66 protein-coding genes are annotated in these 54,377 nt (G+C 73.3%); 32 read left to right on the forward strand and 34 right to left on the reverse strand.

The window, feature by feature from the left end:
• Window positions 1–6: 6 nt before the first annotated feature.
• The gene (locus tag BN344_RS04190; RefSeq protein ID WP_051515538.1) at window positions 7–546 is read left to right on the forward strand and encodes a VanZ family protein; all 540 of its coding nucleotides are present in this window, start codon (window positions 7–9) and stop codon (window positions 544–546) included.
• A gap of 6 nt (window positions 547–552) precedes the next feature.
• On the opposite strand, the gene BN344_RS04195 is transcribed toward BN344_RS04190, so the two are convergent.
• Window positions 553–1,467: a DUF6910 family protein gene (locus BN344_RS04195; RefSeq protein ID WP_040337091.1), complete on the reverse strand. Its 915-nt coding sequence runs from the start codon at window positions 1,465–1,467 to the stop codon at window positions 553–555.
• A gap of 118 nt (window positions 1,468–1,585) precedes the next feature.
• Between BN344_RS04195 and BN344_RS04200 the strand changes: the two genes are divergently transcribed.
• Window positions 1,586–1,777, forward strand: coding sequence for a hypothetical protein (locus BN344_RS04200; protein ID WP_040337092.1), 192 nt, complete (start codon window positions 1,586–1,588; stop codon window positions 1,775–1,777).
• 3 nt (window positions 1,778–1,780) lie between these two features.
• Here the strand turns inward: BN344_RS04200 and rdgB are convergent, their stop codons facing one another.
• On the reverse strand, window positions 1,781–2,392 hold the full coding sequence (rdgB, locus tag BN344_RS04205; RefSeq protein ID WP_040337093.1) for an RdgB/HAM1 family non-canonical purine NTP pyrophosphatase: 612 nt from the start codon (window positions 2,390–2,392) through the stop codon (window positions 1,781–1,783).
• A complete protein-coding gene (gene rph, locus BN344_RS04210) occupies window positions 2,389–3,111 on the reverse strand; it encodes a ribonuclease PH (protein WP_040337094.1) in 723 nt (240 codons plus the stop codon). The genes rdgB and rph overlap by 4 nt, the downstream gene beginning before the upstream one ends.
• Before the next feature lie 76 nt (window positions 3,112–3,187).
• Here rph and BN344_RS04215 point away from each other — a divergent pair, with 76 nt between their 5' ends.
• From BN344_RS04215 to bcp, 3 genes are all read left to right on the forward strand, one after another.
• Window positions 3,188–3,874, forward strand: a complete 687-nt coding sequence (locus BN344_RS04215) for a potassium channel family protein (RefSeq protein ID WP_197022225.1) — start codon at window positions 3,188–3,190, stop codon at window positions 3,872–3,874.
• 131 nt (window positions 3,875–4,005) lie between these two features.
• Complete coding sequence (locus BN344_RS04220; protein ID WP_197022226.1) at window positions 4,006–4,410, forward strand: YjbQ family protein; 405 nt, start codon at window positions 4,006–4,008, stop codon at window positions 4,408–4,410.
• Between the two features lie 82 nt (window positions 4,411–4,492).
• Entirely contained in the window at window positions 4,493–4,987 is a 495-nt protein-coding gene (bcp, locus tag BN344_RS04225; RefSeq protein ID WP_040337095.1) for a thioredoxin-dependent thiol peroxidase, read from the forward strand.
• A 3-nt stretch (window positions 4,988–4,990) separates the two neighbouring features.
• On the opposite strand, the gene BN344_RS04230 is transcribed toward bcp, so the two are convergent.
• The 8 genes from BN344_RS04230 to BN344_RS04265 all read right to left on the reverse strand — a co-directional run bounded on the left by BN344_RS04230 (window position 4,991) and on the right by BN344_RS04265 (window position 10,534).
• Window positions 4,991–5,485 carry a DUF4262 domain-containing protein gene (locus BN344_RS04230; RefSeq protein WP_040337096.1) on the reverse strand — a complete coding sequence of 165 codons (495 nt, stop codon included), beginning with the start codon at window positions 5,483–5,485 and terminating at the stop codon, window positions 4,991–4,993.
• 91 nt (window positions 5,486–5,576) lie between these two features.
• Complete coding sequence (locus BN344_RS04235) at window positions 5,577–6,542, reverse strand: DNA polymerase domain-containing protein (RefSeq protein ID WP_231486487.1); 966 nt, start codon at window positions 6,540–6,542, stop codon at window positions 5,577–5,579.
• A gap of 50 nt (window positions 6,543–6,592) precedes the next feature.
• The gene (locus BN344_RS04240) at window positions 6,593–7,336 is read right to left on the reverse strand and encodes an MBL fold metallo-hydrolase (protein WP_040337097.1); all 744 of its coding nucleotides are present in this window, start codon (window positions 7,334–7,336) and stop codon (window positions 6,593–6,595) included.
• The gene (gene murI, locus BN344_RS04245; RefSeq protein WP_040337098.1) at window positions 7,333–8,157 is read right to left on the reverse strand and encodes a glutamate racemase; all 825 of its coding nucleotides are present in this window, start codon (window positions 8,155–8,157) and stop codon (window positions 7,333–7,335) included. The genes BN344_RS04240 and murI overlap by 4 nt, the downstream gene beginning before the upstream one ends.
• 108 nt (window positions 8,158–8,265) lie before the next feature.
• Window positions 8,266–8,499, reverse strand: a complete 234-nt coding sequence (locus BN344_RS04250; RefSeq protein ID WP_040337099.1) for a hypothetical protein — start codon at window positions 8,497–8,499, stop codon at window positions 8,266–8,268.
• A gap of 147 nt (window positions 8,500–8,646) precedes the next feature.
• Window positions 8,647–9,597, reverse strand: coding sequence for a PLP-dependent cysteine synthase family protein (locus BN344_RS04255; RefSeq protein ID WP_040337100.1), 951 nt, complete (start codon window positions 9,595–9,597; stop codon window positions 8,647–8,649).
• 42 nt (window positions 9,598–9,639) lie between these two features.
• Window positions 9,640–9,918, reverse strand: coding sequence for a MoaD/ThiS family protein (locus tag BN344_RS04260; protein ID WP_040337101.1), 279 nt, complete (start codon window positions 9,916–9,918; stop codon window positions 9,640–9,642).
• A 130-nt stretch (window positions 9,919–10,048) separates the two neighbouring features.
• Window positions 10,049–10,534 carry a M67 family metallopeptidase gene (locus BN344_RS04265; RefSeq protein WP_040337102.1) on the reverse strand — a complete coding sequence of 162 codons (486 nt, stop codon included), beginning with the start codon at window positions 10,532–10,534 and terminating at the stop codon, window positions 10,049–10,051.
• A gap of 102 nt (window positions 10,535–10,636) precedes the next feature.
• On the opposite strand from BN344_RS04265, the gene BN344_RS04270 reads away from it, so the two are divergent.
• Complete coding sequence (locus BN344_RS04270) at window positions 10,637–10,990, forward strand: hypothetical protein (RefSeq protein ID WP_040337103.1); 354 nt, start codon at window positions 10,637–10,639, stop codon at window positions 10,988–10,990.
• Here the strand turns inward: BN344_RS04270 and BN344_RS04275 are convergent.
• Both BN344_RS04275 and clpS read right to left on the reverse strand, forming a co-directional pair.
• Window positions 10,929–11,432, reverse strand: a complete 504-nt coding sequence (locus tag BN344_RS04275; protein ID WP_040337104.1) for a DUF2017 family protein — start codon at window positions 11,430–11,432, stop codon at window positions 10,929–10,931. The two genes, BN344_RS04270 and BN344_RS04275, sit on opposite strands and share 62 nt — an antisense overlap.
• Entirely contained in the window at window positions 11,429–11,725 is a 297-nt protein-coding gene (gene clpS / locus BN344_RS04280; protein WP_040337105.1) for an ATP-dependent Clp protease adapter ClpS, read from the reverse strand. The genes BN344_RS04275 and clpS overlap by 4 nt, the downstream gene beginning before the upstream one ends.
• 59 nt (window positions 11,726–11,784) lie before the next feature.
• On the opposite strand from clpS, the gene BN344_RS04285 reads away from it, so the two are divergent.
• A complete protein-coding gene (locus BN344_RS04285; RefSeq protein WP_040337106.1) occupies window positions 11,785–13,086 on the forward strand; it encodes a nicotinate phosphoribosyltransferase in 1,302 nt (433 codons plus the stop codon).
• Between the two features lie 72 nt (window positions 13,087–13,158).
• On the forward strand, window positions 13,159–13,728 hold the full coding sequence (locus tag BN344_RS04290) for an isochorismatase family protein (RefSeq protein ID WP_040337107.1): 570 nt from the start codon (window positions 13,159–13,161) through the stop codon (window positions 13,726–13,728).
• A 22-nt stretch (window positions 13,729–13,750) separates the two neighbouring features.
• Here the strand turns inward: BN344_RS04290 and serB are convergent, their stop codons facing one another.
• The 6 genes from serB to BN344_RS19390 form a co-directional block, all read right to left on the reverse strand.
• Window positions 13,751–14,998 (reverse strand): phosphoserine phosphatase SerB, encoded by a 1,248-nt coding sequence (gene serB / locus BN344_RS04295; protein WP_051515539.1) that lies wholly within the window; start codon window positions 14,996–14,998, stop codon window positions 13,751–13,753.
• A gap of 111 nt (window positions 14,999–15,109) precedes the next feature.
• A complete protein-coding gene (gene ctaD, locus BN344_RS04300) occupies window positions 15,110–16,867 on the reverse strand; it encodes an aa3-type cytochrome oxidase subunit I (RefSeq protein WP_051515540.1) in 1,758 nt (585 codons plus the stop codon).
• Window positions 16,868–16,965: 98 nt separating this feature from the next.
• On the reverse strand, window positions 16,966–17,832 hold the full coding sequence (locus BN344_RS04305; protein ID WP_040337110.1) for a putative RNA methyltransferase: 867 nt from the start codon (window positions 17,830–17,832) through the stop codon (window positions 16,966–16,968).
• On the reverse strand, window positions 17,829–18,338 hold the full coding sequence (locus BN344_RS04310; protein WP_040337111.1) for a metallophosphoesterase family protein: 510 nt from the start codon (window positions 18,336–18,338) through the stop codon (window positions 17,829–17,831). Before BN344_RS04310 ends, BN344_RS04305 begins: the two co-directional genes overlap by 4 nt.
• Window positions 18,339–18,389: 51 nt before the next feature.
• A complete protein-coding gene (locus tag BN344_RS04315) occupies window positions 18,390–19,394 on the reverse strand; it encodes a cytochrome c oxidase assembly protein (protein WP_231486488.1) in 1,005 nt (334 codons plus the stop codon).
• Between the two features lie 115 nt (window positions 19,395–19,509).
• Window positions 19,510–20,310, reverse strand: coding sequence for a M23 family metallopeptidase (locus BN344_RS19390; RefSeq protein ID WP_231486489.1), 801 nt, complete (start codon window positions 20,308–20,310; stop codon window positions 19,510–19,512).
• Between the two features lie 304 nt (window positions 20,311–20,614).
• On the opposite strand from BN344_RS19390, the gene BN344_RS04325 reads away from it, so the two are divergent.
• A complete protein-coding gene (locus tag BN344_RS04325) occupies window positions 20,615–20,941 on the forward strand; it encodes a hypothetical protein (RefSeq protein ID WP_155858742.1) in 327 nt (108 codons plus the stop codon).
• Between the two features lie 383 nt (window positions 20,942–21,324).
• Complete coding sequence (locus BN344_RS04330; RefSeq protein WP_040337113.1) at window positions 21,325–22,506, forward strand: zinc-dependent alcohol dehydrogenase; 1,182 nt, start codon at window positions 21,325–21,327, stop codon at window positions 22,504–22,506.
• Between the two features lie 60 nt (window positions 22,507–22,566).
• Here BN344_RS04330 and BN344_RS04335 read toward each other — a convergent pair whose 3' ends face one another.
• Window positions 22,567–23,169 (reverse strand): TetR/AcrR family transcriptional regulator, encoded by a 603-nt coding sequence (locus BN344_RS04335; RefSeq protein ID WP_051515541.1) that lies wholly within the window; start codon window positions 23,167–23,169, stop codon window positions 22,567–22,569.
• A 2-nt stretch (window positions 23,170–23,171) separates the two neighbouring features.
• Window positions 23,172–24,488, reverse strand: coding sequence for a D-arabinono-1,4-lactone oxidase (locus tag BN344_RS04340; RefSeq protein WP_040337114.1), 1,317 nt, complete (start codon window positions 24,486–24,488; stop codon window positions 23,172–23,174).
• Between the two features lie 120 nt (window positions 24,489–24,608).
• Here BN344_RS04340 and BN344_RS04345 point away from each other — a divergent pair, with 120 nt between their 5' ends.
• Together BN344_RS04345 and BN344_RS18885 are read left to right on the forward strand one after the other, a co-directional pair.
• On the forward strand, window positions 24,609–25,841 hold the full coding sequence (locus tag BN344_RS04345) for an amino acid deaminase/aldolase (protein ID WP_040337115.1): 1,233 nt from the start codon (window positions 24,609–24,611) through the stop codon (window positions 25,839–25,841).
• 174 nt (window positions 25,842–26,015) lie between these two features.
• A complete protein-coding gene (locus BN344_RS18885; protein WP_051515542.1) occupies window positions 26,016–26,849 on the forward strand; it encodes a DUF4190 domain-containing protein in 834 nt (277 codons plus the stop codon).
• A 90-nt stretch (window positions 26,850–26,939) separates the two neighbouring features.
• On the opposite strand, the gene BN344_RS04355 is transcribed toward BN344_RS18885, so the two are convergent.
• The gene (locus BN344_RS04355) at window positions 26,940–28,571 is read right to left on the reverse strand and encodes an ABC-F family ATP-binding cassette domain-containing protein (protein ID WP_040337116.1); all 1,632 of its coding nucleotides are present in this window, start codon (window positions 28,569–28,571) and stop codon (window positions 26,940–26,942) included.
• A 46-nt stretch (window positions 28,572–28,617) separates the two neighbouring features.
• Window positions 28,618–28,854, reverse strand: a complete 237-nt coding sequence (locus tag BN344_RS04360; RefSeq protein ID WP_040337117.1) for a three-helix bundle dimerization domain-containing protein — start codon at window positions 28,852–28,854, stop codon at window positions 28,618–28,620.
• A gap of 335 nt (window positions 28,855–29,189) precedes the next feature.
• Between BN344_RS04360 and BN344_RS04365 the strand changes: the two genes are divergently transcribed.
• Window positions 29,190–30,251, forward strand: a complete 1,062-nt coding sequence (locus tag BN344_RS04365) for a winged helix DNA-binding domain-containing protein (protein WP_040337118.1) — start codon at window positions 29,190–29,192, stop codon at window positions 30,249–30,251.
• 10 nt (window positions 30,252–30,261) lie between these two features.
• Here BN344_RS04365 and BN344_RS04370 read toward each other — a convergent pair whose 3' ends face one another.
• From BN344_RS04370 to BN344_RS04380, 3 genes are all read right to left on the reverse strand, one after another.
• Window positions 30,262–30,699, reverse strand: a complete 438-nt coding sequence (locus BN344_RS04370) for a nitroreductase family deazaflavin-dependent oxidoreductase (protein WP_040337119.1) — start codon at window positions 30,697–30,699, stop codon at window positions 30,262–30,264.
• A gap of 84 nt (window positions 30,700–30,783) precedes the next feature.
• Entirely contained in the window at window positions 30,784–32,016 is a 1,233-nt protein-coding gene (locus BN344_RS04375) for a glutathionylspermidine synthase family protein (RefSeq protein WP_040337120.1), read from the reverse strand.
• Between the two features lie 10 nt (window positions 32,017–32,026).
• On the reverse strand, window positions 32,027–32,431 hold the full coding sequence (locus tag BN344_RS04380; RefSeq protein ID WP_040337121.1) for a hypothetical protein: 405 nt from the start codon (window positions 32,429–32,431) through the stop codon (window positions 32,027–32,029).
• A gap of 188 nt (window positions 32,432–32,619) precedes the next feature.
• On the opposite strand from BN344_RS04380, the gene ypfJ reads away from it, so the two are divergent.
• From ypfJ to BN344_RS18890, 11 genes are all read left to right on the forward strand, one after another.
• On the forward strand, window positions 32,620–33,531 hold the full coding sequence (gene ypfJ / locus BN344_RS04385) for a KPN_02809 family neutral zinc metallopeptidase (protein WP_040337942.1): 912 nt from the start codon (window positions 32,620–32,622) through the stop codon (window positions 33,529–33,531).
• A complete protein-coding gene (locus BN344_RS04390; protein ID WP_040337122.1) occupies window positions 33,528–34,310 on the forward strand; it encodes an enoyl-CoA hydratase/isomerase family protein in 783 nt (260 codons plus the stop codon). Before ypfJ ends, BN344_RS04390 begins: the two co-directional genes overlap by 4 nt.
• Before the next feature lie 253 nt (window positions 34,311–34,563).
• On the forward strand, window positions 34,564–35,361 hold the full coding sequence (locus BN344_RS04395) for a hypothetical protein (RefSeq protein ID WP_040337123.1): 798 nt from the start codon (window positions 34,564–34,566) through the stop codon (window positions 35,359–35,361).
• 2 nt (window positions 35,362–35,363) lie between these two features.
• Window positions 35,364–35,891, forward strand: a complete 528-nt coding sequence (locus BN344_RS04400) for a phage holin family protein (RefSeq protein ID WP_081788348.1) — start codon at window positions 35,364–35,366, stop codon at window positions 35,889–35,891.
• 38 nt (window positions 35,892–35,929) lie between these two features.
• Entirely contained in the window at window positions 35,930–36,595 is a 666-nt protein-coding gene (locus tag BN344_RS04405; protein ID WP_040337124.1) for a DUF3618 domain-containing protein, read from the forward strand.
• Window positions 36,596–36,787: 192 nt separating this feature from the next.
• Window positions 36,788–37,222 (forward strand): response regulator transcription factor, encoded by a 435-nt coding sequence (locus BN344_RS04410; RefSeq protein WP_231486490.1) that lies wholly within the window; start codon window positions 36,788–36,790, stop codon window positions 37,220–37,222.
• Entirely contained in the window at window positions 37,219–38,814 is a 1,596-nt protein-coding gene (locus BN344_RS04415) for a sensor histidine kinase (RefSeq protein ID WP_051515543.1), read from the forward strand. The genes BN344_RS04410 and BN344_RS04415 overlap by 4 nt, the downstream gene beginning before the upstream one ends.
• A 258-nt stretch (window positions 38,815–39,072) precedes the next feature.
• On the forward strand, window positions 39,073–39,681 hold the full coding sequence (locus tag BN344_RS04420; protein ID WP_040337125.1) for a TasA family protein: 609 nt from the start codon (window positions 39,073–39,075) through the stop codon (window positions 39,679–39,681).
• 28 nt (window positions 39,682–39,709) lie between these two features.
• Window positions 39,710–40,339 (forward strand): signal peptidase I, encoded by a 630-nt coding sequence (locus BN344_RS04425; RefSeq protein WP_197022227.1) that lies wholly within the window; start codon window positions 39,710–39,712, stop codon window positions 40,337–40,339.
• Window positions 40,336–40,764 carry a hypothetical protein gene (locus tag BN344_RS20125; RefSeq protein WP_040337126.1) on the forward strand — a complete coding sequence of 143 codons (429 nt, stop codon included), beginning with the start codon at window positions 40,336–40,338 and terminating at the stop codon, window positions 40,762–40,764. Before BN344_RS04425 ends, BN344_RS20125 begins: the two co-directional genes overlap by 4 nt.
• Window positions 40,758–41,432: a response regulator gene (locus BN344_RS18890; protein WP_051515544.1), complete on the forward strand. Its 675-nt coding sequence runs from the start codon at window positions 40,758–40,760 to the stop codon at window positions 41,430–41,432. The genes BN344_RS20125 and BN344_RS18890 overlap by 7 nt, the downstream gene beginning before the upstream one ends.
• Window positions 41,433–41,534: 102 nt before the next feature.
• On the opposite strand, the gene BN344_RS04440 is transcribed toward BN344_RS18890, so the two are convergent.
• Window positions 41,535–42,239 carry a response regulator transcription factor gene (locus BN344_RS04440; RefSeq protein ID WP_040337127.1) on the reverse strand — a complete coding sequence of 235 codons (705 nt, stop codon included), beginning with the start codon at window positions 42,237–42,239 and terminating at the stop codon, window positions 41,535–41,537.
• Between the two features lie 159 nt (window positions 42,240–42,398).
• Window positions 42,399–43,181 (reverse strand): isocitrate lyase/PEP mutase family protein, encoded by a 783-nt coding sequence (locus tag BN344_RS04445; protein ID WP_040337128.1) that lies wholly within the window; start codon window positions 43,179–43,181, stop codon window positions 42,399–42,401.
• Window positions 43,182–43,319: 138 nt separating this feature from the next.
• On the opposite strand from BN344_RS04445, the gene BN344_RS04450 reads away from it, so the two are divergent.
• The 4 genes from BN344_RS04450 (at window position 43,320) to BN344_RS04465 (ending at window position 45,343) form a co-directional block, all read left to right on the forward strand.
• Complete coding sequence (locus BN344_RS04450; protein ID WP_040337129.1) at window positions 43,320–43,526, forward strand: (2Fe-2S)-binding protein; 207 nt, start codon at window positions 43,320–43,322, stop codon at window positions 43,524–43,526.
• 7 nt (window positions 43,527–43,533) lie between these two features.
• A complete protein-coding gene (gene bfr, locus BN344_RS04455) occupies window positions 43,534–43,995 on the forward strand; it encodes a bacterioferritin (protein ID WP_231486491.1) in 462 nt (153 codons plus the stop codon).
• A gap of 148 nt (window positions 43,996–44,143) precedes the next feature.
• Window positions 44,144–45,079, forward strand: a complete 936-nt coding sequence (locus BN344_RS04460) for a siderophore-interacting protein (protein WP_040337131.1) — start codon at window positions 44,144–44,146, stop codon at window positions 45,077–45,079.
• Between the two features lie 45 nt (window positions 45,080–45,124).
• Window positions 45,125–45,343, forward strand: a complete 219-nt coding sequence (locus BN344_RS04465) for a hypothetical protein (protein WP_040337132.1) — start codon at window positions 45,125–45,127, stop codon at window positions 45,341–45,343.
• Here BN344_RS04465 and BN344_RS04470 read toward each other — a convergent pair.
• Window positions 45,321–46,088, reverse strand: coding sequence for a MerR family transcriptional regulator (locus BN344_RS04470; protein WP_051515545.1), 768 nt, complete (start codon window positions 46,086–46,088; stop codon window positions 45,321–45,323). The two genes, BN344_RS04465 and BN344_RS04470, sit on opposite strands and share 23 nt — an antisense overlap.
• A gap of 108 nt (window positions 46,089–46,196) precedes the next feature.
• Between BN344_RS04470 and BN344_RS04475 the strand changes: the two genes are divergently transcribed.
• The 4 genes from BN344_RS04475 to BN344_RS04490 all read left to right on the forward strand — a co-directional run bounded on the left by BN344_RS04475 (window position 46,197) and on the right by BN344_RS04490 (window position 50,291).
• Window positions 46,197–48,068, forward strand: a complete 1,872-nt coding sequence (locus BN344_RS04475) for a hypothetical protein (protein ID WP_051515546.1) — start codon at window positions 46,197–46,199, stop codon at window positions 48,066–48,068.
• A complete protein-coding gene (locus BN344_RS04480) occupies window positions 48,065–48,490 on the forward strand; it encodes a cupredoxin domain-containing protein (RefSeq protein ID WP_040337133.1) in 426 nt (141 codons plus the stop codon). Before BN344_RS04475 ends, BN344_RS04480 begins: the two co-directional genes overlap by 4 nt.
• On the forward strand, window positions 48,487–49,791 hold the full coding sequence (locus BN344_RS04485) for a hypothetical protein (RefSeq protein ID WP_040337134.1): 1,305 nt from the start codon (window positions 48,487–48,489) through the stop codon (window positions 49,789–49,791). The genes BN344_RS04480 and BN344_RS04485 overlap by 4 nt, the downstream gene beginning before the upstream one ends.
• 140 nt (window positions 49,792–49,931) lie before the next feature.
• A complete protein-coding gene (locus BN344_RS04490) occupies window positions 49,932–50,291 on the forward strand; it encodes a flagellar FlbD family protein (protein ID WP_040337135.1) in 360 nt (119 codons plus the stop codon).
• 22 nt (window positions 50,292–50,313) lie between these two features.
• Here the strand turns inward: BN344_RS04490 and BN344_RS04495 are convergent, their stop codons facing one another.
• The 5 genes from BN344_RS04495 to BN344_RS04515 form a co-directional block, all read right to left on the reverse strand.
• A complete protein-coding gene (locus BN344_RS04495) occupies window positions 50,314–50,874 on the reverse strand; it encodes a gluconokinase (RefSeq protein ID WP_040337136.1) in 561 nt (186 codons plus the stop codon).
• Between the two features lie 40 nt (window positions 50,875–50,914).
• Entirely contained in the window at window positions 50,915–51,667 is a 753-nt protein-coding gene (locus tag BN344_RS04500; protein WP_040337137.1) for an alpha/beta hydrolase, read from the reverse strand.
• A gap of 41 nt (window positions 51,668–51,708) precedes the next feature.
• Window positions 51,709–52,182, reverse strand: coding sequence for a methylglyoxal synthase (locus tag BN344_RS04505; RefSeq protein WP_081788351.1), 474 nt, complete (start codon window positions 52,180–52,182; stop codon window positions 51,709–51,711).
• A gap of 77 nt (window positions 52,183–52,259) precedes the next feature.
• Complete coding sequence (locus BN344_RS04510) at window positions 52,260–52,925, reverse strand: enoyl-CoA hydratase-related protein (RefSeq protein WP_040337138.1); 666 nt, start codon at window positions 52,923–52,925, stop codon at window positions 52,260–52,262.
• A gap of 106 nt (window positions 52,926–53,031) precedes the next feature.
• Window positions 53,032–53,640, reverse strand: a complete 609-nt coding sequence (locus BN344_RS04515; RefSeq protein ID WP_155858745.1) for a hypothetical protein — start codon at window positions 53,638–53,640, stop codon at window positions 53,032–53,034.
• Window positions 53,641–54,377 lie beyond the last annotated feature (737 nt).

Genomic DNA, 54,377 nt, shown 5'->3' on the forward strand with positions numbered 1-54,377 from the left:
CCCCCGATGATCACGAACGTCCTGCTGGAGCACTCGGAGCTCGTGCCCCTGGCCCTCGCCCTGGTCGCGCTCGCCTGCGCCGGCGTCGGGACCGCAGCGCTCCGGCTCGGCCGGCCGAACTCCCGGCTGCTCCCCGCGCTCGCCGGGCTGTCGGTGCTGGCGGTCCTCGTGCTGACGCTGGCCCCGACGGGACGCACCGGCGACCGCGGCTGCACGGTCCAGTTCGCCCTGCCCGCCCTCGGCCGGGTGGAGCTCCTGGCCAACGTCGCGCTGCTGCTGCCGGCGGTCGTGTTCGCCACGCTGGCGACCCGCCGCCCGTGGGCGGTGCTCGTGGCGGGCTCGGCGCTGTCGGTGGGGATCGAAGCCGTCCAGGCACTCGTGCCCGCGATCGGCCGGACCTGCGACACCAACGACTGGTCGATGAACACCCTCGGTGTCGTCATCGGGGCGGGGATCGCCCGCGCCACTCTCGCCCTCGCCGACCGGGCGGCGGCCCTCAGGATCGACGCGGACGACGACCGGATGCCGTCGGGCACCGCCCACTGACCGGCTTCAGAGCTCGACGCGGACGTCCATTTCGGCCGACGGGAGGCCCGGGTCGTCGTCGTCCACGACCGCGAGCAGGTGCACGACGTCGCCGTCGACGGCGCGCAGGGCCAGCCCCTCGATCTTGTGCACGACGCTCCCCTGCCCCACCCGTGCGACAGCGAGGACCGTCTCGTCGTCCACCAGTGCCAGCGCGGTGGCGACGACCGGGCCGTCGTCGATGGCAGTGGGGGTGTCCTCCGCCGCGGCACTGAGCAGCACCCGTCCGTCCGGCAGCGCGACCGCATCCGTCACCGCCAGGCCGACGCCGTCGACCTCGCCGAGGTCGTAGACACGGGGTCGCTCCACCGGCACCGAGCCGGCGTCCCCGCGCCCCAGCACCGCGGCGACCAGCGCGTCGAGCGGGAGGTCGACGCTCGCCGACGGCACCCCGGCGGCGAGATTGCCGCGGTTGAACCAGCGCACCTGGTCGCCGTGCCGACTGGCCCCCTCCAGGTTCAGCTCGTCCATGGAACGGTCCAGGCGCCGGGCGACACGCTCGTAGAGGGCGGTCAGATCGGTGGCGGCGGCCACCGGCGCGCCGTCGACCAGCCGCACCAGGACGCCGCGCATGCGCCGGGGCGAGGACCCCGAGCCCAGCAGCAGGACCGCCGGCTCGCCGTCCACCCCGGCCGGGCACGCCACCTCGAGATCGGGCTTGAGCGGCTTGGTGCCCGCGGCCGCCGAGAACCGGTCGTGACCCTCGACCGGAGGCAGCACCCGCACCGTCGTGACCGAGCCGGGCCGGCGCCAGGCCGCGAACGTGGCGTCGTCCTGCGCGATCAGCCACCCGTCCCCCAGGGGTGCGATCGCCGAGGCCGCGGTCACCGGTGTGCCGTCGTCGAAGCGCAGCCGCCGCACCTCGTCCACGACCACCCGCATGCGCCCACTGTGCCGGTCCGCCGGGGCCGCGGCCCGCCGGCGGCGTCCTCACCCTTCGGGGTGAGCGAGCCGCCCCGAGCGCTCGGGCTCAGCACGCGGGACGCCGACCGAGCGGGGTATGAGCAAACTCTCTACAGCCGTCGGCCGCCACCGCGCCCCGGAGAGCCCGGGCGCCCTGGAGACCATCGCCTCTCTGGCCGACGTCGACCGCCCCGGCCGGCACACCGCCCCCGAGGGCGACTCGCCGATCTACGACGCCCTGCGCGACGAACTCGCCGCCGTCGACTGGTTCAGCCTCGGCCGGGACTGACCCTCACTCGCCGGTGATCAGCTCGGCGATCACCGGCACCAGCGCCGCGAACGCCTGACCGCGGTGGCTGCGGGCGTCCTTCTCGCCCGGAGACAGCTCCGCCGACGTGACCTCCAGCCCGTCGGGCACGAAGACCGGGTCGTAGCCGAAGCCGTTGCCGCCCCGCTCCTCGCGGATGACGGTCCCCCGCCACTCCCGCTCCAGCACCCGCTCCGCGCCACCCGGCAGCACCAGTGCGGCCGCGCAGACGAATGCCGCGCCCCGCCGTCCGTCGGGTACGTCGGCCAACTGCGCGAGCAGCAGGGCGGTGTTGGCCGCGTCGTCCCCGTGGCGGCCGGCCCAGCGGGCCGACAGGATGCCCGGCATCCCGTTGAGCGCGTCCACGGTCAGCCCCGAGTCGTCGGCCACGGCCGGCAGCCCGGTGTACCGCACAGCCTCGCGCGCCTTGAGCAGCGCGTTCTCCCGGAAGGTCGCCCCCGTCTCGGGCGCCTCCGGGTACTCGTCGACGTCGGCGAGCCCCACGACCTCGACCCCGGGGACGGCCGAACCGAGCAGCCGGCGCAGCTCGGCGAGCTTGCCGGCGTTGCGGGTGGCGAGCAGGAGCCGGGTGCTCATCGGGCGAGCGCGGCGGCCTGCAGCCGGGTGAGCTCGGCGCAGCCGGCCACGGCGAGGTCGAGCAGCGCGTCGAGGGTCGGCCGGTCGAACACCGCGCCCTCGGCGGTGCCCTGCACCTCGACGAACCCGCCGTCGCCGGTGCAGACCACGTTCATGTCGGTGCCGGCGCGCACGTCCTCCTCGTAGGCGAGGTCGAGGCGCGGCTCCCCGTCGATGACGCCGACGCTGACGGCGGCCACCGACTGGACCAGCGGCTGCTTCGTGGCCAGCTTGCCGCGCTCCCCCAGCCACGAGACGGCGTCGGCCAGGGCCACGTACGCGCCGGTGATCGCCGCGGTGCGCGTGCCGCCGTCCGCCTGCAGGACGTCGCAGTCGATCGCGACGCTGTTCTCCCCCAGCGCGCCCAGATCGATGGAGGCGCGCAGCGAGCGGCCGATGAGCCGGCTGATCTCGTGGGTGCGGCCGCCGATCTTGCCCTTGACCGACTCGCGGTCGCTGCGGGTGTGGGTGGCGCGCGGCAGCATGGAGTACTCGGCGGTGACCCAGCCCAGGCCCGAGCCCTTGCGCCAGCGCGGTACGCCCTCGGTCACGCTCGCGGCGCACAGCACGCGAGTGCGGCCGAACTCCACCAGGACCGAGCCTTCGGCGTGGTCGAGCCAGTTGCGGGTGATGGTCACCGGGCGGAGTTGGTCAGCCGTACGGCCGTCGGGGCGGGTCACGTCTGCCGACAGTAGTGCGCCCCGGAACCGCTCCTCCTCGAGCCGGGATCACCGCCCGGCGATAGCGTCGGCGGACGTGGCCGTGACCCCATCGGACGATCCGCGACGGGAACGGTGGGAGGACGCCACCGACTGGATCCTCACCCTCGCAGCGCTCCTGTTCCTCGTCGCCTACGCGTGGCCGATCATCGATCCCGGGCTCGCCGAACCCTGGCGCTCCGTCCTCCGCTGGGTCACCTGGCTGGCGTGGATCTGGTTCGCGGTGGACTACGCCGCGCGTGTCTGGTTGTCGGCGGACCGCACCCGGTTCGTCCGGACCCATCTGCCGGATCTCGCGGTCATCGTCCTGCCGCTGCTGCGGCCCTTGCGGCTGCTCCGGCTCGTGACGCTGCTCAACGTGCTCAACCGGCACGCCGGGCGTTCGCTGCGCGGCCGGGTGGCGGTGTACGTCGTCGGCGCGACGACGCTGCTCATGTTCATCGCCGCGCTGGCCGTGCTCGACGCCGAGCGCGGCCGCCCCGGCGCGAACATCGAGGCGTTCGGCGACGCGCTCTGGTGGTCGTTCGCCACCGTCACGACCGTCGGGTACGGCGACCGCTTCCCGGTCACCGGTCAGGGTCGCGCCATCGCCGCCGGGCTCATGCTCACCGGGATCGCTCTCCTCGGCGTGATCACCGCGACGTTCCATCGTGGCTGGTGGAGCGGGTGCAGCAGGCCAGCGAGGAGTCCGAGGCGGTCACCCGCCAGGACCTGGTGGCGCTGACGGCGGAGGTCGCCCGGCTGCGCGCGGTGGTCGCCGGGGAGCGGGCCCCCGACGGGTCCGGTTGATCCCGGCAGCGCGGCATGCCGGCGTCCGGTACGCGGGGGGACGACGGGACGGGCAGGATCGACCGCATGCGATCCGAGCTGCGTGCCGTCCGGACCGGGGGCGTGCCGGTCGTCGTGGACCTGACCGACGAGTGCGCCGAGTTCGTGCGCCAGGAGACCGACGGACTGCTGCACGTGTTCGTCCCGCACGCCACGGCCGGGATCGCAGTCATCGAGACCGGTTCGGGCAGCGACGACGACCTGCTCGCCCAGCTCGACGAGCTGCTGCCCCGCGACGACCGGTGGCGGCACCGGCACGGCAGCCCCGGTCACGGCCGCGACCACGTGCTGCCGGCCTTCGTGCCGCCGCACGCCAGCGTCCCGGTGCTGGAGGGCCGCATGCAGCTGGGCACCTGGCAGCGCATCTGCCTGGTCGACACCAACACCGACAACCACCAGCGGCAGGTGCGGTTCTCGTTCCTCGCCGGTTGACCGGGAGACGTGGACCGGAGAGGTGGACCGGAGGGATGGACCCGGTGCCCACGCGCCGACAGCACACGGCAGGATGCCGGGCATGACCGACAGCAGCACCGACACCGCCCCCGCCCGGCTCTCCCCCGGCGACGCGGCACCGGAGTTCACGCTGCCCGACGCCGACGGCAACCCGGTGTCGCTCTCGTCGTACCGCGGGCGACGGGTAATCGTGTACTGCTACCCGGCCGCGCTGACCCCGGGCTGCACCACCCAGGCGATCGACTTCACCGCCTCGGCCGGCGAGCTCGCCGAGGCGGGGCTGGACATCATCGGCATCTCCCCCGACCCGGTCGAGAAGCTGCAGCGCTTCCGCGAGAAGGAGGAGCTGCAGATCACGCTGGTCTCCGACCCGGACAAGGCGGTGCTGACCGCGTACGGCGCGTACGGGCCGAAGAAGCTGTACGGCAAGGAGGTCGTGGGAGTCATCCGCTCGACCTTCGTCGTCGACGCCGAGGGTCGGATCGAGAAGGCCGCCTACAACGTCAAGGCAACCGGGCACGTCGCCAAGCTGCGCCGCGAGCTCGGCCTCGGCTGAGGCTCACGCCCGCCACTCCCCCGGCCGCGGCTGGCAGTCCGGCCCGCACGGATAGTGGTCGTCCCACGGGTAGGCGCCGTCGACGTGCGCCCAGGTGAGCTGGAAGGCCGGCACGGAGTACTCGTCGGGCCGCCGGTAGAAGCGGTTGGCCACGAACAGCACCTCCCCCGGGTTGGGCACGTTCTCGACGACGACCGCGTGCGCGCCGGAACCGGCCGGTGGCGGTACCGCTTCCCCGGGGAGCAGGTTGCGCCCGTCGGCCACGAGCCTCGCGACGTGCTGCAGGATGCCGTGCGCCCCCGTGGAGCTCAGACCGACCACGACCAGCTCCGGGTGGCCGAGCCCGAACAGCCCGACCGTGTATCCGAAGGCGGGCATGCCGGATTCCTCGTCGTGCGGGAAGACGTACTGCACCGCCCAGCCGTGCTGGCGGATGACCTGAGCGAGATGGGCGTCCTCCTGGTCGAGCCAGGCGAGGGTCTGCGGGTCCTGTGTCATGCTCCGAGCCTGGGCGCGGCGCTACGGCAGGACCGGATCGCAGGACATCTGTGGACGCCACGCCCGCGTGTGGACGCGCCTCCTGGCGATGTCAGTCCTCCGTGCCGGCGGCCTCCCGGGCGCGCTTGCGGCGCTTGCCCTCGTGCATCGCCGCGACCCGGGCGACCGGGATCGTGTGGCCCTCGGCCACGACCTCCGCGGGCAGCCGCTGCGGGTCCGGCAACGCCTCGGCCCAGGGATCGCGGTCCCCGAGCAGGTCCGGCGCCGTCGTCACCGTGACGTCGGCCGGACGGACGTCGTCCAGCTCGTCCCAGCCGACCGGGAAGGAGACCGGCAGCCCCGGCCTGGTGCGCGGGCTGTAGGCCGCGACGATCGTCGCCTGCCCCGAGCGGGTGGAGTCGACGAAGACCCGTCCGCCCCGGTCCTGCACCAGGTAGGCGGTGGTCGCCAGGTCCGGATCGAGCGCCGCGGTGCGCGCGGCCAGGGCCCGGGTCGCCGCGGCGACGTCCTCGAACGGAGCGCCCCGCACCGGGACGACGACGTGCAGCCCCTTGGAGCCGCTGGTCTTCACCGCGCCACCCAGCCCGGCCTCGTCCAGCGCCCGCCGCACCAGCCGAGCGGCGGCCACGACCGTCGCGAAGTCCGCACCCTCGGGCGGGTCGAGGTCGAGCACCAGCCCGGTCGGCTCGGGGTGCTCGACCCGGAAGAAGGGGACGTGCAGCTCGACGGCTCGCTGATTGCCCAGCCACAACAGCGTCCGGCGGTCGTCGCACAGCACCTGCTGGATCTCGCGGTGCGAGCCTTCCGACCACACGGCCACGGTGCGCACCCAGTCCGGCGCGCCCTTGCTGACGTTGCGCTGCATGAACGGCGGCTGACCGGGCCGCACCCGCTTGACCGACAGCGGGCGGCCGGCCAGCTGCGGCACCAGCCGGTCGGCCACGGCGTCGAGGTAGTCGACGAGGTCGCGCTTGACCACGCCGAGGTCGTCGCCCAGCGGGGAGTCCAGGCTCGACAGCGCGACGCCGGCCCGTTCGTCGTCCACCACGGCGGTCACGCTGCCCGCCGGACGGCGGCCCGGCAAGCGCACGTCGCCCCGAAGTGGGCTTACAGGTCGAAGACCTGTCCCGGGCTCACCAGCTCGGTCTCCGCGAACGCCTCGCTGGCGGCGGCCAGCTGGCCGATCCGGTCCACCCACGCGGGGATGTGCGTGAGCAGGAGCCGCCCCACGCCGGCGGCGGCGGCGTGCTCGCCGGCCTGCCGCCCGGTGAGGTGCAGCCCCGGCGGCTGGTCGGGGTCGCCGTCGGGGTGCGCGGCCTCGGCCAGGAGCACGTCGGCGCCGCGGGCCAGCTCGACCACGCGCTCGCAGGGTCCGGTGTCACCGGTGTAGACCAGCGAGCGCCCGCCGGCGGTGAAGCGGGCGGCGTAGGTCTCGATCGGGTGCGCGGTGCGGGCCAGCTCGACCTGGAACGGACCGAGCTCGAAGGCACCGGCGCCGACCGGCACGAAGTCGAAGACGTCGGTGAGCCCGTCGCCGTCGATGTCGTAGGCGACCGCCAGCCGGCGCTCGGCGCCCACGGGGGCGTACAGCGGGACCAGCTTCCCGGGCGACCGGCCGGAGTACCGGTGCCACACGACGAACGGGGCGACGTCGAGGCAGTGGTCGGCGTGCAGGTGCGACAGGAAGACGGCGTCGACCGCGGCCGGGTCGATCGTCCGCTGCAGCGCCCCGAAGGCGCCGTTGCCCAGATCGACGACCAGCTGGAACCCGTCGTGCTCGAGCAGGTAGCACGAGGCCGGCGACTCCGGCCCGGGGCCGCTTCCGCAGCAGCCGACGACGGTCAGTCTCACGCGGCACCCACTGCCCCGGCGCGCAGCACCGACCCCACCTCGGGCCCGAGGAACCGGCGGCCCAGCCGGGCGAACGGCTCGGGGTCGCCCGTGGCGAGGAAGGCGTGCTGCGGAGGCGGCGCCTCCTCGTCGCGGAGCAGGTCGGCCCGGGTCAGCACGTGGTGGACGTCCTTGGCGGTCTCCTCCGCGCTGGACACGAGCGTGACCTCGTCACCGAGCACCAGGGAGAGGACGCCGGTCAGCAGGGGGTAGTGCGTGCAGCCCAGGACGACGGTGTCCACGCCGGCGGCCAGCAGCGGGTCGAGGTAGGACTGCGCCAGGCCCAGCAACTGCCGACCGCTGGTGACGCCGCGCTCGACGAAGTCGACGAAGCTCGGGCACGCCGCGCTGGTGACGCTGATGCCCGGCACCGCGGCGAAGGCGTCCTCGTACGCGCCGCTGGTGATCGTCGCCTGGGTGCCGATCACGCCGATGCGCCCGTTGCGGGTGGCGGCGGTCGCCCGGCGGACCGCGGGCAGCACCACCTCGACGACGGGCACGTCGTAGCGCTCGCGGGCGTCGCGCAGCGACGCGGCACTGGCGGAGTTGCAGGCCACGACCAGCATCTTCACGCCGTCGGCGACCAGGTCGTCCATCACCGCCAGGGAGTGCCGGCGCACCTCGGCGATCGGCAGCGGCCCGTACGGCCCGTTCGCGGTGTCCCCGATGTAGCGGATCGCCTCACCGGGCAACTGGTCGAGCACCGCACGGGCCACGGTGAGCCCACCGACCCCCGAGTCGAAGATGCCGATCGGCGCGTCGGCTCCTGGCTGCGTCCCCATGTCGCCGGACAGGCTAGCGGCAGGACCCGACGGATGGCGCCGTTGGACGTGGAAAGCCCCCTCCCGGTGGGGAGGGGGCTCTCGTGTGCGATGGACCGGCTGCGATCCTCAGCCGGACAACCTGCTGCGCAGCAGCGCCTTCCCCTGCTCTGCGCCCTTGCGACTGTCCGCCTGGGCCTTGCGGAAGAGATCCGCCGCCTCGGTGTCCCCGTCGCGCTCGGCGTCCTTGATGTAGGACTCCAGACGCAGCGCGTTGCTGAGGCAGGCCTCGGTGTACCAGAGAAGGTTGTAGTCCTTGTCCTTCGTGCCGGTGACGTCGCCGGTCTCGGTGGTGGCTGTCATCCGTTGCTCCCTCGTCTCGTGCGCACGGTCAGAGCCGGTGCACGGCACGACGTCGTCCCGCGCACCGTGACCAGTGCAGCGCACGGAGGTCCGGCACGCCAGGGCCTCCGGCGCGCGTCACGGCGGCCGGGGGGACGGCTCGAGGCCTCAGGCCCAGAGCTGGCCCTCCAGCGCGGAGGTCGCCTCCTCCAGCGAGCCGGCGTAGGCGCCGGTGGAGAGGTACTTCCAGCCGCCGTCGCAGACGATGAAGACGATGTCGGCCTTGCGACCGGCCGCCACCTCCTTGTCCGCGATGCCGAGGGCGGCGTGCAGGATCGCGCCGGTCGAGATGCCGGCGAAGATGCCTTCCCGCTCCACCAGCTGGCGGGTGCGGTGGATGGCGTCGTCCGGGCCCACGGAGAACCGCGAGTCCAGCAGCGAGGCGTCGTAGAGCTCGGGGATGAAGCCCTCGTCGATGTTCCGCAGGCCGTAGACGAGCTCGCCGTAGCGGGGCTCGGCGGCGATCACCTGCACGCCGGGCTTGTGCTCGCGGAAGTAGCGGGAGCAGCCCATGAGCGTCCCCGTCGTCCCCAGACCGGCGACGAAGTGGGTGATCGACGGAAGGTCGGCGAGGATCTCCGGGGCCGTGCCCTCGTAGTGCGCCTGGGCGTTGGCCGGGTTGCCGTACTGGTAGAGCATCACCCAGTCGTCGTGCTCGGCGGCGAGCTCCTTGGCCATGGCGACGGCCTGGTTGGAGCCGCCGGCCGCGGGCGACGAGATGATCTGCGCCCCGTACATCTCCAGCAGCTGCCGGCGCTCCACCGAGGTGTTCTCCGGCATCACGCAGATCAGCTTGTAGCCGCGCTGGCGGGCGACCATGGCCAGCGAGATGCCGGTGTTGCCGCTCGTCGGCTCGAGGATGGTCGAGCCGGGCTGCAGCAGCCCCTCCTTCTCGGCCGCCTCGATCATCTTGATCGCGGCGCGGTCCTTGATGGAGCCGGTCGGGTTGTGGTCCTCGAGCTTGGCCCACAGCCGGACGTCAGGAGTCGGCGACAGGTTCGGCAGCCCCACGAGGGGGGTGCCGCCGAGCGAGTCGACGAGGGAGGCGAAGCGGGCCATGGGAGCTCTTCCGGGAGGGGCGGGCGGGACGGGACGGCTGCGTCAGCAGCCGCCGGCGACCGCCGGGAGGATCGTCACCGAGTCGCCGTCCTTGACCTCGGTGTCCAGGGCGCCGGTGAAGCGCACGTCCTCGTCGTTGACGTAGACGTTGACGAAGCGGTGCAGCTTGCCCTCCTCGGTGACGAGGCGGTTCTTCAGGCCCGAGTGCTGCGCGTCGAGGTCGTCGATCAGCGCGGACAGGGTGGCGCCGCTGCCCTGCACGGTCTTGTTGCCGCCGGTGTGGGTGCGCAGGATGGTCGGGATCCGGACCTCGATGGCCATGGCGTGCGTTCTCCTCGGGAGTTCAAACGGGATCGGGGGACGCTGCGCAGCGCGCAGCGTCGTGGTGCGTCTAGCGGGCCCAACGCCCGGCCGTCGCGCGGGATTCCGCGGCGACGGGGAGGCCCGTCGTTCAGTCGTAGACGACGGTGGTCGGCGAGTGGCCGAAGAGGTAGGACTCGACGACCTCGACGTCCTCCTCGTGGATCTCGCCGTCGAGGATGCGGAAGCTGCGGAACTCGACCTCGTCGTCGACCAGGCCGGTCTGCTTCTCGTGGTGCCGGGTGGAGACCAGCACGTAGTGGGTGCGCGGGTCCGCGGCCGGGCCGGAGGCGTAGCCGACGTCGGTGCGCGACGGATAGGCCTCGGTGGCGGTGTGCGAGTGGTAGACGACGACCGGCCACTCGTCGCGGTCGTCCATCTCCCGGTACAGCCGCAGCAGGTCGGCGGAGTCGAACTCGTAGAACGTCGGCGAGCGCGCGGCGTTGAGCATCGGGATGAAGCGCTCGGGGCGCTCGGTGCCCTCGGGCCCGGCGACGACGCCACAGGCCTCGTCCGGGTGGTCCTCCCGGGCGTGGGCCACGATGGCGTCGTAGGTCGCGCGGTCGATGCGCAGCACGGGCCCAGTCTAGTAGAAGGACCCCGCGTCCCCCCGACCCTCACCAGCTCGGGCCGGGACCCTGACGCGGGGCCGGCCTCGCGACCGATACGGTCGGGCCTCGTGTGGGACGAAGCTCTGCTGATCGCCGGTGTCCTCCTGATCGCCCTGCCCGCACTGGTGCTCGGCGCCCGGGGGATGTTCCGGCACCGGGGCTACGTCACCGGCGACCCGAACGACCGCCTCTCCGTCGTCCTCCTGGTGACCATGCGCGCACTGGTCCTGCTGCTGGTGCTGGCGCTGTCCGCGATCACGCTGGTCTCGTGCGTCGGCGCCTGGATCAAGGACGTCGAGCTGCACGGGATGGTCTACGTCTTCTTCGTGCTCGACCTGCTGCTGGCGGCGCTCGTGCTGCTCACCTTCGGCCGGAGCGAGCGGCGACCAGCGCGTCGACGAGCGACCCCTGCAGGGCGGTGAGCCAGTAGTAGACGGCCAGCTGCTGGTCCTCCTCGTCGGCCACCTCCTCCGGCGGCTCGCTGTCCTCGGTGATGTCCAGACGGGTGCCGAGGGCCAGGCGGAGGTCGTTGCTCGTCCGCAGCCACGCGCCGGCCTGGTCGGGATCGAGGGTGACGTCGCCGCCACCGGCGGGCAGCGAGGCCCGCATCGTCGCGAGGTCGTCGGCCTTCGCGCTGCGCAGCGAGGACTCGGTCAGGTCGCGGTAGTCGGCCGCCATCGCCGGGTCCGAGCGGTGGCCGTCGGGGAAGAGGCGCCCCAGCACCGGGTCGGCGCCGACGTCGTCGGGGTCGGCCGTGAGCAGCTGCTCGAGCTGGTCCAGCAGCAGGCCGAGGATGCCGGCCTCGGCCGGCTCGAGGCCGGCGACCAGGCTCCCGCCCCCGCGGGCGGCGCGGAAGGGCCTCATGAGTCCCGCTGGTAGCTGGCCCAGAGCCCGTAGGCGTGCAGCCGGCTCGTGTCGTGCTCCATGCGCTCGCGCGGGCCCGAGCTCACGACGGCCTTCCCGTCATGGTGCACCTGCAGCATCAGCGTGGTCGCGGTCGGCTCGTCGTAGCCGAACAGCTCCTGCAGCACGAACGTCACGTACGTCATGAGGTTGACGGGGTCGTTCCAGACGATCGTGACCCACGGACGGTCGAGGTCGCCGTGTTCCTCTTCCGTCGTCTCGGGTGTCCGAGTCGGAGCGAGCGGTCCGGCCACGGGTCCACCTTAGGACGCCGAACTGCCCCCGTCCCGGCCCCCGCCTAGGCTTCCCGATCATGGCTGTGGACACCGGGCTCACTCCCCCACCGGCCCCCGCACTCTTCACCGACCGGTACGAGCTGACGATGGTCGCCGCGGCGCTCGCCGACGGCACCGCGGCCAGGGACTGCGTCTTCGAGGTCTTCGCGCGCCGCCTTCCGCACGGCCGCCGCTACGGCGTGCTCGCCGGCACCGGGCGCCTGCTGGAAGCACTGCCGTACTTCCGGTTCGGCGACGACGAGATCGCCGCCCTCCGGGAGCAGGGGCTCACCGACGCCCGGCTGCTCGACTGGCTGGCCGACTTCCGCTTCTCCGGCGACATCGACGGCTACGCCGAGGGCGACCTCTACTTCCCCGGCTCCCCCGTGCTCACGGTGCGGGCGCCGTTCGCCGAGGGCGTGCTCCTGGAGACCCTCGCGCTGTCGGTGCTCAACCACGACAGCGCGATCGCCTCCGCCGCGGCGCGGATGGTGTCCGCCGCCTGCGAGCGGCCCTGCATCGAGATGGGTTCGCGGCGCACCCACGAGGAGGCGGCGGTCGCCGCCGCCCGCGCCGCGCACCTGGTCGGTTTCGCCGCCACCTCCAACCTCGAGGCCGGACGGCGCTACGGAGTGCCGACGACGGGCACCAGCGCGCACGCCTTCACCCTGCTGCACGACGACGAGCGCTCCGCGTTCCGGGCGCAGGTGGACGCGCTCGGCGTCGACACGACGTTGCTGGTGGACACCTACGACGTCGACCAGGGCATCCGCAACGCCGTCGAGATCGCCGGGCCCGGACTCGGCGGCATCCGCCTGGACTCCGGTGACCTGCCCACCCTGGCCGCGCACGCCCGCGAGCTGCTCGACTCGCTCGGCGCCACGGGGACCCGCATCACCGTGACCAGCGACCTGGACGAGTACGCGATCGCGGGTCTCATGGCCGCCCCGGTCGACGGCTACGGCGTCGGCACCTCGCTGGTCACCGGCTCCGGGGCGCCCACGGTCGGCATGGTCTACAAGCTGGTCGAGCGCGACGGGGTCCCGGTGGCGAAGAAGAGCGAGGGCAAGCTCTCCGTGGGTGGCCGCAAGTCCGCCGTCCGCCGGCACGACGGCGACGGCATCGCCACCGCCGAGCTGGTCACCGCCGCACCCGTCTCCCCCCGGGACGGAGACCGCGACCTGCTCGTCCCCCTGGTCCGGGGCGGAGAGCTCTGCGAGCCGCTCGCCCCCGCCGAGGCGCTGGGCCGGGCCAAGGCCCACCACGAGAAGGCCCGCGCTGCTCTGCCGCCGGAGGCGTTCGCGCTGTCCCGCGGCGAGCCCGTGCTCGACACCGTGTAAGAGGACCCCGTCCTCCCCACCACTCGCAAGCTCGCGGCGGTGCCCTGGACGGGGCCGGAAAGGACTCAAGAGATGACCCGCGCCCTGATCGTCGTCGACGTGCAGAACGACTTCTGCGAGGGCGGCAGCCTGGCCGTCGCGGGTGGCGCCGCGGTGGCCGCGGCGATCACCGAGCACATGGCGGCCGGCGGCTACGACCACGTCGTCGCCACGCGGGACCACCACATCGACCCGGGGACGCACTTCTCCGAGACGCCGGACTTCGTCGACACCTGGCCGCGGCACTGCGTCGTCGGCACCGACGGGGTGGAGCTGCACCCCGCGCTGGACCGCGCACCCATCGAGGCCCTGTTCGACAAGGGTGAGTACGCCGCCGCCTACTCGGGCTTCGAGGGCTCCGCCGCCGGCGTGGGCCTGGCGGACTGGCTGCGGGAGCGGGAGGTGGACGCCGTCGACGTCGTCGGCATCGCCACCGACCACTGCGTGCGGGCCACGGCTCTCGACGCGGTCGCGAACGGACTGAGCACCCGGGTGCTGCTGCACCTCACCGCCGGCGTCTCGGAGGCGACCACCGAGGCAGCCCTCGACCAGCTGCGCACCGCCGGCGTCGCGCTGGAGGGCACAGTCCACCGCCCCTCCTAGGGACCTCCGGTGCAGGAAGTCCCTAGGAGGCGTCGAGGACCTCGTCGCGGGTGAAGCCCAGCACCTGGAGCACCGCGTCGAGGTAGGGCTGGTTGAGCGCCGTGTGCGCCTGCTCGCGGACGAACGGCTTGGCGTTGAAGGCGATGCCGAGACCCGCGGTGTTGAGCATGTCCAGGTCGTTCGCCCCGTCGCCCACGGCCACGGTCTGGTCCAGCGGGATGCCGTACTGCGCGGCGAACCGGGCCAGGGCGCGCGCCTTCCCCGGCCGGTCGACGATCTCGCCCACCAGCCCGCCGGTCAGCCTGCCGTCGATCACCTCGAGGGTGTTCGCCGCCGCGAAGTCCAGCCCCAGGCTCTCCGCCAGCGGGTCGGTGATCTGGGTGAACCCGCCGCTGACGATGCCGCAGCGGAAGCCGAGCCGCTGCAGGGTGCGGATGAGCGTGCGCGCACCCGGGGTGAGCACGAGCGCCTCGCGCACCTCGTCGAGCACCTCCGCCGGCAGACCGGCCAGGACCGCGACCCGCTTGCGCAGCGACTCGGCGAAGTCCAGCTCCCCGTTCATGGCGGCGGCGGTGATCCGGGCGACCTCGGCCGCCCGGCCGGCCCGGGCGGCCAGTTCGTCGATGACCTCGCCGCGCACCAGGGTGGAGTCGACGTCGAGCACGATCAGCCGCTTGCTGCGCCGGGCCAGCCCGACCTGCTCCACGGCGATGTCCGTGCCCGTGGTGGCGGCCACCGACGCCAGGGCGGTCCGCAGCGCCGTGGCCTCGGCGCCGGAGACGGTCAGCTCGAAGCTGGTCACCGGGTAGTCGGAGAGCCGGCGGATGGCATCGATGTTCCCGCCGACGGCGGCGATGCTGCGCGCGGCGCCGGCGACGGCCTCGGGCGCCACCGGGCGGCCCAGCAGGATGACGTGGTGCGGCCGGCCGGCCGGGACCGCCACCGGTCCCGCGGTGGCCGCCTCGACGTCGACTCGCACGCCGACGTCGGCGGAGACATCGGCCGCGAGCCGCCCCAGGTGCTGCAGCAGCGCTCGCTCGTCGACCGCGTCCTCCCCGGCCAGCGCGCCGACGACGACCCCCAGCACGAGCTGGCCGTGCACCACGACCTGCTCGACGTCGAGCACCTCGACGGCGGGCGCGCCCCCGGCCAGCGCGGTGAACAGTCGCGCGGTGACCCCGGGTCGGTCGGCACCGCTCACGGTCAGCAGCGCTCGGGCGGAGACGGCCTCGGGGACCTCGGGCACTCGGGGGGTGGGGTCCAGCGGCACCCCGTCATGGTGCCGTACGCCTCCGGTCGAACCCGAGAGGCCCAGAACCATGACGGTCCTGGGCCTCTCGGGTTCAGCGTTGCGGCCCCGTCACGAGGACGGGGGTCCTGCTCAGGTGGGGTCGGGGTCGTTCGGTCCCTGACGGGGTCCGGTGCCCGGCACCAGCTCGCTCACGCCGCCGTAGGGCTCGTGACGCTTGCCGGCGTGCGCCTCGCTCTGCAGCCGCTCGACCAGGTGCGGGTAGTGCGCCTCGAACGCGGGGCGCTCCGACCGGATCCGCGGGATCTCGACGAAGTTGTGCCGGGGCGGCGGGGACGACGTCGCCCACTCCAGCGAGTTGCCGTGGCCCCACGGGTCGTCGCGCAGGGCCAGCTTCCCGTACTTCCACGACCGGACCACGTTGTAGATGAACGGGATGATCGAGGCACCCAGCACGAAGCTGAAGATCGTCGAGATCATGTTCAGCGTCGTGAACGCGTCGGTGGGCAGGTAGTCCACGTAGCGGCGCGGCATGCCCTCGTTGCCCAGCCAGTGCTGGATGAGGAAGGTGCCGTGGAAGCCGATGAAGGTCAGCCAGAACTGCAGCTTGCCCAGCCGCTCGTCCATCATCCGGCCGCACATCTTCGGGAACCAGAAGTAGATGCCGGCGTAGGCGGCGAACACCACGGTGCCGAAGACGACGTAGTGGAAGTGGGCCACGACGAAGTAGGAGTCGTGGACGTGGAAGTCCAGCGGCGGGCTGGCCAGCAGCACGCCGGTGAGACCACCGAGCAGGAAGGTGACCATGAAGCCGATGGAGAAGAGCATCGGCGTCTCGAAGGTCATCTGACCCCGCCACATGGTGCCGATCCAGTTGAAGAACTTCAGCCCGGTCGGCACGGCGATCAGGTAGGTCAGGAAGGCGAAGAACGGCAGCAGCACCGCGCCGGTGGCGTACATGTGATGCGCCCACACGGCCAGGGACAGGAAGCCGATGGCCAGGGTCGCGCCGACCATGCCCTTGTAGCCGAACAGCGGCTTGCGGGCGAAGACCGGGATGATCTCGGTGACGATGCCGAAGAACGGCAGCGCGATGATGTAGACCTCGGGGTGGCCGAAGAACCAGAACAGGTGCTGCCACAGCATCGGCCCGCCGTTCTCGGCCGAGTAGATCAGCGAGCCCAGGTTCCGGTCGGCCAGCAGACCGAACAGCGCGGCGGTCAGGATCGGGAAGGCCAGCAGGATCAGGATGCTCGTCACCAGGGCGTTCCAGGTGAAGATCGGCATCCGGAACATCGTCATGCCCGGCGCGCGCAGGCAGACGATCGTGGCGATGAAGTTGACCGCACCCAGGATCGTGCCCAGGCCGCTGACCGCCAGGCCGCTGATCCACAGGTTCCCGCCGACACCGGGGGTGTGGACGGAGTTGGACAGCGGGGTGTAGGCCGTCCAGCCGAAGTCCGGTGCCCCACCGGGGGTGGCGAAGCTGGAGACCACGATCAGCGAACCGAGGAGGAACAGCCAGAACGACAGCGCGTTCAGTCGCGGGAACGCCACGTCGGGCGCGCCGATCTGCAGCGGCAGCACCAGGTTCGCGAACGCGAAGAACAGCGGCGTCGCGAACATCAGCAGCATCAGCGTGCCGTGCATCGTGAACAGCTGGTTGTACTGCTCCGGCGACAGGAACTGCAGCCCCGGACGTCCCAGCTCCGCACGCATGAGCATGGCCATCAGGCCGCCCAGCACGAAGAAGACGAACGAGGTCGTCATGTACATCAGACCGATGGTCTTGTGGTCGGTGGTCCGCAGCAGGTTCGACAGCCGCGAGCCCTTCTCGACCACATGAGCCGGGCTCGGCCGACTCACGATGGGCGCCGGTGCAATCGTCACGCATCGCAGCTTAGACGGGCGCTCCGCCGTCCCCGCCGCGGGACGGGGGTGGCGCGTCGCACGTCCGCCTCCCGGCCCCGTCGATCCGCGCGGGCGCCTCAGCCGGCGCGCCGGTAAGTGGCCACGTGGACGGCGACGGTGACGCCGACGGGCTCGGTCAGGGCACCGAGGCGGGTGGCCAGGTCGTCCCGCGACAGGTGCCGCGCGTGCGGCCCCATGCCCACCAGAGTCGCCACGGCGGCACGGTCCAGCCGCAGCCGCTCCTGCCTGCTCGTCGTCGACTCCGGCACGAGGTGCGGCTCGAGCGAGGCGGCCAGCCGGGCGCGCTTGTCGGGATCGACCGTCAGCAGTCCCAGCGGGCCGACGAGCTCGCCGAGATGGTCCGGGGCCGGCGTGACCACCACCAGCCGTCCGGCCGGGTGGAGCACGCGGGCGATCTCGGCTCCGTTCCGGGGCGCGAAGACGACCAGCGCCCGGTCGACGGCGCCGTCCCGGACGGGCAGCCGGGCCCAGGTGTCCGCGACGACCGCCATCGCGCGGGGATGCGCCCGGGCCGCCCGTCGGGCGGCGTACGGCGAGGAGTCGAGCACCACGCCCACCGCGCCGGGGGCGAGCGCCAGGACCGCGGCGAGGTGCTGGCCGGTGCCGCCCCCGAGGTCCAGCAGGACCTCCGGTGGCGCTCCGTCGCCCTGCAGCACCGCGTCGGCGAGGGCGGCGCTCACACCGGCGTAGTGGCCCGCGGCGAGGAAGGCCATCCGGTCGGCCACCATCTCCGCCGAGTCGCCCGAGGGGGGACGGTGACCCGGCGGCAGGAGCGTCACGTGCCCCTGGCGGGCCCGGTCGAAGGAGTGGCCGGCCGGGCAGCGCAACACGGCCGCGTCCGCGGCCGACGCCAGCGGCCCGCCGCAGACCGGGCAGGCGAGCGCCGCGACCGCGGCGCCCGGGAGCGGGGGGCGGGCGCTCACGACCGCGGCGGCACCGGGTGGAACACGACGTCGCGGAGCCGCCCGGCGTCGGCGACCGCCGTGACGAACGTGCCGTGCGGCTGCCGCCGTCGGTCGGTCGGCGAGCCGGGGTTGAGCAGCCGCAGCCCGGTGGGGGCCGTCGTGTCCCAGGGGATGTGACTGTGCCCGAACACCAGGACGTCGGTGCCGGGGAACCGCGCCGCGCAGCGCTCCTCGCGCCCCTTGGCGTCGCCGGTCTCGTGGACGACGGCGACGCGCAGTCCGTCGATCTCGACCCGGGCGATCTCGGGCAACCGCTCGCGCAGCGCCCCGTGGTCGTTGTTGCCGTACACCGCGACCAGCCGCCGGCAGCGCTGCTCGAAGAGGTCCAGCAGTGCCACGTCGACCCAGTCCCCCGCGTGCACCACGAGGTCGGCCGCCTCGATCCGGCTCCACAGGGACTGCGGCAGATCACGCGCCCGCTTGGGGACGTGCGTGTCCGAGGTGACCACCAGGGAGACCGGCACGACGACATGGTCGCAGGCCGCTGCGGTGCTCCCGCGGCCGGCGACCCGCGGCTACCGCTCGGCCAGGGCGCGCAGGCGGGCGTTGTACGCGTTGAGCTCGGCGTCGCCGTCGCGGTCCGCGGCCCGGTCGAGCGCACGCGCCTGCCGCTCGTCCGATCCCATCCACGAGACCAGGACGACGATCAGCACGATCACCGTCGGGAGTTCGCCGAAGGCCCAGGCGATGCCACCCGCGACGGTCTGGTCGCCCACCGGGTCGACGCCCCAGGCGGCCGGGGGGTCGGCGAAGCTGTCCACGAGCAGCGAGCTGGCGATCATCACCGCGACGCCGAAGAAGGCGTGGAACGGCACGGGGATGACCAGTTCCAGGATGCGCATCGGGTGGCTGTGCGTGTTGGGCCACGGATCCAGGGCGATGATCGGCCCGAAGAACAGCAGCCCGGTCACGAGGAAGTGGGCCAGCATGAACTGGTGCCCCGCGGGGTTGCTCATCAGCGCGTCGAAGATCGGGGTGAAGTAGATCCCGTACAGGCTGGCGATGAACAGCGGCACGGTGAAGCCCGGGGCGGCCAGGAACCTGGTGAAGCGGCTGTGCAGGAAGTTCAGCAGCAGCGCCCGGGGCGCGGCGGCGGCGCCCTGCCCGCGGGGCAGCGTGCGCAGCGCGAGGGTCACCGGTGCCCCGAGCAGCAGCAGGATCGGCGAGATCATCGCCAGCACCATGTGCTGGACCATGTGCAGGCTGAACAGCACCATGCTGTAGCCGTTGAGCCAGGTGCCGGTCACCGCGAAGACCGACAGCGTCCCCGTGATCCAGGCGGCGGTCCGCCACCACTGCCAGCGCACGCCGGTCCGGCGCAGCCGGACGACGGCGAGCAGGTAGAGGACGAGGCCGACGATGCTCAGGACGGCGAGCACCGACCACGGCTCCAGGTGCGGGAGGAACACCCGCCCCCAGGTGGGCGGCTCGTCCGGCACCCACATGCCCGAGTGGTGCCCGTGTTCGTGCCCGTCGCCCACCGACGCCTCCCGCTCCACCACCGCTCTGCCGGGATCCACTGTCCCACCTCGTGAGGCGTGGAGGCGCCCCCGGTACAGGGCTCACAGCTGCCCGACGAACGACGCCCCCGGCCGGATCCGTCCGGCCAGGGGCGTCGAGGTTCGTGCGTCGCCGTCAGATCTGGACGCCGCGCTCCCGCAGCCACGGCAGCGGGTCGACCTTGGTGCCGTTGAGGCCGCCCTTGTGGACCTCGAAGTGCAGGTGCGGCCCGGTCGACTGACCGCGGTTGCCCAGCAGCGCGATGATGTCGCCGGCGCGGACAACCTGGCCGGCCTCGACCAGGATCTCGTCCATGTGGCCGTAGGCGGTCACGTCGCCGTTGTCGTGCTGGATGTAGACGACGAGCCCGAAGCCGCTGGCCGGCCCGGCCTCGAGGACGACGCCGTCCATCACCGCGTACTCGGGGGTGCGCATGGGGGCCGCGAGGTCGATCCCGGAGTGCATGGTGCCCCAGCGGGGGCCGAAGCCACTGGTGAGCCGCGCGCCGTCGACGGGGCTGACGGCCTTGGGCCGGGCCGCCTCCATGGCAGCGACCAGGGCGACGTGGTCGGCGGCAGCCTGGGCGTCGGCAGCCGCCGTCTGCGCGGCGTCGCGCTGGTTGCGGCTGACCACGAGCTCCTGGAGGACCCGGGTGGACTCGGGATCGGACAGGGCGCTGGTCCGCTCGCCCTCGATGCCCAGCTGCTCCGCGACGCTGACCGAGTGGCTCATCGAGGCGGTCTCGGCATGCGCCGGCGGATCGGTGTCGATCATCGTGCCCATGCTCAGCGCGCCGATGAGGCCGGCGGCGAGGTAGAAGGCGGGGCGGCGGCGCTCGGCCGGGAGCCGCCGCACGGCGAGCCACGGGCGGCGCGCGCCGGGAAGACCGGGGACGACCTCCGCCGGGTCGGTCTGGAGCGCCACCTGGCCGGTCACGACGGCCGCCGTATCGACGACGGCGGGGGCGTCGACGACGGGCAGGTCGACGACGGGGGCGTCCGCAGCAGCGCTCGCGGCCGGACGCGGGCGCGGAGTCGGCCGCGGACGGGCCGGAGCAGCGGGCGCGGCCGGAGCCACCTCCGCCTGCGCGGGCCGAGCCTTGGTGGGCTTCGCGGCGGGGGACGCGGCCGCCTTGCGAGCAGCCGGCGCCTTGGCAGCCGCCGCCTTCGCAGCGGCGGGTTCGGTGGCAACGGTCTTGGCAGCCGGCTTGGCGGCGGCGGGCTTGGGAGCAGCGGCCTTCTTGGCAGCGGCGGCCTTCGCCGCGGTCGTGGCCTTCGCCGCGGCCGTCCGCGCCGAGGCGGCTCCGACGGTGGCCGCCTTCGCGGCAGCCGTCCGTGCGGTCGCGGCCCTGCCCGCGGCGTTCTTCGCCGCGCCGGACCCGGCGGCAGCCTTCGCCCTGGCGGCCAGCGAGCCCGCGGCGGTCACGGCCTTGCCTGCGGACCGCTTCGACGTCGAGGCGGCCGACCGGCCGGTGCCGCCGGAAGTGGTCCCGTTCGCCGACGCCGTCCCCTGGCGCTGCGACGGGACCTTCGAGGTGATCGTCCCGTCGGCCTTGCCGGCCCGGTGACGTCCGGTGCCGCGGGCCCGAACGGGGGTCTCAGGAGTCGCCGTGGTGGCGATCTGCTGACCCTCGTCGACGGGACGAGCGTGGTGGAGCGAACTCATGCACCTTGACTTCCGTAGGGGGCATTGCCGTGCTCCCGGGGAGAGGAGCGGGACCCATGTAAACACGCCGTGATCGGTTCGTGATCTGCGTCCCGGGGTACTGACCAGCAGTTCTGTGGTCTGAGCCACTGAAAACCAGCTGTGTGGTTCCGCGCCGTGTGACTACTAAGTCACGAAGCGTGAGGGGCGCGCCCAATCTGGTTGAAAGTGGCGCGACACAGCTCACGGCAGGGCAGAAGACCCTTTTCAAGGCCCATCACCGCCCTATCGAGGGAGAGAAACCGCATGCGCGCAGTGACCTGGCACGGCCGGGGCGACCTCCGGGTGGAGACGGTCCCGGACCCGACGATCCAGGACCCCACGGACGTCATCGTCGAGATCACCTCGAGCGGCATCTGCGGCTCGGACCTCCACCTGATCGAGGTCATGGCGCCGTTCATGACCGTCGGCGACGTCATGGGTCACGAGCCGATGGGCATCGTCCGGGAGGTCGGCGCCGACGTGACCGCCGTCAAGGCGGGCGACCGCGTCGTCGTCCCGTTCAACATCTCGTGCAACACCTGCTGGATGTGCTCGCAGGGGCTGAACTCCCAGTGCGAGACCACGCAGAACCGCGAGCAGGGCTTCGGCGCCTCCCTCTTCGGCTACACGAAGCTCTACGGGCAGGTCCCCGGCGGGCAGGCCGAGTACCTCCGGGTGCCGTTCGGCAACACCCTGCCGATCAAGGTCCCCGACGCCCCGCTCGACGACCGCTTCGTCTACCTCTCCGACGTGCTCCCCACGGCCTGGCAGGCGGTCCAGTACGCGGGCATCCCTCAGGGCGGCAGCGTGCTCGTCCTGGGGCTGGGGCCCATCGGTGACATGTGCACCCGCATCGCCAAGCACCTCGGCGCCGGCCAGGTCATCGCCTCCGACGTCGTCCCCGAGCGGCTCGCGCGCGCCCGGCGCAACGGCATCACCGTCATCGACACCACGAAGCAGGCCGACGTGGTGGCCCAGGTGCGCGACCTGACCGACGGCCGGGGGCCCGACGCGGTCATCGACGCCGTGGGCATGGAGGCGCACGGGTCGCCGCTGGCCTCGTTCGCGCAGAAGGCGACGGCCATCGTCCCCGACGCGATCATGGAGAAGGTCATGCAGGTGGCGGGCATCGACCGGATGGCCGCACTCAACACCGCCATCGAGGCGGTCCGCCGCGGCGGCACCATCTCCCTGTCCGGGGTCTACGGCGGCGCCACCGACCCGATGCCGCTCATGCGCATGTTCGACAAGCAGATCCAGCTGCGCATGGGTCAGGCGAACGTGTGGCGCTGGGTGCCCGACATCCTGCCGCTGCTGCTCGAGGGCGACCCGCTCGGCGTGGACGACTTCGCCACGCACCGCGTGCCGCTCGAGCAGGCTCCCGAGGCCTACGCCAACTTCCGGGAGAAGAAGGACGGCGCCGTCAAGGTGCTGATCCAGCCCTGATCGGCCCTCCGGGGGCGGGTGGCCCACCCGGCCCCGGAGCCGACCTGTCGGCCGCGCGGCTCAGGCCGGCTGCGCGGCGTGCCGCGCCACGAACAGCTCGACCGCCGCGTCGAGCACCGCGCGGGTGGCCGCGGTGTCCCGATCGACGAGCCAGGTCGTCGTGGCGCCGTCGACGAGGGTGACCAGCAGCCGGGCGAGCTCGGGTACCGGCCGGTCCCACTGCCGGCCGGTGAGCTCGGCGGCGGTCTCCAGCAACCGGGACGCCGCCTCGGTGTAGGCGCGGTACTGCGCGCGGGCCAGCGGTCGCAGCTCCGCGTCGCGCAGCGCGTGCAGGGTGAGCTCGAGCATGAGCTGCTCCTGGCCGGGATCGCCCTCCAGGTGGGCGAGGTAGCCGGCCGCCGCCTGCCGCAGGCAGCCGACCAGCCCGTCCTCGGGGCGCAGATCCGTCGTCGCGGCGGCGAACTCCCGGCCGACGACCCGTCGCACCAGTTCGCGGAGCAGCTCGTCACGACCGCTGAAGGCGTAGTGGAAGCTCGCCAGCGACATGTCTGCCTCGGCGACGATCGCCCGCGTCGTCCCGGCCGCGAGCCCGTCGCGCACCATCACCCGCAGCGCCGCCTCCACCAGCGCCGCGCGGCGTTCCTCCACCGCGAGCCGGGCCACCGTCAGCAGCCCACCGGACCCAGGACCCGGTCCAGGTGCGCGTTGCCGAGCACTCCGGCCGGGTCCAGCCGCGCCCGCACCGCGGTGAACTCGTCGAACCGCGGGTAGCGGGTCCGGAGCGTCGCGGCGTCCAGCCCGTGCAGCTTTCCCCAGTGCGGCCGGCCGCCGACGTCTCCGGCCATGGACTCCAGAGCGGCGAACCACGCCCCGGGGTCCGTGCGCGCGGGCACGTGCGCGGCGATGTAGGCGGTCTCGCGGCCGGAGGCGGTGGACAGCGGGATGTCGTCGGCGGCGGCGACCCGGACCTCGACCGGGAAGGCGGCGCGGAACTCCCCTGCCTTGGCGATCCGGTGCAGCTCGGTGAGGATCGCGGGGGCCTCGGCGCGCGGGACTGCGTACTCCATCTCCAGGAAGCGCACCCGGCGCCGGCTGACGAAGACGCGGTGCGAGGCGTCGGTCCAGGTGCGCGGGCCCAGCCCGCCCGACGCGAAGGCGGCCAGCCGCGGGATCGCCGCGGGCCTCCGGCGCCCCGCGGCGACGATCCCGGCGAAGACCGCGTTGGACAGCACCTCGTCCTCCCAGACCCCGCGCCAGCGCGGGAGGGGGGTCAGCCCCTCGGACAACGGCACGCGGGTGTTGCGCTTGGCCAGGCACCGGCTGGTGTGCGGGAACCAGTAGAACTCCACGTGGTCGGTCGAGGTCATGAACTCCTCGAACCCGTCGAGCAGCTCGCCGAGGCGGGCCGGGCCCTCCTCCGCCCGCAGCGCGAAGGCGGGCTCGGCCTGCAGGGTCACGGTGTCGATCACGCCGAGGGCGCCCAGCCCGATGCGGGCGGCGGCGAAGACCTCCGGGTTCTCCTCCGCCGAACAGCGCAGCAGCGAGCCGTCGGGGAGCACCAGCGCCAGGGCCCGCAGCTGGGTGGCCAGGCCGCCGAATCGCGCACCGGTGCCGTGGGTGCCGGTGGACAGGGCGCCGGACACGGTCTGCCGGTCGATGTCGCCGAGGTTGGTCAGCGACCACCCCCGTGCGGCCAGCTCGGCGTTGAGCCGGTGCAGGGGCATGCCCGACTGCACGGTGACCAGACCGGAGTCGTCGATCCCGACGAGCCGGTCGTGCCGGTCGAGCACCACCTGCACGTCGTCCGGCCGGCCGATGGCGGTGAACGAGTGCCCCGAGCCGATGGGGCGCACCCGGCGTCCGCCCTCGGCGGCCCGGACGAGGGCGGCCGCGATCTCGTCGGCGTCCGCCGGATGGACGACGTCGACGCCCGCGACCCGCTGGTTGCCCGCCCAGTTCCGCCAGCTGCTGGTGCCCGTCACGGGTCCTCCTGTCCCCGGACCGCTCGCCGGCCCGGACGCAGGCAGCCTGTCGGCCGGCGGAGACCCGGTCAAGCGTCTGGGACGGTTGACCCACTCGGGCCGCGCCACCATGCTGCCGCCATGACCTCCGGACCGTCGTCCCCGTCCGCGACCGACGCGCGGCGGGACCGGCTCGACCGCGCGACGGCGCACCTCGACCCACCGCTGGCGGTGCTCGACCTCGACGCGCTCGACGCCAATGCCGACGACCTGCTCCGCCGCGCCGCGGGCACGCCGATCCGCGTGGCCAGCAAGTCGGTGCGCAGCCGCGCGGTGCTGCGCCGGGTGCTGGCCCGCCCGGGCTTCGCGGGCGTGCTGGCCTACAGCCTGGCCGAGGCGCTGTGGCTGACCGGCGGCGACGGCCCGGTGACCGACGACGCCGTCGTCGGCTACCCCTCGGTGGACCGCGCGGCGCTGCGGGCACTGGCCGGCGACGAGTCGGCGGCCGCCCGGGTGACCCTGATGATCGACTCCCCGGAACAGCTCGACCTGGTCGACGCCGTGGTGCCGCCGGGCCGCCGGACGGCGCTGCGCGTCTGCCTCGACGTCGACGCCTCCCTGCGCGTGGCCGGCGGACGGGTGCACGTCGGGGTGCGCCGCTCCCCCGTCCACTCGGCCGCCGACGCCGCAGCGCTGGCACGGACCGTCGTGGCGCGGCCCGGCTTCGACCTGGTCGGCGTCATGGCCTACGAGGCGCAGATCGCCGGAGTGCCGGACGCGCCGGCCGGCCGGCCGCTGCGCGGGCTGGCGGTGCGGCGGATGCAGTCGTTCTCGGGACGGGAGCTGGCCGCCCGGCGGGCCGAGGTGGTGGCGGCGGTGCGAGCGGTCGCGCCGCTGGAGTTCGTCAACGGCGGCGGGACCGGGAGCGTCGACCGCACCCGCGTCGAGGAGGCGGTCACGGAGGTGGCGGCGGGGTCGGGCCTCTACTCCCCCGTGCTGTTCGACGGGTACCGCTCCTTCGCCGCACGGCCGGCGACCTTCTTCGCCGTCCCGGTGACCCGGGTGCCGGCGCCCGGGCTGGTCACCGTGGCGGGCGGGGGCTGGGTCGCGTCGGGCCCGCCCGGCGTCGACCGGCTGCCGGAGCCCACCTACCCGGCCGGGCTGCGCCGGCTCCCGGCGGAAGGCGCCGGCGAGGTGCAGACACCGCTGCGCGGTCCCGGCACCGCCGGTCTGGGGGCCGGCGATCGCGTGTGGTTCCGACACGCGAAGGCCGGCGAGGTGTGCGAGCACGTCGACGTCCTGCACGCGCTGGACGGCGACGTGCTGGTGGCCGCGCTGCCCACCTACCGCGGCGAGCGCAAGGCCTTCGGCTGACCCGGTCCCGAGCCGGAACGGAGCAGCGGGACGCAGGAGGCGGCGAGGGCTCCGGGGACACCTGGGACGAGGGGATGCCGCACCGTGTCCGTGCGGGCGTGTCGATCGGATCGAGACGTCGTGCCTCGCGCTTACGGTCCCGCCTCGTACCAGTACCCGTGACGAGGAGTCCCGTTGTCCCAGCCCCCGCAGGCGCCGTACCAGCACTACGCCCCGCCGCCGCAGTTCCCCCAGCCCACGAAGGGGGCCGGCCTGGCCATCGCGTCGATGGTGCTGGGCATCATCGCGCTGCTCCTGAGCTGGGTCCCGATCATCAACACCCTCGCGGCCGTGCTCGCCCTCGTGGGCCTGGGCCTCGGCATCCCGGCACTCCTTCGCGCGCGCAAGGGCACCCACCAGGGATTCGGCATGGCCATCGCCGGGATCGTGACGTCGGTCCTCGCCTTCGCCATCGTGCTCGCGACGCAGGCGTTCTACACCGAGGTCATCGACGAGGTCGAGCGCGAACTGAACCGTCAGACCAGCGACTCTGCTCCGGGCAGCTCCGGCAACGACGAGGAGTCCGCGAGCGCCGAGAGCGAGGGGTCCGACGAGGTCGTGCCGCTCGGGACGCCGGCGCAGGTCGGGGATTACGAGGTGATCGTGGACTCCGTGCTGCTGGACGCCGACGACGTCGTGACCTCGGCCAACCAGTTCAACGACGCACCGACCGGCCAGTACGTCCTCGCGCAGCTGACCGTCGTCTACAACGGCACGGACGAAGGCATGCCCGGGATGGACCTGACCGCGATCTTCCACGGTTCCGACTCCCGCCAGTACAGCGATTCGGAATGCTCCGCGGTCACGCCCGACGACGCCATGAACGCGCCCACGCTGAACCCGGGCGGGTCGGACACCTTCGAGTTCTGCATGGACGTGGCTCCCGAGGCTGTGGCCGGTGGACGGCTCTCGATCGAGCCCACGTTCAGCTGGGACTCCGACGAGCGGGTCTTCTACGCGATCGGCTGATCCCGCCCGGTCCGGTCGATCATCGGCGGATGGCTCTGCCCTCGGCGTGGAGGGCAGCCGTCCGCCGATGATCGACGGCAGCGAGGCTGATCAGCGGGCGCGGGCGACGCGGGTCTCGTCGAACACCGGCTCGGCCGACTCGTAGACCCGCCCGTCCGCGCCGAACACGAGGAAGCGGTCGAAGGAGCGGGCGAACCACCGGTCGTGGGTGACCGCCAGGACCGTGCCGTCGAACGCCGCGAGCGCCTCCTCGAGCGCCTCGGCCGACAGCACGTCGAGGTTGTCGGTGGGCTCGTCGAGCAGCAGCAACGTGGCCCCGGACAGCTCCAGCATGAGGATCTGGAACCGGGCCTGCTGACCACCGGACATGGTGCGGAACGGCTGGTCGCCCGCGCCGGCGAGCCCGTAGCGCCGCAGGGCGGCCATGGCCCGGCCGCGGTCGACGCCCGGTCGTCCCGGCTCGCCGTGCCACAGCAGGTCGACCGGCGTGCGGTCCTGCCACTCCGGGTGCGCGTGGGTCTGCGCGAAGAACCCGGGGACGACGCGCGCCCCGAGCCGCCACTCGCCGGTGTGCGCAACGGACTCACCGGTCAGCAACCGCAGGAAGTGCGACTTGCCGGCGCCGTTGGCACCGAGCACCCCCACCCGGTCGCCGTACCAGACCTCGAGGTCGAAGGGCTGCATGAGCCCGGTGAGCTCCAGCTGCTCGGCCATGACCGCGCGGACGCCGGTGCGCCCACCGCGCAGCCGCATCGCGACCTTCTGCTCCGGTGGCCGGTCCGGTGGCGGGCCGGCGGCCTCGAACTTGGCCAGCCGGGTCTGCATCGCGTGGTACCGGTTGGCCATGTCGGGCGAGTTCGCCGCCTGCTGCTGCATCGTGCGCACGAGGTCGACCAGCCGTTGGTGCTCCTCGTCCCAGCGCCGCCGCAGCTCGGCCAGCCGCTCGTGCCGCGCCGTCCGGGCCTCGTGGTAGCTGGCGAAGCCGCCGCCGTGCACCCACGCCGTCCCGCCCTCGACGGTGACCACGCGGTCCGCGACCCGTGCCAGCAGCTCGCGGTCGTGGCTGACGAACAGCACCGTCTTGCGGGTCTCGAGCAACCGCTCCTCCAGCCAGCGCTTGCCCGGGACGTCGAGGTAGTTGTCCGGCTCGTCGAGCAGCAGCACCTGGTCGGGGCCGCGCAGCAGCGCCTCGAGCGCCAGCCGCTTCTGCTCCCCGCCGGAGAGGGTGGACAGCTCGCGGTACTTGCACCCGTCGTAGGGGACGCCGAGCGCGGCGACCGTCACGGTGTCCCACGTGACCTCCGCGTCGTAGCCGCCGGCGTCGCCCCACGCGGAGAGCGCGTCGGCGTAGGCCATCTGCGCGGTCTCGTCGTCGGTCTCCATCAGCCGGAGCTCGGCCGCCTCGAGGGCGTCCCAGGCCAGACGCACGGCCGGGGGCGAGAGGTCGACGAGCAGACGCTGGACGGTCGTGTCGTCGCGGACCGACCCGATGAACTGGCGCATCACGCCGAGCCCGCCGGTCCGGGCGATCGCGCCGGCCTCGGGCGCGAGGTCGCCGGCGATGATCCGCAGCAGCGTCGTCTTGCCCGCGCCGTTCTCGCCGACCAGCGCGGCACGCGCGCCCTCGCCGACGCGGAAGGAGACCTCGTCGAGCAGCACCCGCCCGTCGGACAGGGTGTGCCGCACGCCGCTCACGTCGACCGAACCCGCTCCGCTGCCCACCCGGCCATCCTCCCGGGCCGGGCAACCGGATTCCCGAGCCGCCCCGTCAGCTGACGTGCATCGCCAGCCGGTAGCGCGCCAGCCGCTCGACCAGCTCCGGCATCGCGCCGACCGGCGAGCCACCGAGGTCGCGCCGGCTCTCCCTGACGACCCGCACGACCAGCTGTGGCCGCACCCGCCCGGCGTACTCGCCGCGCAACCGGCGGACGGCCTGCTCGACCGCGGGGTCGCAGGGCAGCTCGGTCGAGTCGTCGGGAGTGCTGGACGGGACGGTCAGGGTCATCGACGGTCCTCCGCTGGGGGATACGCCGGTCTGCTCCGGCGGTCCCACCACCGTGCCGGGGGCCCGATCCCGGCGCCAGGGACCTAGGTCACGCTGTCCCGGAGCCGCCTGCAGTCGGGGCCGCGGTGCTCACCCCAGGGCGATCGACAGCACCGTCGCGCCGGCCGTCAGCAGCATGGCGACGACGATGACCGCGGCCACCATGCGCCTGCGCCGGTCCGCCTTCGAACGCCGTATTCCTGTCACGTGCGGAACGCTACCGCCGTGCCGGCCCGGTGACAGCGGTCGGGCGGCAGAGGCTCGAAATCGTCGGAGCCCGGTGCCACGGTGGAACGGTGACGACGGGATCCGAGGTCGGGCTGCTGCGACTGGTCGCCCAGCGGCTGGCCGGTGCTCGCGCCGCCACCCCACTCGAGGCGGTGCGCCGGCTGACCGCCGTCCAGGGCCAGGACTACCCCGGCACGCTCACCTCGGTGGCGCTGCGCACCTCCTCCCGGTCGCGGGAGGAGGTGATCGCCGCCCTGGACGGCGGTGAGGTCGTCCGCTCCTGGCCCATGCGCGGCACCCTCCACCTCACCGCCGCCGAGGACCTGCCCTGGATGCTCGACCTGCTGGGGGTCCGCGCCCTGGCCGGGGTGGCGAAGCGCCGGGCCGCGCTGGAGCTCACCGAGCTCGACACGGCCCGCGCCTGCGAGGCCGCGGTCTCCGCCCTCTCCGGGGGTCGGCGGTTGTCCCGGGCCGGCCTGCTCGCCGCGATCGAGGGCGGTGGCGTGGCCGTCACCGGTCAGCGCGGCTACCACCTGCTGTGGTTCGCGGCGCAGACGGGCCACATCTGCCTGGGCCCGACGGCCGACGGGGAGCAGCAGTTCGTGCTGCTCTCCGAGTGGGTCCCCCGCCCCCGGCGCCTGGAGCGCGAGGAGGCGCTGGGCGAGCTCGCCGCCCGCTTCCTCGCCGGTCACGGTCCGGCGACCGTGCACGACCTCGCACGCTGGTCGGGGCTCCCCGTGCGCGACGCCCGGGCGGGGCTGGCCACGGCACGCCCGCGGCTGGAGTCGCTGACCGTCGAGGGCACCGAGCACTTCCTCGACCCCGCCGTGCCCGAGCTCCTGACCATCTGCCGGACCGAGGCGCGCGGCACCTTCCTCCTGCCGGGCTTCGACGAGTTCGTGCTCGGCTACGGCGACCGCGCAGCGGTGCTCGACCCCGCCTTCGCCGACCACATCGTGCCGGGGAAGAACGGCGTGTTCCGCTCCACCGTCGTCGTCGACGGCCGGATCGTGGGCACCTGGCGGTACGAAGGGAGAGGTGCTCGCCGTGCCGCCGTCGGCACGCCCTTCCGCCCGGAGGACGCCGCCCTGCTCGCCGACGTCCCGGAGCTCGCCGCCGCCCTGCCGTGAGGGTGGGCCGTCAGCGGCGCTCGACCAGGAAGATCGGGATCCGGCGCTCGGTCTTCTGCTGGTAGTCGGCGTAGTTGGGGAACGCAGCCACCGCCCGTTCCCACCACTCCTCGCGCTCGGGGCCGTCCAGCTCGCGCGCCACACCGTCCCACGGCTCGGGGCCGTCCTGGACGGTGACCTGGTCGGGGTGGGCGCGCAGGTTGTGCACCCACGCCGGATCGGTGGGCTTCCCGCCCTGCGAGCCGACCATGAGGTAGGCACCGTCGTGCTCAACCCGCATGAGCGGCTGCTTGCGCACCTTGCCGGTCTTCGCGCCGCGGGTGCTGAAGACGACCACGGGGCGGCCGACGATCGTGTCGCCCTCCCGGCCGCCGGTGCGCTCGTAGAGCTCCACCTGGTCGCGGACCCATTTCTGCGTACTCGGCTCGTACTCACCTTGCAGCGGCATGGATCCGAACCTAGAGGAAGGACCTCGCCCTTCTCACGCCAAGCTCCGCACGGCGCGAGCCTCGGGGCGAGGCCGTTCCATCACTCATCGCGGAGCCGCGAAGTCGATCGTGTGCGGCACGAAGAAGCTGAGGTTGTCGGTGATCAGCCCGTCGCTCTCGCGGATGCCCAGGCCGGCCGGCTCGCCGTCGACCACCCATGCGCCGAGCACCGGGAAATGGGATCCGTCCACCCCGGCGAAGTCCGGCAGCGGCGCCAACTCCTGGACGACGAACCCCTCGGTGCCGTACCGCCCGGGCAGCTGTGTGGTCACCTCACCGTCCCGCACGATCGCCACGTTGGCACCCTCCCGGCCCCACAGCGGTTTGCGCACGTAGGTGCGCCAGGTCGAGGGCATCTCGTCGGCGAAGTACGCCGGCAGCAGGTACTGCCCCAGGACGGGGTCGGTGCCGAACAGCTGCCACAGCACCGGCAACAGCGCCTTCGTGCTCCACAGCATCTTGTAGGCGGGCTCGACCCACGTGGTGCCGCCGGGGCGCATCCCGTCGGCGAGGACGGCGGAGCCGAACTCGTCCTCGATCAGCCACTCCCAGGGGTAGAGCTTGAAGACGACGTCGAGGTGGCGGCCCTGCGGGTCGTAGAACCGGCCGTCGCCGGAGTCCAGCACGATGTCCTCGACGACGAGTTCGATCGCCTCGTACCCGGCCTGCACCACGGTGTCCATCAGGTAGGCGACCGTCATCCGGTCCTCACCCGAGGTCTCCTCGCTGGTCCACGCCAGGTGGACCCGCGGCCGGACGCCGGTGCGCCGCTCCCACTTCGTGAGGTTGCGCCGCCAGGCCGCGACGAGCGTGTCGTGCAGGGCGTTCCACTGGTCGCGGCCCTGCCCGGTGAACAGGTGCCAGTTCCACTGGGTGACGGCGGACTCGACCAGGCCGGTCGGGGTGTCGGCGTTGAACTCCAGCAGCTTGGGCGGGCCCTCGCCGTCGTACCGCAGGTCGAAGCGGCCGTAGATGCTCGGCGGCTCCTCCGCCCATGTCCGGCGGACCTGCGGGCGGGCCATCGGCGGGATGCGCAGCCGGTCGAACAGGTCGTTGTCGACGACGTGGTCGCCGGCGGCGACGCACATCTGGAACAGCTGGGAGACCGCGCCCTCCAGCTCGACGATCTCGGCCATCGAGAAGTCGTAGAAGGGCCCCTCGCGCCAGTAGCTGCGCACCTCCCCACCGGGCAGGTGCGTGCGGTTGTAGACCAGGCCCTGGGCCTCGACCTCGGCCTCCCAACCCGGCCGGACGATCCCGCTCTCGATCCTTCGCACGGAGCGCGGTTCAGCTCCCCGCGCCGGAACCGGCCTTGTTGCCGATCCCGCTGCCGATGCCGCCGCTGACCCGCTGCCCGGCGCTCACCTTGCCGGTGGGGGGCAGGCCGGCGCGCTGCCGGGCGGTGCTGTCGCCCGGGTCGATGCGGGTGCCGCCCGACGGCAGCACGGTGCCGACGGGGAGGCCGGGACGGAAGCCACCCAGGTAGAGGAAGAAGAGGCCACCGCCGAGCCCGCCGCCGCGGTCGTCGTCGCACAGGTCGTCGTCGACGATCTCGCCGTTCTCGTCGGTGCAGTAGGCGACCTGCTCCTCGTCGTCCTCGGCACCCACGGCGCAGCCGGCGAGGAAGCCGGTGGCGGCGGTGGCGAGCACGGTCGTGGTGAGGGCGGCGCGGACCCGGTTGGAGACCACCATGACCAGTTCCTCCGTCCTCCGGTGTCGCCCCGACAGTAGGTCCTCCGCCACGGCTCGTCCTCCGAGGCCGCCCGGACTCCCGGGTCGCGGACCACCCGGCCCCGATGGCACCGTTCTGGATCGGTGGGCGCCGTCCGGTGCTGCACCGACCGCCCTGCCGGGCCGTGGACGTCGGAGGTCTGCCGAGCATGAGGTACCGCGAGAGCGGCAGCCTGGACACCTCCGGGGTCCGCGACACCCGGGGCAGCGGTGGGCGCGGCGGCGGTCGGGGACTCGCGGTGGGCGGTGGCGGGCTGGGGCTGGTCGGGCTGGTCGTCGTCGTCCTGCTGCAGGTGCTCGGCGGTGGCGAGGGCGGATCACCGATCAGCGGCTTCTCCGGCATGGGCCAGGACGCCACTGTCGACAACTCCGCACTCGCGGAGAACTGCCGGACCGGGGCCGACGCGAACGAGTCGGTCGAGTGCGCAGTGGTGGCCGACATCGAGTCGATCCAGGACTTCTGGTCCGGGGCCCTGGGCGCGGACTACACCCCCACGCAGACGGTCTTCTTCTCCGGCTCGGTCCAGACCTCCTGCGGCGGGGCGACCAGTGGGTCGGGGCCGTTCTACTGTCCGGCCGACCAGTTGGTCTACATCGACCTGACCTTCTTCGACCAGCTGCGCGAGCAGTTCGGCGCACAGGGCGGACTGTTCGTGGACGCCTACGTCATCGCGCACGAGTACGGCCACCACGTGCAGAACCTCCTCGGCATCAACGCCCGCGTGACCCCCGGTGAGACGGGACCGATCAGCGGCACGGTCCGGCTGGAGCTGCAGGCCGACTGCTTCGCCGGTGCCTGGGCCCGGCACGCCGAGACCGTCCCCGACGACTCCGGCGAACCGCTGATCGCCGAGATCACCGACGACGACATCGACCGGGCCCTCGACGCGGCGGGCCGCATCGGGGACGACTTCATCCAGGAGAACCTGGGCGGTGGCACCGTCGACCAGGACGCGTTCACCCACGGCTCGTCGGACCAGCGCCGTCGCTGGTTCCTCACCGGCTACGAGTCCGGCGACCTGCGTCGGTGCGACACCTTCGCCACGGAAGACCTCGGATGACCGCCGACCACCTCACCGTCTCCCGCGAGGGCTCCGTCGCCGTCCTCACGATCGACCGGCCGGAGAAGCGCAACGCCATGACGGCGGGGATGTGGGCCGCGCTGCCCGGCGTCCTCGCGCCGCTGGCCGACGACCCGGAGGTGCGCGCCCTGGTCGTGACCGGGGCAGGACCCAGTTTCTGCGCGGGAGCCGACATCTCCGACCTGCTCGGCGGCGAGGACCCGGCCGATCCGATGGCCGACGTCCGCCGGCACAACCTCGCCGCCCAGGCCGCCCTGCGGGCGTTCCCGAAGCCGTCGATCGCGGTGATCCGGGGGCACTGCATCGGCGGCGGCGTCGAGATCGCGGCCTCCTGCGACCTCCGGTTCGCCGACCCCACCAGCGTCTTCGGGGTCACCCCCGCCAAGGTGGGCATCGTCTACCCGCCGTCGTCGACCAAGGCGCTCCTGGACCTGGTCGGTCCGGCGACCACGAAGTACCTGCTCTTCAGCGGCGAGCTGCTCGACGCCGCAGCCGCGCTGCGGACCGGCCTCGTCGACCGGCTGGTCGATGCCGCCGACCTCGACGCCGAGGTCCAGCGGTTCACCGACGTCCTGGCCGCGCGGTCCGGGCTGACCCAGCGGGCCACCAAGGAGGTCGTGGCCGCGCTCACCGGCGGCGACGACGCCGAGGCCGTCGTCGCCCCCTGGTACCGCCGGACCATCGCCGACGGCGAGCTCCCCGAGGGCGTGGCCGCGTTCGCCGAGCGCCGCCCCCCGCGCTTCGGCTGGACAGGCTGACCCGGCCCTTTTCGTTTCGTACCCCGTGCTACAGGGGTACCACCGGACCGCGGCGTTCCCCGATGGAGCCGGGACCCGGCACGGAGTTCCGCCGTGCCTCGACCTGCCTTCCGCCCGCCCGTGACGCATGGATGCGCCGGGCGCCAAGCCCGTGTCCACACCCTCCGCGAACCGGCAGGTGTGGCCGAACGGCTCGGGGGTAGCGCCCACTCCGACCACGAGAACTGCCCACGAACACAGCCGAGGAGGACCGATGACTCACTCCATCGACGCCCCGCTCCCCCCGCCCGCCACCACAGCGGGGAGCACGGGCCAGAGCTCGTCGAACACCAAGGACGTCGCGAAGGACGAGGCCAAGGCCGTCGGCCAGACCGCCGCGCAGGCCGGTAGCCAGGTCGCCTCGACCGCGACCGACCAGGCGAAGGAAGTCGCCAACGAGACGCAGCGCCAGGCGCAGGACCTGCTCAGGCAGGGTCAGTCCCAGCTCAAGGAGCAGACGGTCGCCCAGCAGCAGAAGGCGGCCCAGGGGCTCAGCTCCCTGGCCGGTGAGCTGCGCAGCCTGGCCGACGGCAGCAGCGAGGGCGCCCCCGGACCGGCACGCGACCTGCTCCAGCAGGCCTCCGGCCTCATCGACGGCTTCGCCGACAAGCTGCAGAACCGCGAGCCGGCCCAGCTGCTCGACGAGGTCCGCAGCTTCGCCCGCCGCAAGCCCGGGATGTTCCTGCTCGGCGCCGCAGCCGCCGGCATCGTCGCGGGGCGCCTCACCAGCGGTGTCCGCGCCGCGCACAGCGACTCCGGCACCTCGGGAACCGGCTCGGCCGGCGGCTACCCGGCGACGAACTACGTCGACCCGGCCCCGACGTACTCGGACACCACGTACACCGACACCGCCAGCACCTACACGGGCACCGGCGCGGCCTACTCGACCGCCGGTTCCGCCCCGCTGCCGCCGCCCCCGTACGGCACCGTGCCGCCCGAGGGCAGCGCCGTGCCGCCGGCCGCGCCGGCCGGCTGGGACGACCCGGCTCGTCGTCCGGGCGGGGTGGGCTGACCATGAGCACCCCGTACAGCGGTGGCCAGCCCGGCGGAGGGCCCGGCTACGCGCCGCCCGTCGCCGAGCCCGCCACCCAGAACTACGCCGCCGACTACTCCCAGCCGCACAGCGGTGCGATGGGGACGCCGATGACCGACGAGGGCCGCCCGGACGTGGAGGGCAACTCGGTCGGTGCGCTGATCGGTGAGGTCACCAAGGACCTCTCGACCCTGATGCGCCAGGAGCTCGAGCTGGCCAAGGTCGAGATGAAGGCCGAGGCCAAGAAGGCCGGGCAGGGCGCCGGCATGTTCGGCGCCGCCGGCTTCGCCGGCTACATGGTGGCGCTGTTCCTCTCCCTCGCCCTCATGTGGGCGCTGGCCAGCGCCATCCCCACCGGCTGGGCGGGCCTGATCGTCGCCGTCCTCTGGGGCATCGTCGGCGCCGTCGCCTTCGTGATGGGCCGCAAGAAGTTCCAGCAGGTGAACCCCAAGCCCGAGCGCACCGTCGACACGCTGTCGCAGGTGCCCGGCGCCCTCAAGCCCCACTGACCACGCCGACCTCCCCCACTCCCGAAGGAGTCGCAGACATGACCAGCAGTGACCCGGACGTCATCCGGCGGCAGATCGAGGACACCCGGCGCGAGCTCAGCTACGACGTCGACGCCCTCAACGAGAAGGTCAACCCGGCCCGCGTCGTGGACCGGCGGGTCTCCGCCGCGAAGGGACGCATGACCGGCCTCAAGGACAAGGTGATGGGTTCCGCTCAGGACACCACGCATTCCGCGCACGGCATGGCGTCCAACGCCGCCGGATCCGTGCAGGGGGCCGCGAGCAACGCGGCCGGGACGGTGCAGGACGCCGCGTCCAACGCGGCCGGTGCCATCCAGGGCGCTCCGGACATGGCGATGCGCCAGACCCAGGGCAACCCGCTGGCCGCCGGCCTGATCGCCTTCGGCGTCGGCTGGCTGGTGTCCAGCCTGCTGCCCGCATCGCAGAAGGAGCAGCAGCTGGCGCAGCAGGCCGAGACGGCTGTCCGCGAGAACAAGGACACGCTGATGGCTCCGGCCAAGCAGGCGGCCCAGGAGATCGGCGAGCAGCTCAAGCCCGCCGCTCAGGACGCCATGGAGTCGGTGAAGTCCACCGCTCAGGACGCCGCCGAGACCGTCAAGAGCGAGGGCCAGTCCGCGGCCCAGGACGTGCAGGGCCAGGCCCAGCAGTCCAAGGAGTCGGTGCAGAGCAAGTCCGGTTCCTGACCCGCGGGTCGCTGACCCGCACGATTCGCCTGCGCCCCGCTGGGATCTCCCAGCGGGGCGCAGTGCTGTCCGGGGTCGCCCGAAAGGGTGAGGGAAGGACGTGAGGGGCTGCTGCGGGCGGCCGTGGGCGCCGAAGTCCGGGGGGACGACGCCGACGCTCCGACCCCGGAGCCCGACCGACAGGAGCGCCCCGTGGGCGAGGCCCTGCACACCCTCGTGCCCACCCCGCGGCGCCCCGCGGAGACATCCGGGTTCCGCGTGCTCGTCGCCGACGACGAGGACGACATCCGCGATCTGGTCGGCCTGGCCGTGGCCAAGGCCGGCGGCACGGTCGTCGGCACGGTGGCCGACGGCCCGTCGGCACTGGCCGCCGTCCGCGCCGACCGCCCGGACATCGCCGTCCTCGACGTCTCCATGCCGGGCCTGACCGGTCTGGACGTCTGCACCGCCGTGCGCAGCGACCCGGCCACCGCCGGGGTCCGCGTCCTCCTGCTCTCGGCCGGCGCCTCGCTCGACGACGTCGCCCGCGGCCTGTCCGCCGGCGCCGACGCCTACCTCTCCAAGCCGTTCTCGATCGCCGGGCTGGTGCACCAGCTCCGGTCGTTCACCGATCGACAGCCTGCATGACCACCGCCGTCCTGGACCGCGGGACCGACGCCCCCCTCCTCCCCCGGCGGGACGCGGCCGCCTGGCCGGCCGTCCTGCAGGGACCGCTGCCCGGCACCGTGCTGGCAGCGGCCGCGGCCGTGCTGCTCGCCGTCGGACTGCTGCCGGTCGTCGACGGCGCCCTGGTGGGCGCGGGGCTGGTCGCGGCGCTCGCCGCGACGGGCGCCGCCTGGCTCTCGCGGGGCGGCACCACCACCGTGCGCAGTGTCGGCCTGCCGGCGGTGGAGCTCACGGCCGTCGCCCTGCTCTACGCCGGGACCTCCTCCCCAGCCACGCTGGTGCTCCTGGCCGGCCCGGTGGGCGCCCTGGTGACCCGCCGGCTCGCGGAGCAGGCCACCGTCATCGACCGGCTGACCGCCGACCGGGCCGCGCTGCTCGAGAAGGTCCGCAGCCGCGCCGACGAACTCGACGAGGCCTCCCGCATCCTCGCCGCCCGAGCCCAGACCATGACCAGCGTCATCGACGCGGTGACCGAGCAGTCGATCATCGGCACCGACCCCGACGGCACGATCCGCGTGTGGAACCCGGGAGCCGAGAAGCTGCTCGGACTCCCCCGCGCCGACGTGGTGCGCCGGCGCTCCATCGTGGAGTTCCACCTGGCCGAGGAGCTCGAGGAGGCGGCCGGGGACGCCGGCGCCGGTCTCGGCGCCCTCGTGCACGCCGCCCAGCAGCACGGCAGCGACGTGCGGGACTGGACCTACGTCGCCGCGGACGGGCAGCGGCGGATCGTCTCGGTGGCGGTCACGCCGCGCACCGACGACCGCGGCGTGCACGCCGGCTGGAACTTCGTGGGCACCGACATGACCGACGTACGCGCCACCGAGCGCATGAAGGACCAGTTCGTCAGCCTCATCTCGCACGAACTGCGCACTCCGCTCACCTCGATCCTGGGCTACCTCGAGCTCGTGCTGGACGACGAGGGCCAGCCGCTGACCGACGAGCAGCGGAAGTACCTGACCACCGTCGAGCGGAACGCCGACCGGCTGCTGCGCCTGGTGGGCGACCTGCTGTTCACCGCGCGGGTCGAGGCCGGGCAGTTCACGTTGCAGCCCCAGGACGTCGACCTGGTGACGATCGTGCGCGCCGCCGAGGAGACCGCCCGCGTCGCCGCGACGACGGCGGGCGTGGAACTGCACGTGGAAGCACCGTCCGACGGCATGGTGGTCGCCGGTGATCCGGTGCGGCTGGGCCAGGCCTGCGACAACCTCGTCTCCAACGCGGTGAAGTTCACCCCCGCCGGCGGTCGGGTCACGCTGACGGTCTCGGAGGCGTGGCGGTCTGCTGACGGCACCGTGACCACGGAGGAACGCCCCGGCGCCGAGCCGGTCGCCCGCCTGTCGGTCCGTGACACGGGCGTCGGCATCCCGAACGACGAGCAGGGCAAGCTGTTCACCCGCTTCTTCCGCGCCTCGACCGCGCAGCGCAACGCCGTCCCCGGCGTGGGGCTGGGCCTGTCGATCACCAAGGCGATCACCACCGCCCACGGCGGCACCCTCGACCTGGTCAGCGCCGAGGGCGAGGGCACCACCTTCACGCTCACGCTCCCCCGCTGAGCACACCGTCGTCCTCCGGACGACACCGCGGCCACCGGCCGTCCCCCTGCTGCGCTGAGCCGTTGCTCGCGTCCCCGTCGGGACCCTCCGGGCCCGCGACGGGTCCACGACGATCACTGCCCGGTGCCCCCTGCGCGGGGGGCCTTCCGTTCTTGCGGATTCCTTGCGGTTTCCCGGCGGGAGGCCTGCGGAAGGGTCGTCAGAGTTCTCCCTGTCGCCGGAAGCACCGGCGGTACGGACACAGGGAGAACCTCAGTCATGAGCGCCAAGGTCACCAGCACCACCGCCCGCAAGGTCATCGGTTCGCTCGGCGTCATCGGCGCCGCGGCTGCAGTCGCCGGCATGGGCACGTTCGGTGCCTTCACCGACAGCAGCACCCCGGTCGCGACGACCATCTCCTCGGGCACGGTCTCGATCGACCTGACCCAGCCGAGCCCCATCGCCTTCAACGCCTCGGGCCTGGTCCCCGGTGACACGGTCACCCGCCCGATGACCCTGAAGAACGACGGCAACACGCCCCTCAGCACGGTGAGCCTGACCTCGACCGCGACCGTCGGCAGCGTCCTCACCACCGACACCACCAACGGCCTGCAGCTGGCCGTCAAGGCCTGCCCGACCGCCTACGTCCAGGGCGGCACCACGCTGGCCCCGACGTTCACCTGCGCCAGCGGCGAGCGGACCGTGCTCACCGGCCCGGCCGTCACCATGAACGCCCTGAACAACCCGAACTCGCTGACCCCGGGCGGGACGGACTACCTCGCGGTGTCCTTCACCCTGCCCGCTAGCGCCGACAACGGGTTCCAGAACAAGTCGGCCACGCTGAGCCTGGTCTTCACCGGCACCCAGCGCACCGCCGGCACCCGCTGACCCGGCCGATCCGACCGGAGATCACACCATGACCGCCGTCCTCCCCGTCCGTCGCCCGGGGGCAGCCACGCAGCTGCCCCCGGCCGGGGACACCCGCTCCGCGTACGACCGGTTCGCCGGTCCGGCCCGCCGCTACCTGGGCCTGCTCGCCCCGTGGCTGGTCCGCGGAGTCGTCGGGCTGGCCGTCGCGGTCTTCGTGTTCCTCGCCGTGGGCCCGCACCTCCTCGGCTACCGCACCATGACGATGCTCACCGGGAGCATGGCGCCCGAGATCGAGGCCGGCGACGTCACCGTCGTCACGCCGATCGACATCGCGGACGTCACCGAGGGCATGGTCATCGCCTACCACCAGCCGATCGGCGACCGCTCGCTCGTCACCCACCGCGTCATCTCGGTGGAAAGCGGTCAGGACGGCACGGTCAGCGTCCGGACCAAGGGCGACGCCAACCCGGCGGCCGACCCCTGGACGGCGACCCTCGAGGGGGACACCGCGTACCAGGTGCGCGCCGTCGTCCCCGAGCTCGGCCACCTGATCCAGGCCCTGCGCGCCCCGGTGGTCGCCCAGGTGCTGCTCTACGGAGCCCCCGCGCTGCTCGCCGGCTGGCTCCTGCTCAGCATCTGGCGCCCCACCACAGACCAGGAAGAGGACCGGGCATGAACGCCATTCGTCGCACGGCCGTGCTGATCGGCCTCACCGTCGCCGTGATCATCGGCAGCAGCGTCACCGCGTCCGCCACCTTCGCCGACTGGGCCGCCCGCAACGCCACCGTCGTCACGAGCGGTGTCGCCGCCCCCGCCAACGTGAACGTCACCGTGACGTACTGCCACCCGGTGCACACCGTCGACGTGACCGTCTCGTGGCCCGCCAGCACCACGACCCGGGGAGTCACCGGCTACCGGGTCAACGCCTACCTGAACGACGGCAGCACCGTCGTCGTCGCGCAGACCGACGCGGCCACCCGCTCCGTCTCCGCCACCGTCGCCCGCAGTTACCTGACGCTGCAGCCGCGGGTGTCGGTCACGACGCTCACCAGCTACGGCTGGACCACGGAATCGGCTCGCTCGGCGGTGATCTCGTGCTGACCGCCCTGGTGGTCGACGCCGACGCCCTGGCCCGCCGCCGCGTCTCCGGTCTGCTGCGCCTCGGCGGCTGGCAGGTCCGCGAGGCCGCGGACGTCGCCACCGCCCGGCAGCTGGCCGCCACCTCCGAGATCGACCTGGTGGTCACCGACGCGTCGGTCGGGGGCGAGGACGGGCTGGCGCTGCTCCGGGACCTCCGCCACGACGGCTCGCAGGCCCGCTTCCTCGTCGCCACGAGGGAGGCCAACGCCGGCGTCCGCGCCGAAGCCGCCGCCGCCGGCGCCCTCGCCTGCCTCACCAAGCCGGTCGACCCCGGCACCCTCCTCGACTTCCTGCGCAGCCGGACCACGGGGCCGGCTGCGCGGGAGGCCCTCCGCGAGATCCACGACGTCGACGACCTGCACGACGTCGACGTGGAGGCCGCCCTGATGGACCGACTCCAGGAGATGTACGTGACCGCACTGCCGGGCCGTCTGTCGGCCATCGACGTCCACACGCGTCAGGGCAACAGCCCCGCCGTGGCCTCGGCCGCCTACACCCTGGCCGGGACCAGCGGGCAGCTCGGCCACCCGGAGGTCGCCTCGGTCTGCCAGGCGATCGCCGCCGACGCCCGTCGCGGCGTTCTCGCCCATTCCCGGGTGCGGCACCTGCACGCACTGGCCGGCGTCTGAAGCCCTGACCCCGCTCGGACGCGCACCGACGGAGCCCCCCGCATCGCCACGATGCGGGGGGCTCCGTCGTCGGCCCGCTCGAGGGGGCGAGGGGGCCCTTTTTCAGGCGACGAGGCGGTAGCCCACGCCTCGCACGGTCCTGATCTCGGGAGAGCTGAGGCCGGCCGCCTGGAGCTTGCGGCGCAGGTTGGACATGTGCGCCTCGACCAGGCGGAGGTTGCCCTCCCAGTCGGTCTGCCAGACCTCTCGCAGCAGCGTCTCCCGCTGGAGCACCCGGCCCGGCCGGGAGGCCAGTGCGGCGAGCAGGTCGAACTCGGTGCGGGTCAGGTCGACGACGGCGCCGTCGACCCGCACCTCGCGGCTCTCCTCGTCCACCTCGAGCTCGGCGAGCTTGCGCACCGACTCGGCGGCAGCGGCGGTCGCCTCGGGGGCCGGGGCGCTGCGCGGGAACCGGAGCATCGCCTGGACCCGGGCCACCAGCTCCCGGGGCGAGAAGGGCTTGGCCATGTAGCCGTCCGCGCCGACGGCCAGCCCGATGAGCAGGTCGACCTCCTCGGCACGGGCGGTGAGCATGAGGACGTAGCAGGCGGTCTCCGCGCGGATCTGCCGGCAGAGCTCGGTGCCGTCGGTGTCGGGGAGGCCGAGGTCGAGCACGATGAGGTCAGGCGCGTCGCGGCGCACCTCGTCCATGCACTCCGCGCCCGAGCCGACGGCTCGCACGCGCATCCCGGCGCGCTCCAGCACCGTGCCGACCAGCTCGCGGATCTCGTCCGTGTCCTCCACGACGAGCACGGATGATGCAGCCACGACACTCCTCCCTCCGGTGCATCGAGGTGCGCGGAGCCGGACGGCTCACGTCACCTGACCGAGTGATCGGCGCCCGGACCAGGCAGCTTGAGTCGAGCGGTGTCGGCCGGAGGGCCGTTCCTCACCCCGCGGGGTGAGGAACGGGGCACCAGGACGGCGCTAGTTCAGCGTGCGGGTCGTCGCCGGGAGCACGCCGCCGCCCGCGAGATCGGCCGTGGCGTCCTGCAGCGCGGTGAGCGCGACCCGCTGGGTGTTGGGGCCGGCGGAGACGCGCGCGACACCCAGTTCCGCCAGCTCCCGCACCGAGGGGGTGCGCCCGGGGACGGCGATGACGCTGAGCCGTCCGGGTCCGAACGCCTCGGCCAGCACCGTGATCTCCTCGCGGGCGGTCACGCCGGGGACGAACACGACGGGGGCGCCCGCGTCCAGGTAGGCCCGGCCTCTGCGGACCGCCTCGGTGAGCACCTCGGTCCGGTCGGCGGCGGCGTCGGCCCGGAGGACGGCGTCGGTGCGCGCGTTGAGGACGAACCCGATGCCGGCGTCGCGCCCCGCGGCGAGCACCGCCTCGACCGCCGCCACCGAGTCGTCCAGTGGCCGCATCGCATCCTCGAGGTTGCCGCCCACGGCCCCGGCGGCGATCGCCCGCCGCGCGGTCTCCCCCGGATCGCCGTAGCCGGCCTCCATGTCCATGGACACCGGCAGGTCCACCGCGGCCGCGATCCGGGCCACCATGTCCAGGTGCAGGTCCAGCGGGATCCGCTCGCCGTCCTCGTAGCCGAACGTGGCCGCGATCGAGTGACTGGCGGTGGCCAGCGCCCGGACGCCGTGGGTACCGGCCACCACCCGCGCGGAGACGACGTCCCACACGTTGGCGAGGACGAGCACCTCCGGTGCGGTGTGCAGATCGAGCAGGACTCGGGCGCGGGCGGCGAGATCGGGCACGGGGTGAACCCTGCCAGGGGCACGACGAACCGACCAGGGACTCTGGCGCACAAGGGTCAGGTAAGGCTAACCTCCCTCTGTGCTCGGCTCCGGCCGGCAACGCATCCCCCGCCGTCTCCCGGTTAGGCCGAACCGCGCATGTACGTGTGCCACTGCAACGTGGTCACCGACCAGGACGTCATCGAGTCGATCGCCAACGGCGCCCGCTGCATCGCCGACGTCGCCCGGGACACCGGCGCCGGCCGGACCTGCGGCGGCTGCGTGGACACCATGCGCGAGCTCGTGTGCCAGCATTGCCCGGTCATGACCGAGCGACAGCTGGGAGTTGCAGGTGCAGCCCGTTAGTCCCCGAGTGGTCGAACTCCTCAACGATGCGTTGACCTTCGAGCTCACCGTCACCAACACGTACTTCCTCAACGCCCGCATGCTGGACGCCTGGGGACTCCCGAAGCTGGGGAAGGTCTTCTACGACCTCTCCATCGACGAGATGCGCGACGCGGACGCGATCATCCAGCGCGTACTGCTCTTCGACGGCCACCCCAACCTGCAGCGCCTGGGCTCGATCCGCGTCGGCGAGACCGCGGAGGAGATGCTCGTCCTGGCCCTGGACAGCGAGAAGGCCGCCGTCGCGCAGTTCAACGCCGCGGCCAAGGAGTGCCACGACCTCGGCGACCACGGCACCGCCTCCGTCTTCGAGGAGATGGTGCTCGACGAGGAGAAGCACGCCGACTGGTTCGAGGCGCAGCTCTCCGCCATCGAGCGCGTCGGCGCCCAGCAGTACCTCGCCGCGCAGATCACGACCGAGACGCCCTGAGCGACCGTCCCGGCACGTGCCGAGGGCCCCTCCCCCGATCCGGGTGAGGGGCCCTCGGTGCGTCTCGACGGCGGGATGTGCGACACTGCCGAAACCCAGGTGAGGCTAGCCTAACTAGACGTCCGCACCTGCCGACCAGGGAGCCGCCGTGACCGTCCAGACCGTCGAGGTGCCCGCCTACCGCGCCTTCCCCGTGCAGGTCGCACGGCTCCGGCGGCTGAGCCCCAGCTTCCTGCGGGTCACCTTCACCGGTGCCGAGCTGGACACCTTCGGCTCCAACGGACCGGACCAGCGGATCAAGATCGTGCTCCCGCTGCCCGGCAGCGGCCTGGCCGGCTTCCCCACCGGTCCCGACTGGTACGGCGCCTGGCGGGCACTGCCCCCCGAACGGCAGATGCCCATCCGTACATACACGGTGCGGGCTGCCCGCCCCGAGCTGCGCGAGGTCGACGTCGACTTCGTCCTGCACGGCGCCACCGGCCCGGCCTCGGCCTGGGCGGAGTCGGCGTCCCCCGGCGACGAAGTCGTCCTGATCGGACCGAACGCCCGCTTCGACGGTCCGACCGGCGGCTACGAGTGGCACCCGCCGGCCGAGGCGTCGTGCCTGCTCGTCGCCGGCGACGAGACCGCCGTCCCGGCCATCTGCGCCATCGTCGAGACACTGCCGGCGGGCCGGCGGGCCCGCGTCCTGCTCGAGATCCCGACCGCCGGCGACCGGCTCGACCTCGCCACCCCGGACGGCGTCGAGGTCACCTGGCTCCCGCGCTCGGCCGGGGGGCGGGCCGCTGCGCCTCGTGGCTCGCTGCTCACCGCCGCGGTCGTGGACGCCCTACGGGAGCTCGCCGACCACCTCTCGCCCTCCCCGGTGCCCACGCTCGAGGACGTGGACGTCGATCAGGGCATCCTCTGGGAGGTGCCGGGCGGGGCGTCCCTGCCGGCGCGTTCGTCGGGTGTGTACGCCTGGCTCGCCGGTGAGGCCGCGGTGGTGAAGGACCTCCGGCGGCACCTCGTGCAGGACGTCGGCGTCGACCGCCGCAGCGTGGCGTTCATGGGGTACTGGCGCGAGGGCCGGGGCAGCGACTGACCCTTCGGTTTGACACCGTGTCACCGAGCGGTGTCACATTGGAGGATGCCCGGCTACGACCTGCTCGCCATGGACGGCCTGAGCATCATCGGGACTCTCGGCTTCTTCGTGCCCGCCGCGATCCTCGTCGCCCTGGTCGTCGGGGCGGTGGTCCGCGACCGCAGGATCAGCGCCCGCGAGGCCGCCGAGGAGGCCACCCGCGAGGGCCTGGCCCGCGAGGCGCTCCCCGACGGCGACGGCCCTACTCGTCCCCGAGCTGACTGAGCGCGGCCTCCACCGCCGCGGCCACCTCCCTGGCCATCTCGGTGCGGAACGCCGCGAGCACCGCCTGCGCGGCGACCGGCTGGAGCCGCGTGACCGTCGCGAGGATCTCGTCGCGCCGCTCCCTGGGAGCCCCCGCCTCCACGAACGAGCGCCAGCCCGTGTCGACGAACATCTGCACGTAGGTCCGGGCGAGCGCGCGCACGTGCTCGTTCACCTGCGCCTGGGCGGTGATCAGCGCTTCAGGCGGCACACCCAGCGCGACCACCTGGAGGCCGGCCATGAGCAGCGCCGGGTCCAGCACCCGTACCCGCCCGTCGTCCAGCCGCTCCACGAGCCCGAGACCGACGAGCTGGTCGATCACCTCGGGCTGCTCGGGCACCCCGGCCCGGGCCGCGAGTTCCGTGCCGGTGGTGATCTCCGGCTCGGGTGGCAACCAGGGGGCCAGCAGCGCGCGGTGCAGCGCCAGCGTCGCGGAGCTCGCGGTCGGCGGAGCGCTGGACAGCGTCCGCTCGATCATCGCCAGCGAGTAGCCCTCGGCGAGCATCTCCCGCACCAGCAGCAGCCGGGCGACGTGCTCCCGGCCGTAGTAGCCGGTGCGGCCGACCATGCGGGGCGGCGGCAGCAGGCCCCGGGCGGAGTAGGCGCGCACGTTGCGCACGGTCACGCCGACGCGAGCGGCGAGTTCGTCCACCGTCAGGTCGCGCCCGCTCGACTCGCCGGCCGGATCGACCTGTGCTGTGCTCACCGCCACCTCCTTCCCGTCGTGACCCCACGGTAAGCCGCTCGTTCTATGTATCAGTTGTCGATGTCACCGTGATGGGTGTTCCATAGCCCCATGCCTCGAGGGGAAGCCATGTCGTTGGACGTGCTGCCACTGGCCGCCGAAACCCGACCCGCCGGAGGCGCCGCCATCGGCGAGGTGCTCTGGGCCACCGCGATCGGGGTCGGACTGACCGCGGTGCTGCTCGCACTGGTCTTCGTGCACCGCACCCGGCGTTCGACGATCCTGACCCGGGTCGGCAACCGCCTGGGGTCGGCCACCGGCGTCCCCGCCTGGGTGGCGCTGCCGACCATCCTGACCACGATCTCGCTGCTGGTGGCGCTGCTCGGGATGCTCTGGGACATCGCACTGCACATCGGCGTCGGCCGGGACGAGGGGCCGCTGGCCAACCCGGCGCACTTCCTCATCCTCTTCGGGCTGTTCGGCGTCTTCGCCGGCGGCGTCCTGGCCTGCTCGATGCCGCTGGACGAGAAGCCCGGCCCCTCCGCCGTCCGCTTCCTGCGGGGCTGGGACGTCCCGGTCGGCGGCATCATCCTCACGGCAGCGGGCTTCTACGCCCTGCTCGGCTTCCCCCTGGACGACGTCTGGCACCGCATGTTCGGCCAGGACGTCACCCTGTGGGGTCCGACCCACCTCATGCTCATCGGCGGCGCCGGCCTGTCCATCATCGGTCTGCTGCTCCTCGAGCAGGAGGGCCACGGCGGCCTGTCCACCGACGACGGCGACCGCAAGGTCGGCCAGACGGCGCGCTTCATCCGGCAGGCCTCCGCGATGGGCGGGCTGCTCCTGGGCATGTCGGTGTTCCAGGGCGAGTACGACTTCGACGTCCCCCAGTTCCGGCTGGTGCTCGAGCCGCTGATGATCGCCGGGGCCGCCGGCATCGCACTGGTCGCCGCCCGGCTGTTCATGGGCCGGGGTGGCGCGCTGGCCGCGGTCGCGTTCTTCCTCGTGATCCGCGGGGGCATCGCGCTCATCGTCGGCCCCGGGTTCGGCGAGATCCTGCCGACCTTCCCGCTCTACCTGGGCTCGGCGATCGTGGTGGAACTGCTCGCCCTGTCCGTCGCGCTCGCCCGCAAGCCACTGGTCTTCGGCGCGGCCGCCGGTGCGCTGATCGGCACCGTCGGTCATGCCACCGAGTGGGGCTGGACCCAGTTCACCCAGACGCTGTCCTGGAACCGCGACATCCTCGTCGAGGGCACGCTCATGGCGATCGTCGGCGGCGTCGTGGGCGGCCTGCTCGGGGCCCTGCTCGCCTCCGGCCTGCGCCGGCGGCTCCCCCGCCCGGCGGTCGCGCGGACCGTCGTCGTCGGCTCGCTGGTGGTCCTGGCCGCCGCCGTCGCCAACGGTCTCATCGCCACCGTCCCCGACGACCTCGAGGCGACCTTCGGGATCGAGGACGTCCAGGAGGACCCCCGCACGGCGAACATCACCGTCCAGCTGGACCCGGCCGACTTCGTCGACGACCCCGCCTGGGTCCAGATCACCGCGTGGCAGGGCGACGGCCTGGTCGTCACCGCACTGGAACGGACCGGCGAGGGCGCGTACCGCACGACCGAACCCGTCCCGCTGCACGGCACGTGGAAGACGCTGTTGCGCGTGCACGACGGACGGGTCCTCACCGCCGTCCCGATCTACCTCCCGGCCGACGAAGCCATCGGCGAGGAGGAGATCCCGGCCGAGGACGGGATGACCCGCGCGGCCATCCCGGAGATCGACATCCTGCAGCGGGAGCTGAAGGAGGCCGACGGCAGCCTGTGGACGATCTCCAACCTCGTCGTCCTCGCATGCACGCTCGCGCTGATCGCCACCATCTCGTGGGGCGTCGGGCGCTACGCCCGACGGGCCAGCGCGCTGGAGCCCTATCCGGACGCGCCGGCGGACAGTCCCGCCGATGGCGCGGCCCAGACGGAGGGCACGACGGCCCCCGACGCGGTGAGCCGATGAGCCGGCGGTCTCTCGCCGTCCCGCTGCTCCTCCTCGGCCTGGTCCTCCCCGGCTGCGCCGGCACCGAGGCCTCGGACGCCGGGCCCAGCTCGGCGTCGTCGAGTCCGGCGGAGGATCCCGCGGGGGGCAGCGCGACCACGGAGGCTCCCCCGGAGGCCACCGGGACGGCGCTCGAGGTGCAGGTCGCCGGCGGGCAGGTCACCGGTGACACCGGGCGCGTCCCGGTTCCGCTCGGGGACCGTGTGACGATCACGATCACCAGCGACGCCCCGGACGAGGCGCACCTGCACGGGTACGACCTCACCGCGGATCTCGTCGCCGGCACGCCCGGGGAGATCGCCTTCGACGCGACGATCCCCGGGGTGTTCGAACTGGAGCTGCACGACGCCGGGACGGTGCTGCTGACGCTGCAGGTCGGATGAGCCTGCTCGCCCACGGGGTCGGGTCACGCACCGACCTCCCCATCCCGCTCGGCCTGGCCCTCTACGGGGCGGGTGCGGCGATCCTGATCAGCTTCGCGGCGCTGCTGCTGTTCTGGCGCAAGCCGAAGCTGGGCGGACCGGACTCCGGACGCCCGGTGCCGCAGGCGGTGCAGCGCGTGGTGGAATCCGACGCCGTCCGCGGAGTGCTGCAGGCGGTCGCCTTCGGTCTCCTCGTGCTGGTGGTCGCGGCGGCCCTGGCCGGGCCCCAGGAGACGGCGCGCAACCTGGCGCCGTGGGCGCTGTACGTGACCTTCTGGGTGGGCCTGGTCCCGGTCAGCCTGCTGCTCGGCCCGGTCTGGCGGGTGGTCAACCCGCTGCGGCTGGTGCACCGCCTCCTCTCCCGCCTGGTCCCGGCCGCGCCGGGCGCCGACCGGCTGCCCGCGCTGGGGCTCTGGCCCGCGGCGGTGTCCCTGCTGGTCTTCCTGTGGTTCGAGCTCGTCTACCCCGGCCGCGCCGAGCCCGGGACGGTCGCCGTCTTCCTGATGGGCTACGCGCTGGTGCAGACCGCCCTGGCGCTCTGGTTCGGTGCGGGCTGGTTCGCCCGGGGCGACGGCTTCGAGGTCTACTCCACGCTGATCGCCCGGCTGTCGCCGTGGGGCCGTCGCGGTGACGGGCGGGTGGTGCTGCGCGACCCGCTCACCAACGCCACCGCCACGCCCGAGACCCCGGGCCTGGCGGCCGTCGTCGTCGTGCTGCTGGGGTCCACGGCCTTCGACGGGCTCTCCCGCACGGTGTGGTGGCAGAGCGGTCCGGGCGAGGCGAACGACTCGTTCTCCGGCACCCTCGGGCTGGTCGGGTCGATCGCCCTCGTCGCCGCGCTGTACCTGGTCGGGACCCGGCTGTCCGGCCGGCTGGCCGGCCAGTCCCCGGCGGTGCAGCCGCGGCGGTACGCCGCGACGGTCATCCCCATCGCGCTGGGCTACACGGTCGCCCACTACTTCAGCCTGCTGCTCCTCGACGGCCAGACGACGTGGATCCTGCTCAGCAACCCCTTCGGCCTCGACGGCGTGGATCTGTTCGGCACCTACGGCAACGTCGTCGACCTGACCGCGGTCAGCCCCGACACGATCGCCTACGTGCAGGTGGGCGGGGTGGTCGCCGGGCACGTCGCGGGCGTCACCCTCGCGCACGAGCGGGCCCTGCTCTCCGAGCGGCACGCCCGTGCGTCGGACCAGCTGCCGCTGGTCGTCGTCATGGTCCTGTTCACCGTCGGCGGCCTCGGACTGCTCTTCGGTTTCTGACCTGCCGCGGCGCCGGACGGTCCCCTCCGGGTGATCTCGGCCGTCCGGGCTTCAGTTCCACCTCCCGCACGCCGATGGGAAAGGAGCCTCGTCCGGCGCCACCGGGGTCCGCTACCCCGACCAGCGGAAGGACCGCTCCTGTGATCGCAGTGACCTGCCGCAACGGTGAGCACTTCACGATCGACCCCTCGATGATCGAACGGATCGAGACGGCGCACGACACCGTCGTCCACACCGTCGACCGGCGCACCTACGTCGTCGCGATGGGGTTCGAGGACCTCCTGCGCACCATCCGCGACCACCACGCCGCGCTGCTGGTGGTCAGGAAGCGCCTGGCCGGTGGGACCGCCGAGATCGCGGACCACGCCTCCACGGTGCGCGAGCAGACGCTCCGCGTGGAGCGCCGGGCGTACAGCCGGGACGGCGACCACCCGGGTTCCCCCGCGGACCGGCGTCCCGTACCGGGCGCCACGGACGACGGCACGCCGCCGAACGCCTGACGTCCTGCCGCTGCGAGCAGGCTCAGGACAGCGCCTCCGGCGCCCCGGACGAGGGACGGGCCCTCTCCCCGAGTGCGGCGATCAGGTCGTCCACCACCTCGTCGGGCGGAGCGGCGCCGGAGATCTCCGCCCCGGCCTCGTCCGGCCCGAGCGGTTCCAGCGTGGCGAGCTGGCTGTCGAGCAGGGACGCCGGCATGTAGTGGCCGGAGCGGTGCTCGATCCGGTCGCGGATCACGTCCGGATCGGCGGTGACGTGGGCGAACCAGACCGACGACCGGCCCTCGCGCAGCAGGTCGCGGTAGCTGCGCTTGAGCGCCGAGCAGGTGACGACGACCGAGCGGCCGGTGGCCTCGCGCTGGTCGATCCAGCGGCCGATCGTGCGCAGCCACGGCCAGCGGTCGTCGTCGTCGAGGGGGTGCCCCGCGGCCATCTTCTCCACGTTGGCGCGGGGGTGGAAATCGTCGCCCTCGGCGAACTCCCAGTTCAGCCGTTCGGCCAGCTGCACGGCGACGGTCGTCTTCCCCGAGCCGGACACCCCCATGACGACGACGGTGGTGGGTGGGAAGGAGCCGTCGACCTGCATGGACCGACCGTAGGACCGCGCACGGTGCGCGGCGACACGGTCAGCAGGCGGAGAGCGCGGCGAGGAGCTCGGGCCAGGCGGCGCTGCGCGGGTCGATGACGACGAAGTGCCCGCCCTCGACCTCCACCAGTGCTGCGGCGGGGTGCGCCGCCACGTAGGACCGGGCGAGGGCAGGCGGGACGATCTCGTCCGCCGTGCCGTGCACGATCGTCACCGGGGCCGCCGGCGCGGGTTGACGGACCGGGTCCAGGTCGGGCCGGGCCGCAGCGGGCCCGCCCAGGAAAGCGCGGACGGCGTCCCCGTCGAGCTCCAGCTCCTCAGCCAGCGCGAGGTCCGCGACGGGTGCCAGGGCGACCACCCCGGCCAGCGCCGGCGCCCGGGGGTCGGCGCCGGCCTGCAGCACGAGGTGCCCCCCGGCCGAGTGCCCCACCATGACGATGCGTCCGTCGGAGCGGCCGGCGCGCTCGGCGGCACCGGCCAGGAACCCGAGCGCCGCGACGACGTCGTCCACGGTGTCGTCGGGCCGACCGGGGACCCGGCGGTACTCGACCGCCGCCGTCGTCCATCCCGCCGCGGCCAGGGCGTCGGTCAGGGGCCGCACGTGCACGCGGTCGTAGGCCGGCCGCCAGAACCCGCCGTGGACGACGACCACGAGCGGCCGGTCCTGCGCGCCGGCCGCGCCGAAGCGGACGTCGACCACGTGCTCGGCAGAACCGCCGTACCGCAGCTCCAGGTCGGGGCCGGGTGCGGGGCGGGTGAGGACGGAGCGGTCCTCCGTCGGGGGCGTCGGCACGCCCCACTCCACCACGCCGCGAGGGACGACGCCCGACCCCGTCAGGCGACGCGCACCCCGTGCGGGCCGGCGGCCCTGAGAGATGCGTCGGGCTCGACCGGCCCTGGAGCCGCCGGGTGCGGGCGCCCCATCAGCGGCGAGGAGATCACGAAGTCGGCGGTCGCCCGGTTGCAGGCCACCGGGATGTTGCAGACGACCGCTACCCGCAGGAGCGCCTTCACGTCGGGGTCGTGCGGGTGCGGCTGCAGCGGATCCCAGAAGAACACCAGCAGGTCGATCTCCCCCTCGGCGATGCGGGCGCCGATCTGCTGGTCGCCGCCGTAGGGCCCGCTCCGGAAGCAGGTCACGTCGAGCCCGAGCTCGTCGATCAGGATCCGGCCGGTCGTGGCCGTGGCGAAGAGCTGGTGCTCGACGAGGCGATGCCGGTTGTACGCCGCCCACTCGCGCATGTCCCGCTTCATGTTGTCGTGGGCGATCAGGGCGATCCGGCGTCCGCCGTCACAGTGCTCTCGCATGACGACAGCCTCGCCGACCCAGGTGGCCGCAGCGTTGCCACGGCATGTCGGGCGGACGAGACATCGTCCCGCGCGCCTCAGCCGGGAGCGTCCGACCGCAGCACGTCGAGAGCGGGCCCGTACATGCGCGCCTTGATCGTGCCGAGCGTGTCGCCGGCCTTGCCCGCGAGGCCGGTCGCGATCTCCAGCGCCGAGGAGCGGACGGCGTCCTCGGCCACCGCCTGGTCGACGATCCCGTCGGCGACGGCCTCGGCCCCGCCGTAGCGGCGCCCCGTCGTCATCGCGACGTGGGCGGTCTGCGGCGCCAGCCGAGCCTGGATCAGGGCCGACATCCCGAAGGTGAACGGGATCTGGATGTCCACCTCCGGAAGGCACCAGAAGCCGCGGTCGGCGCGCATGACGCGGACGTCGTGGGCCAGGGTCAGCATCGCGCCGGCGGCGAAGGCGTGCCCCTGGATCGCGGCGACGGTGACCACCGGGAGGGCAAGCACCCGGGCGAAGAGCTGGTGGACGGTGGCCACGTACTCGGCGTGCTGGTCCCCGTGGGCGCCGAGCCAGTCCAGGTCCAGGCCGTTGGAGAAGAACTTCCCGGTGGCGGCGGTGACCAGGGCGCGGGGCCCCTCCGCCCGCTCGACCTCGTCGAGGGCGGCGTGCACCGAGGCCAGCCAGTCGGGGTGGAAGCGGTTCTCCGAGTCGCCGAGGTCGAGCACGAAGACGTCGCCGGAGCGGTCCAGCGTGGGCATGGGGGGTCCTCCGCGAGTGGATGGGCAGGGAAACCGGCTCGCCGCGCATGGTGCCAGGAGGGGTGGGGTCGCTCCGTCGGGGAGCCCCCCGATCAGGCAGCAGCGGTCAGAACTGCCACTCCGAGTCCGGCTGCGGCCCCCCGGCCGCATAGACGAGCGCGCCCGCGGTGACCGGCACGTCCAGGACGATCCAGCCCGAGTACTCGATCCCCGGCGGGAAGCGCATGTTGGAGACCGTCACCTCCGGCTCCATGCACAGGTCCCCGTTGCTGTCCTCGACCTCGACCACCGCCCCGTCCGGGCCGAGGATGCTGAAGTCCTCCTCCGTGAAGGAGGTGAGCACCCGGGGGTCGTGGTCGGGCGACGCTGCGACCTCCATGCGGATCGCCACGAAGTGGCCGTTGACCGGCGGGTCGTCCGTGCGGTCGCACTCCGGGTCGACGGTGATCTCCAGGACGGTGAACGCCAGGTCCGGCTGGGCGGCGGGATCGTCGGCCGGGTGGACGACGACCGCCTCGCCGAGCTGCCGGACGACGTTCCCCCGCTCGTTGACCGGTTCCGCCGGGGTGTCGGTGGCGGGCGGCTCCTGCCCCGCGGTGCTACCCGCGAGCGGGGTCGGCGTCGGCACCGCGGCATCCCGGTCGGACCCGCCGCCGCACCCGCTGACGGCCACGCCCAGGGCGAGTGCCATGGCGGGAAGAACCGATCGGCGCATGGTCACCGACGGTACTCGTAGATGGACGCAACGCGTGGTAGCCACCGGCCACGGCGGCGACCCGCGCGAGGGCCGGAAACGAGTCAGACTGCCCTCCCCGAGGGGGAGGACGGTCTGCTCGACGGGGTGGAGCTGAGGGGACTCGAACCCCTGACCCCCACACTGCCAGGCCGACCTGACGGCGTTCGCCGACGTCTGCCAAAGTGCGAAAAGGCCCGGTGAGCAGGGGGTTCACCACGTCGCCGAACGACCGCGAACGAGGGCGGACCAAGATCGATCTGGGCCAACTGCAACCAGAACTGCAACCAGAATCGGCCGGAGCTACGCCCGCCTCCGCTCCCCCAGCCGCGCTTCGCCCGTCCCCCCGTCCAGCTGCCCGTGGGCGCGTACTTTTGCGTCCTGCGGCGATGCGCACGTGCGTCGATCCTGCGTCCAGCAACGGCGTACCCGCGATGCGAGGCCCTTGATCGGGTCTCGCCGAGGCAACTCACCCCCGGTGTCATTACCGGAGGCCCTGCCGTGAACTCCCACCGCGATGACCGGCGCGGCCCTGGCAGGGGCATGCCGGACGCGCAGCGGCCGGTCAGGTCACCGGACCCTCACCTTGCTCGGCTCTTCCAACCTGCACCGGCGAAGACTCAGCGACGACCTGCCGCACCGAGCAGAGCCTGGTCTTCTGGCCAACACTGCGGCTCGCAACGGGACGAGCCCACATGCCGATGTGCGGCCGCAGCCAT

Origin of the sequence: Candidatus Blastococcus massiliensis AP3, assembly GCF_000582785.1 — a bacterium.
Taxonomy (GTDB): Bacteria; Actinomycetota; Actinomycetes; order Mycobacteriales; family Geodermatophilaceae; genus Blastococcus; species Blastococcus massiliensis.

What these genes read in the sequence shown, in the direction of transcription:
- BN344_RS04195 (WP_040337091.1), bottom strand. Translation starts at nt 1,467, where the DNA reads ATGCGGGTGGTCGTGGACGAGGTGCGGCGGCTGCGCTTCGACGACGGC.
- BN344_RS04220 (WP_197022226.1), top strand. Translation starts at nt 4,006, where the DNA reads ATGCGATCCGAGCTGCGTGCCGTCCGGACCGGGGGCGTGCCGGTCGTC.
- BN344_RS04475 (WP_051515546.1), top strand. Translation starts at nt 46,197, where the DNA reads ATGTCGTTGGACGTGCTGCCACTGGCCGCCGAAACCCGACCCGCCGGA.
- BN344_RS04285 (WP_040337106.1), top strand. Translation starts at nt 11,785, where the DNA reads ATGGCTGTGGACACCGGGCTCACTCCCCCACCGGCCCCCGCACTCTTC.
- BN344_RS04360 (WP_040337117.1), bottom strand. Translation starts at nt 28,854, where the DNA reads ATGACCCTGACCGTCCCGTCCAGCACTCCCGACGACTCGACCGAGCTG.
- BN344_RS04275 (WP_040337104.1), bottom strand. Translation starts at nt 11,432, where the DNA reads ATGAGGCCCTTCCGCGCCGCCCGCGGGGGCGGGAGCCTGGTCGCCGGC.
- BN344_RS04480 (WP_040337133.1), top strand. Translation starts at nt 48,065, where the DNA reads ATGAGCCGGCGGTCTCTCGCCGTCCCGCTGCTCCTCCTCGGCCTGGTC.
- BN344_RS04255 (WP_040337100.1), bottom strand. Translation starts at nt 9,597, where the DNA reads ATGGCCCGCTTCGCCTCCCTCGTCGACTCGCTCGGCGGCACCCCCCTC.
- BN344_RS04290 (WP_040337107.1), top strand. Translation starts at nt 13,159, where the DNA reads ATGACCCGCGCCCTGATCGTCGTCGACGTGCAGAACGACTTCTGCGAG.
- BN344_RS04515 (WP_155858745.1), bottom strand. Translation starts at nt 53,640, where the DNA reads ATGCGCCGATCGGTTCTTCCCGCCATGGCACTCGCCCTGGGCGTGGCC.
- BN344_RS04400 (WP_081788348.1), top strand. Translation starts at nt 35,364, where the DNA reads ATGAGCACCCCGTACAGCGGTGGCCAGCCCGGCGGAGGGCCCGGCTAC.
- BN344_RS04465 (WP_040337132.1), top strand. Translation starts at nt 45,125, where the DNA reads ATGCCCGGCTACGACCTGCTCGCCATGGACGGCCTGAGCATCATCGGG.
- BN344_RS04485 (WP_040337134.1), top strand. Translation starts at nt 48,487, where the DNA reads ATGAGCCTGCTCGCCCACGGGGTCGGGTCACGCACCGACCTCCCCATC.
- BN344_RS04415 (WP_051515543.1), top strand. Translation starts at nt 37,219, where the DNA reads ATGACCACCGCCGTCCTGGACCGCGGGACCGACGCCCCCCTCCTCCCC.
- ypfJ (WP_040337942.1), top strand. Translation starts at nt 32,620, where the DNA reads ATGAGGTACCGCGAGAGCGGCAGCCTGGACACCTCCGGGGTCCGCGAC.
- BN344_RS04405 (WP_040337124.1), top strand. Translation starts at nt 35,930, where the DNA reads ATGACCAGCAGTGACCCGGACGTCATCCGGCGGCAGATCGAGGACACC.
- BN344_RS04345 (WP_040337115.1), top strand. Translation starts at nt 24,609, where the DNA reads ATGACCTCCGGACCGTCGTCCCCGTCCGCGACCGACGCGCGGCGGGAC.
- murI (WP_040337098.1), bottom strand. Translation starts at nt 8,157, where the DNA reads ATGGGGACGCAGCCAGGAGCCGACGCGCCGATCGGCATCTTCGACTCG.
- BN344_RS04495 (WP_040337136.1), bottom strand. Translation starts at nt 50,874, where the DNA reads ATGCAGGTCGACGGCTCCTTCCCACCCACCACCGTCGTCGTCATGGGG.
- BN344_RS04420 (WP_040337125.1), top strand. Translation starts at nt 39,073, where the DNA reads ATGAGCGCCAAGGTCACCAGCACCACCGCCCGCAAGGTCATCGGTTCG.
- BN344_RS04380 (WP_040337121.1), bottom strand. Translation starts at nt 32,431, where the DNA reads ATGGTGGTCTCCAACCGGGTCCGCGCCGCCCTCACCACGACCGTGCTC.
- BN344_RS04330 (WP_040337113.1), top strand. Translation starts at nt 21,325, where the DNA reads ATGCGCGCAGTGACCTGGCACGGCCGGGGCGACCTCCGGGTGGAGACG.
- BN344_RS04510 (WP_040337138.1), bottom strand. Translation starts at nt 52,925, where the DNA reads ATGCCCACGCTGGACCGCTCCGGCGACGTCTTCGTGCTCGACCTCGGC.
- BN344_RS04260 (WP_040337101.1), bottom strand. Translation starts at nt 9,918, where the DNA reads ATGGCCATCGAGGTCCGGATCCCGACCATCCTGCGCACCCACACCGGC.
- BN344_RS04505 (WP_081788351.1), bottom strand. Translation starts at nt 52,182, where the DNA reads ATGCGAGAGCACTGTGACGGCGGACGCCGGATCGCCCTGATCGCCCAC.
- bcp (WP_040337095.1), top strand. Translation starts at nt 4,493, where the DNA reads ATGACCGACAGCAGCACCGACACCGCCCCCGCCCGGCTCTCCCCCGGC.
- BN344_RS04370 (WP_040337119.1), bottom strand. Translation starts at nt 30,699, where the DNA reads ATGCCGCTGCAAGGTGAGTACGAGCCGAGTACGCAGAAATGGGTCCGC.
- BN344_RS04190 (WP_051515538.1), top strand. Translation starts at nt 7, where the DNA reads ATGATCACGAACGTCCTGCTGGAGCACTCGGAGCTCGTGCCCCTGGCC.
- BN344_RS04200 (WP_040337092.1), top strand. Translation starts at nt 1,586, where the DNA reads ATGAGCAAACTCTCTACAGCCGTCGGCCGCCACCGCGCCCCGGAGAGC.
- BN344_RS04425 (WP_197022227.1), top strand. Translation starts at nt 39,710, where the DNA reads ATGACCGCCGTCCTCCCCGTCCGTCGCCCGGGGGCAGCCACGCAGCTG.
- BN344_RS04250 (WP_040337099.1), bottom strand. Translation starts at nt 8,499, where the DNA reads ATGACAGCCACCACCGAGACCGGCGACGTCACCGGCACGAAGGACAAG.
- BN344_RS04395 (WP_040337123.1), top strand. Translation starts at nt 34,564, where the DNA reads ATGACTCACTCCATCGACGCCCCGCTCCCCCCGCCCGCCACCACAGCG.
- rdgB (WP_040337093.1), bottom strand. Translation starts at nt 2,392, where the DNA reads ATGAGCACCCGGCTCCTGCTCGCCACCCGCAACGCCGGCAAGCTCGCC.
- BN344_RS04390 (WP_040337122.1), top strand. Translation starts at nt 33,528, where the DNA reads ATGACCGCCGACCACCTCACCGTCTCCCGCGAGGGCTCCGTCGCCGTC.
- BN344_RS04230 (WP_040337096.1), bottom strand. Translation starts at nt 5,485, where the DNA reads ATGACACAGGACCCGCAGACCCTCGCCTGGCTCGACCAGGAGGACGCC.
- BN344_RS04450 (WP_040337129.1), top strand. Translation starts at nt 43,320, where the DNA reads ATGTACGTGTGCCACTGCAACGTGGTCACCGACCAGGACGTCATCGAG.
- BN344_RS20125 (WP_040337126.1), top strand. Translation starts at nt 40,336, where the DNA reads ATGAACGCCATTCGTCGCACGGCCGTGCTGATCGGCCTCACCGTCGCC.